The following is a 57,218-nucleotide window of genomic DNA, read 5'->3' on the forward strand; positions in this document are numbered from 1 at the left end:
GAAATCCTGCTCCACCGCCTGCGGGACAACATCCGCTTCTGCGCCCGCTGCGGAAAGGCCCTGCCCCTGTACCACCGGGGGCGGCTGTGCGACGTCTGCTTCCAGAAGGAACGCGCCCCCATCCGCCGGAGCCGCCGGAAGCAGTAGACCCCCCAAAAAGCAAACCTTTCACATCATATCACAAGATCACAAAATATCGAAAAACCCCGGCGGGCAGGCCGCCGGGGTCCGTTCACACAGGGCAAAGGAGGGAACATGGCAGCGCGCAAACAGAACCGGGAGGCCCGAGCCGCCGTCCGCGTCATTCTGCTTCTGGCATGGCCCACCATGCTGGAACAAATCATGCAGTCCGCCGTCCAGTACATAGACACCGCCATGGTGGGCTCCCTGGGCACCCAGGCCACGGCGGCTGTGGGGGCCACCACTACCATCGGCTGGCTGGTCCAGTCCTCCATCACGGCCTTCAGCGTGGGCTTTCTGGCCTATATCTCCCAGGCCTGCGGCGCCGGAGAGACCCGGGCCGCCCGGCGGGCCGCCGCTCAGGCGGTGCTGTCGGTGCTGGTCATCGGCGGCGTGTGCACCGTTCTCACGGTCTCCCTCAGCGGATGGATTCCCGTCTGGATGCGGGCGGAGCCCCACATCCGCCCCGCCGCCTCCCGGTACTTTTTCATCCTGTACCTGCCCATGCTGTTCCGCACCGCCAGCATCATCCTGGGGACGGTGCTGCGGGCGGCGGGAGACACCAAAACCCCCATGAAGGCGGGTCTGGCCGTGAACGTCCTCAACGTGGCGCTGAATTTCCTGCTGATTTATCCCACCCGGACGGTCTCCCTCCCGGGCCGCACCCTTGTCATCCCCGGCGCGGGCTGGGGCGTGGCCGGGGCCGCCGCCGCCAGCGCCGCCGCCTATACCTGGGGCGGCATCCAGATCGCCAGGGCCCTGTGGCGGCACCCGGATGTCTCCCCCAGGGGGGAGAGCCTGCGGCCCGACCCGGACATCCTCCGTCCCTGCCTGCGGGTGGCGCTGCCCAACATGCTCCAGCGCTTTGTGTCCTCCCTGGGCTATGTGGCCTTCGCCGCCATGATCAACGCCCTGGGGGAGGCGGCCGCCGCCGCCCACACCATCGCCAACACGGTGGAATCCGCCTTTTACATCCCCGGCTACGGCATGCAGACCGCCGCCGCCACCCTCACCGGCAACGCCTGCGGCGCGGGGGATCGGAAGCGCATGAGGTCCCTGACAACCCTGTTCATCCCCGTGGAGGCGGGATTGATGTGCCTCACCGGCGGCATGCTCTTCGCCTCCGCGCCGCTGCTGATGCGGCTCTTTTCGGACAGCGGCGAGGTCATCGCCCTGGGGGCCGCCGTGCTGCGGATGGTGGCGGTGTCCGAGCCCCTCTACGGCGTTTCCATCATTGTGGAGGGCATGATGATGGGGGTGGGCCAGACCCGGAGGCCCTTCCTGTACAACATCACCGGCATGTGGTGCGTCCGGGTGCTGGGGACCTTCCTCTGCACCCAGATTCTGGGCGGAGGGCTGATTGCCGCCTGGGGCTGCATGATTGCACACAATATGCTGCTCTTCGTCCTTTATTCGGCCTCCTTCCTCACGGGGAACTGGAACCCCCTGAAGGAGGGCGCGGCCCCCTCCCCGGCGAAGCCGGGAAAATCCCCCGATGGAACGGAACAGGAGGCCCCATGAAAAACAGCCGTCTTTTTGAAATTCTGTATCTGCTGGTGGAGAAGCGGGCCATCACCGCCGGGGAGCTGGCGGAGCGTCTGGAGGTGTCGGAGCGGACCATCTACCGGGACGTCGATGCCCTGTCCGCCGCCGGCATCCCGGTCTTCACCCAGAAGGGCCAGGGGGGCGGCATCCGCCTCATGGACCAGTTCGTTCTGGACAGGGCCCTCCTCTCCCAGGCCCAGCAGGACGAAATCCTCTTTGCCCTCCAGGCCACCCTGGCCACCGGCGGCGGCGGGGACCGGGACACCCTGGCCCGCCTGTCCGCCCTGTTCCGCCGGGAGGGCGGGGACTGGCTGGAGGTGGATTTCACCGGCTGGGGCAGCGGGGCGGCGGAACGGGAGAACTTCGCCCTGGTGAAGCGCTCCATTCTGGAGCGGAGGCCCCTGTCCTTCACCTACTACAGTTCCGCCGGGGAAAGGAGCCGCCGGACCGCAGAGCCCGCCCGGCTGGTGTTCAAGGGGGGAAACTGGTATCTGTCGGCCTTCTGCCGGAGCAGGCAGGACTGGCGGATTTTCCGTCTGGTGCGGATGGAGGACCTGACGCCGGAGGCGGGCACGTTCCAGCCCCGGCGGCCTCCGGAGCGGCGCACCTCTGCCCGGCGAATACCGGGAGGCAACACTTTATGTCTGCGCTTCGCCCCCTCCGCCGCCTGGCGGGTGCGGGACTATTTCCACCCCGGGCAGATCCACCGGGGGCCGGACGGCTGTCTGCTGGTAAGCTGCAATTTCCCGGAGGACCAATGGCTGCTGTCCTTCCTCCTGTCCTTCGGCAGTCAGCTGGAAGTGCTGTCCCCGGCCTGCTGGCGGGACCTCCTCGCCGGAGAGGCAAAAAAACTTGCGGCGGTTTATGAAACCGGACAGACCCTGTCAGGTTTGGAGGCGTATGCTGACATCAGCGGCGGGGACCAACAGCCCGCCCAACATAAGGAGGTACTTCCCATGGAAGAACGGAAATTCTGTCAGTGCTGCGCCATGCCCCTGGACCGGCCCGAGGACGCGGGCACCGAGGCCGACGGCTCCCCCAGCGGAGATTACTGCCGTTACTGCTACCAGAAGGGGGCCTTCACCGCCCCGGAGGCCACCATGGAGGACATCATCGCCTTCAATCTGAAATTCAACGCGGAGAACGGCCACCCCTTCGGCCCCCAGGAGGAGGCGGAAAAAATGATGCGGGGCTGGTTCCCCACCCTGAAGCGCTGGAGGACCACCTGACCCGCCCTCCCCCGGGGCGGACCGGCAGAAAGCGCCCCTGTCCCGGCGGTACCGGGGCAGGGGCGCTCTGTTCTCTTTCTCCGGCGGAGAAAAGGCCGCGAAAAGGCTGCATCACTCGCGGACGGTCAGCTCCAGCACGTCGGGCCGGGCGTAGTGGCCGCAGGCGTCGAACTCCATCCGGCTGGCGGGGACCTTCTCCATGTCCAGGTCCGCATAGATGATTTCCTCCCGGTCCCATACCGGCTCCGTCACATAGTGCCCGTAGGGGTCCACCACGCAGCTGCCGCCCCGGCAGACGACGTCCTTCAGCCGCCCGATCTCCTCGGGGCAGCGGAGGTCCTTTGGATACATGTCCCGGGTGAAATACAGGTCGCAGTTGATGAAATAGCAGTGTCCCTCGATGGCGATGTGCCGGATGGTGGCCTGCCATTCCTCATTGTCGTTGGTATTGGGGGAGAGGTAGAGGGTCACGCCCTTCTGATACAGGGCCGTCCGGGCCAGGGGCATGTAGCTCTCCCAGCAGATCAGGCTGGCCATGGGGCCCCAGGGGGTGTCCGCGACGGGAAAGTAACCCCGGTCCGCGTCCCCCCAGACCACCCGCTCCGCCCCGGTGGGCTTGAGCTTGCGGTGGACGGTGAGCAGGGTCCCCTCCGGGGAGAAAATCAGGTTGGAATTGTACAGGGTGGCGCTCAGCGGGTCCCGCTCCGAGACGCCGATGCTGACATAGGCATGGGCCGCCTTCGCCGCCCGGGCCAGGGCCTCCGTCTCCGGGCCGGGGACCAGGAGGGAATTGTCATAATAGTCCTTCCAGTCCTTCCGTCCATCGGCGGTCCGGCTGCCCACGGTGAAGCCGTAGGTCATGCCGTAGGGATAGCCGGGGACAAACAGCTCCGGGAACACAATCAGCTCCGCCCCCTGTTTCCCGGCCTCCCGGATGAGACCAACTGCCTTGTCCGTGCAAGCCGCCTTGTCAAACATCACCGGGGCCGCCTGGACCACCGCGATTCTACAGATTTTTTTCAGATCTTTCACTCTCAGCTCCCCTTTCGCCCGGTTTTCTTCCCGCTCTCCGGGTTCTTTTCCTGACAACTACTATATCAGAGCGGACCGGGGAAGGCAATGCCCGCCGCTCTATCATTTATCTGGAACGGCTTCCCTGGACCCATGATAACGGAGGGCAAAAATTTTTTCCTGCCGCAAACAAATCCGGCTCCCCAAACGTGTTGTATGTGAAAGGCGCTTTTCAAACAAGGAAAGGAGGCATTGCCTTGACAGAACGGGAACTGAGCAATGCCATGACAGCGTACGGGGACACGGTCTACCGCCTGGCCCTGTGCCGCCTCCAGTGCGTGGAGGACGCCGAGGACGTCTATCAGGACGTGTTCCTGGGCTTCTTCCGCCAGGGGGTCACAGGCTGGGACGGCGAGCACACCAAGGCATGGCTGATCCGCGCCGCCCTGAACCGCTGCGCGGACCTGGGGCGGCGGCGGGGCCGGACCCTGCCTCTGGAGGCCGTACCCCTCCAGGCCCAGCCGGCAAACGACGCGGCGGAGCTCTGGGACGTCGTGGCCCGTCTGCCGGAGGACCTGCGGGTCCCTGTGCACCTCTATTACGGCGAGGGCTACGACAGCGGCGAGACCGCCGCCCTGCTGGGCATTCCGGCGTCGACGGTCCGGGGACGGCTCCGCCGGGCCCGGCTGCTGCTGAGAAATCTGTTAGGAGGATCTGAGGATGAAAGCGAACAGTCAGAACAATTACCGGAAGCTGATGGAATCCATCTACACGCCCGCCGGGCTGAATGACCGGGTGCTCTTCGCCGCCCGGCAGGAGACGGCGGAGCCCCGGAGACGGAGGGCGGAGACCCGCCGCAGGCCCTGGCTCCTCCGGACGGCGGTGTGCGCCGCCTGCGCCCTGGCGCTGGTGCTGGGGGGCATCTCCCTGAAACCCGCGCCGGCGGCTTCCGGAGACGGAACCGGCGCGCCCGGCGGCCCGGCGGCGGAACCCGTCATGCGGCTGGTCCCCACCTTCGGCCTGACGGCCTACGCCGCCATGACCGAAACGTCCTACGGCCCGGCGGAAAACGGCGGCATCGCCTTCGCCGCGGGAGAGGGCTGCGTCACGCCGGAGTTCGGCGACTTCACCGGCTGCCTTTTCCGAATCACCGGGGAGAACATTGCTCAGGTACGGATGTCCATCGACCGGGGCGGGCTGTACCGCTACCAGCTCCGCGACAACCTGACGGACGAGGAGATGGCCGCTTACCGCCAGGCCATGGCGGAGGGAACCCTGGCCCCCGCCGCCATCAGCCAGCGGGACGACGGGACCTGGTACATGCCGGAGATGACCGCCCTGGGGGAAGGCCTCCAGGAGGACTACGACCCCGAATCCCTCTACGGCTTCTGGGTTCCGCCTGAGGACATGGCCGTGAACACCGGCCTGGGCATCACCACCGAGTGCCAGATGGACGCGGACTACTTCGACGGCGGCACGCTGACGGTGACGGTGACCTCCTCCGACGGGACGGAGAATACCCAGACCTACCGCCTCCACAGCGGCCAGCTCAAGGTGGAATACGCTGGGGACAACAGCATCGTTGTTCTCCCGGAGCCGGCAGGTCCGGACGACCTCTTTGTCTACGGCATTTACGCGGTCCCCCAGGACTGATACTCATTTCAAATAAAACGAAATCGTTTTATTTGAAACAGAACCGCATTCTGCGTTTCCGTTTTGCGCCGGAATAGCGCAAAACACGTCTCATAAGAATCCAACGCGCTTTCAGCGCTATAAAAAGCTTTTGAAAGCTTTTGAATGGATTCTAATATGACCCGCCGCAGGCATGAAGAAGCAGCCGCACCCGGTCGGGTGCGGCTGCTTTCTCTGTCATTCGGTTTCACTCGGCGGTGATCTCATAGGGCCAGTCCTGAATGCCGCCGAAGTCCGCCACGCCGGTATAGCCCATAGCGGCCAGCTTCTCCGCCGCCTCGGCGCTGCGGCGGCCGGAACGGCAGTAGACCAGAATCTCCGCGTCCTTGTCGAAGGGCAGGGGCAGGTCCGCCTGGATATCCTCGTTGGGCAGGCACACCGCGCCGGGGATATGGCCCCCGTCGTACTCCTCCTGACTCCGCACGTCCAGAAGAATGACGGCGGGGTTGGCCTCAAGCCGCTCCTTCGCCTCCTCCGCGCTGAGGCGGGCAGAGTTTTTTTCCGGTTCCCCGCCGGAGAAGTTGGAACGCATTCTGGCGGTATAGAGCTTCAGCGCCACCATGCCGAAGCAGATCAGCGCGGCCAGCAGGAAAAACTGTTTCATTCCGTTCAGCCTCCGTTTTGTTTAAATCCGAATCCTCAGGTCTGCTATTTTCACCCATTATACTTTACAGGAAAAGTGCCGTAAATGCAAGATGATTTTCAGGAGCTTTTCCCTTTTTTCAGCCCTTCCGGCGGGGTTAACAGGCATCTTTTTTGAGGATTTGGTGAATTTGTCCATGTTTTGGGCAAAATGATGGAAGTTTGAGAAAATTTCTTATGCTATTTATGGATTGCTTTCCAGAAAATCAGCGATTATAATAAGAGAGCACTTTGCAAACGTTTACCATACAAGGACGGTCCTCAGGCCGCTCCTTGATATCTGGAAAAAAACGGAGGAATGAAAATGAGCAAAAAGTACTGCTACCTGTTCACCGAGGGCAACGCCAACATGCGGGAGCTTCTGGGCGGCAAGGGCGCCAACCTGGCCGAGATGACCAACATCGGCCTGCCCGTCCCTCAGGGCTTCACCATTACCACCGAGGCCTGCACCCAGTACTATGAGGACGGCCAGAAGATCAACGACGAAATCTTTGCCGAAATCATGGAATATATCTCCAAAATGGAGGAGATTACCGGCAAGAAGTTCGGCGACCTGGAGAACCCCCTGCTGGTCTCCGTCCGCTCCGGCGCCCGCGCCTCCATGCCCGGCATGATGGACACCATCCTGAACCTGGGCCTCAACGAGGACGTGGTGCAGGTGCTGATCCGCAAGTCCGGCAATCCCCGCTGGGCCTGGGACTGCTACCGCCGTTTTATCCAGATGTATTCCGACGTCGTTATGGAAGTCGGCAAGAAATACTTTGAGCAGCTCATCGACCAGATGAAGGAGAAAAAGGGCGTCACCCAGGACGTGGAGCTCACCGCCGAGGATCTCCAGGAGCTGGCTGGCCAGTTCAAGGCCGAGTATAAGTCCAAGCTGGGCGCGGACTTCCCCACCGACCCCAAGGAACAGCTGATGGGCGCCGTCAAAGCTGTTTTCCGTTCCTGGGACAACCCCCGCGCAAACGTTTACCGCCGGGACAACGACATCCCCTATTCCTGGGGCACCGCCGTCAACGTCCAGTCCATGGCCTTCGGCAACATGGGCGACGACTGCGGCACCGGCGTGGCCTTCACCCGGAACCCCGCCACAGGCGAAAAGAAGCTCTTCGGTGAGTTCCTGACCAACGCCCAGGGCGAGGACGTGGTGGCCGGCGTCCGGACTCCCATGCCCATCAGCGAGATGGCGGACAAGTTCCCCGAGGCCTTTGCCCAGTTTGAGAACGTCTGCAAGATTCTGGAAGACCACTACCGCGACATGCAGGACATGGAGTTCACCGTGGAAGCCGGCAAGCTCTACATGCTCCAGACCCGCAACGGCAAGCGCACCCCCGCCGCCGCTCTGAAAATCGCCTGCGACCTGGTGGACGAGGGCATGATTGACGAGAAGAAGGCCGTGGCCATGATCGAGCCCCGGTCCCTGGACACCCTGCTGCACCCGCAGTTCGACGCCGCGAAGCTGAAGGAGACCCCCGTCATCGGCAAGGCTCTGGGCGCTTCTCCGGGAGCCGCCAGCGGCAAGATTGTCTTCTCCGCCGAGGACGCCAAGGAGTGGGCCCAGCGGGGCGAGAAAGTGGTCCTGGTTCGTCTGGAGACCTCTCCCGAGGACATCGAGGGCATGAAGGCCGCTCAGGGCATCCTGACCGTCCGGGGCGGCATGACCTCCCACGCCGCCGTGGTGGCCCGCGGCATGGGCCGCTGCTGCGTCTCCGGCTGCGGCGACATCAAAATGGACGAGGAGAACAAGCGCTTCGAGCTGGCCGGCAAGACCTTCTGCGAGGGCGACTGGCTGAGCCTGGACGGCTCCACCGGCAATATCTATGACGGCGCGGTGCCCACTGTGGACGCCTCCATCGGCGGCGAGTTCGCCCGGGTCATGGGCTGGGCCGACAAGTACCGCCGTCTCCAGGTCCGCACCAACGCCGACACCCCTCACGACGCCGCCCAGGCCCGGAAGTTCGGCGCTCAGGGCATCGGCCTTTGCCGCACCGAGCACATGTTCTTCAACGAGGACCGCATCCCCGCCATCCGTGAGATGATCTGCTCCGACACCGTGGAGCAGCGGGAGAAGGCCCTGGCCAAGCTGGAGCCCATGCAGCAGAGCGACTTCGAGGGCATTTACGAGGCTATGGAGGGCTGCCCCGTCACCATCCGTTTCCTGGATCCCCCCCTGCACGAGTTCGTGCCCACCGAGGAGGCCGACATCGAGGCTCTGGCCAAGGACATGGGCAAGACCGTTGAGGATATCAAGGCCATCATCTCCGGCCTCCACGAGTTCAACCCCATGATGGGCCACCGCGGCTGCCGTCTGGCCGTCACCTACCCCGAAATCGCCGCCATGCAGACCAAGGCCGTCATCAAGGCCGCGCTGAAGGTCCAGGCCGCCCATCCCGACTGGAAGATGGTACCCGAAATCATGATTCCCCTGGTTGGCGAAGTCAAAGAGCTGAAATATGTCAAGAGCGTGGTGGTGGAAACCGCCGACGCCATCATCAAGGAAGCCGGGTCCGACATGAAGTACCTGGTGGGCACCATGATTGAGATTCCCCGTGCCGCCCTCACCGCCGACGAGATTGCCAAGGAAGCCGATTTCTTCTCCTTCGGCACCAACGACCTGACTCAGATGACCTTCGGCTTCAGCCGCGACGACGCCGGGAAGTTCCTGGACGCCTACTATGACCGGAAGATCTATGAGAACGACCCCTTCGCCAAGCTGGACCAGAACGGCGTGGGCCGCCTGGTGTCCATGGCCGCCAAGCTGGGCCGCCAGACCAACCCAGAGCTCCATCTGGGTATCTGCGGCGAGCACGGCGGCGACCCCTCCAGCGTGGAGTTCTGCCACAAGACCGGACTGGATTACGTGTCCTGCTCTCCCTTCCGGGTGCCCATCGCCCGCCTGGCCGCGGCTCAGTCTGCCATCAAGGAGATGGAGGCCTGAGCGCCTGCCGGACACAGGAGCATTCAGCGTCCCAAATCTCAGTAAAGACCCAAAAAAGGGCGTACCGTCAGGTACGCCCTTTTTATGTACGAGGCTCAGGTCCACGGCTGAAAACACCGGGATTCCAGCCGGTTCCGTGCACCCGCGCCCCCGGTCCATAGGGGCGCTTCATTCAGTTCTCGGGACCGTCCTCCAGGTTCTCCTCCTCTCCGGAGGGGGAACGCTCCTCCAAAGACGGCGTCTCCGGCTGGGGCGCGTGGGCCAGCTTCCACGCCACGATGCCCAGAAACACCGCGCCGCCCCCCAGAATGACCACGCCCAGGAGAAACTGATTCCGGGTGGGGCCGTAGGGGTCCCCGGTCAGATAGGGCCGGGCGATCTGATAGAGCAGGTAGACCAGATACAGCGCCGCCATCCCGTAAAGTCCGGACCGGAACCTGGGGTCGGCGGTGGGCCGCTCCTCCGGGGTCTGCTTTTTGGAGCCAAACATTTCTTCAACTTCTTCCTTTCTGCCGCTCAGCGGATAAAATTGGTCATGGTCCGCTGCCGGGCCGGGGGCGGCGTCTCCCTGGAAGCCGCCAGCACCTTCACCATCCAGGCCATATTCTGACCCAGCCGCGCGGCCACCTCCATGCCCTCGGCGTCCTCCAGCACCTGGCCGGGGTCCGCTCCGTGGACCACGCCCCAGTAGTCGGAGGTCACCAGAATCATCTCCATGGCATCCATAGCGGCCAGGAGCTGATGATAGGTCTCCGTGCCGCCGGAGCGGCGGAGGGTGCACAGGGCCCCGCCTACCTTCAGGCGGAGCCGGTTGTCCCCGCAGCCCGCGGCCAGCATCAGCCTGTCAATCACGCACTTCATGCCCCCAGCGATGCCGGCGTGGTACACCGGAGAGGCCAGCAGGATGCCGTCCGCCTCGATGCAGGCGGCTATGATTTCGTTGACGCCGTCGCTGTCCTGGACGCAGCGGAGGGTCCCGTGGTTCAGGCAGTGATAACAGGCCATGCAGGGGCGGACGCCGGGGCCGGGCTGGAAGACCTGGAACTCCACGCCGGCGGCCTCCACCTCCCTGCGGACGGCCTCCAGCAGCTGGGTGGTGTTGCCCTGTTTCCGGGGACTTCCGTTGATGGCGACGATCTTCATAAAAATCCACCTCTTTATATCAATTTGTTCGCGCTGAATTTCGACACACTCATCATACCACAGCGCCGGGGGACTGACAAGAGGGGGATGCCGGGGCAGCACTCCTGGAGGGAATTTTTTGAAGTCCTTTGAAGTCCGGGGCCGGTATCTTTCCCGCCGGACGGGCACACTAAGGCCAGCCTGTTTGAGAAAGGAGCGCGGCGTATGGAACGCAAAACCAGCCAGCAGAGCGGCCCCATGGAAAAGGCCAGGGAGCTGTCCAAATTCACGGCCCCCAAAACCGACCCCCAGGGCAGCTGGACCGGCCGTCCCCTGGACCCCAACGAGGTCCCGGTGCAGGACGCGGACGATCTGTAGAAGCCACTGAAAAACGGCGGGATATCCCCGCCGTTTTCCTGATTCCTCACCGGCCTCCTGCCGCGCCGAAGGGCCGCGGACGTATCCCCGCGCAATCCGCCGCCCTCCGTCCCGGGCCGGAGAAGCCGGGACGCCGCCTTTATTTTTCTATCCGAAATCCGCCCCAGGGCCGCCTGTTTTCCCGCTCCCCGGCACCGGAAGCGGGCCTAAAGCGGACTTTTTCCATCCTCTTTAACCGGGGCCTCAAAATTGGTCTCCTCAAAACGCTGGACAAATTCCCCGAAATTTGATAGGATAAGCAGGAGCAATCTTGTGAATACGGATAAAATCAAAAGAGCGTTCCTGGCCAGGGGGCCGGGAAATCCCCAACACCTGGAAATTTTTCAAAGGACAAGGAGCTTGTCAAAATGGATATTACGGCCATTGGTGAAATTCTGATCGACCTGACCCAGACCGGCTTCAGCGAAACCGGCGTGCCCCTGTTTGCCGCCAACCCCGGCGGCGCTCCCGCCAACGTGGCAGTGGCGGCCTCCCGGCTGGGGGCCCGGACCGCCTTCATCGGCAAGGTGGGCGACGACAGCTTCGGAGAATACCTCCGGGGCGTGCTGGAGACAGACGGTGTGGACTGCGCGGGTCTCCGGCGGGACCGCCGCCACACCACCATGGCCATTGTCTCTGTGGACGCCAGAGGAGAGAGAAGCTTCCGCTTCGTCCGGGGGGCGGACTCCGAGCTCTCCCCCGACGCGGTCAACGAGCTGGCGGTGCTGGGCAGCAAAATCCTCCACTTCGGTTCCGTCAGCCTGACGCCGGGCCTCTCCCGCAGCGCCACCATCTTCGCCGCCCGCAGCGCCCACCGCGCCGGCGTGACGGTGAGCTATGACCCCAATTACCGCCCCGCCCTCTGGAACGACCGGACGGACGCCGTGGAGTGGATGCGGCTCCCCCTGCCCCTGGTGGACATTCTCAAGCTGGCGGAGGAGGAACTGCCCCTTCTGACGGGGACCAGCGACCTGGATTCCGGCAGCGCCCTTCTGGAGAACCAGGGCATCCGCCTGATTCTGATTACCCTGGGAAGCAGCGGCGTATTCTGCCGCTGGCAGGGCAGGACCTGGCAGCAGCCCGGCGTCCCTGTAAAGGTCGCGGACACCAACGGCGCGGGAGACACCTTTTTCGGCGCTGTGCTCAGCCGGCTCAGCCGCCGGGAGGGCGGCCCCCTGGCCGATCTGACCGCCTCCGAGCTGAAGGACATCCTGGCCTTTGCCAACCGGGCGGCGGCCTTCACCTGCTCCCGCAGCGGAGCTATTCCCGCCATGCCCCGGATGAGCGATCTGTTCGATGAAGACGGGCAGCCCCGCCTGCCGTGAGGGCAGACCAAAACGCGCTATGATGTTGGAGCTTTCACATTCTCCGGGAAAAGCTCTCTGTATCATAATAAATCATCACCAGAAAGGAAGTATTTCTCATGAAGCAGTTCACCTACACCATCACCGATCCCTCGGGCATCCATGCCCGGCCCGCGGGGCTCCTGGTCAAGGCGGCCAAGGCTCTGGACAGCACCATCACCATTGCCAAGGAAGACGGAAAATCCGCCCCTGCCACCAAGCTGATGGCGATTATGGGCCTGGTTATCAAGCAGGGCATGACCGTCACGGTCTCCGCCGAGGGCGGGGACGAGGACGCCAGCATCGCCGCCATGGAGCAGTTCTTCAAGGAAAATCTGTAAGGAGGCTTTCCCATGCAGGTAGCAACCGGCAAATCAATCCTCAATGGCATCGCCATCGGTCCCCTCCGCATCTACAAAAAAGCGGAAACCCAGACCAGCCAGCTGTCCGCCCTCACCCCCGAGGAGGAATTCGCCCGCTTCGACGCCGCCCGGGTCAAGGCTCAGGAGCAGCTGGCGGGGCTGTATGACAAGGCTCTGGACGAGGTGGGGGAGGACAACGCCGCCATTTTTGAAATCCACCAGATGATGCTGGAGGACGAGGACTATCTGGACGCCGTCAAGGGCATCATCGAGACCCAGAACGCCACTGCCGAATACGCCGTCACCACCACCGGAGAGAACTTTTCCGCCACCTTCGCCGCCATGGAAGACGAATACATGCGGGCCCGGGCGGCGGACGTGAAGGACATTTCCCGCCGGGTGGTCAACGTCCTCACCGGCCAGGAGGACGCCGACATGCTGGCCGGCCAGCCCGCCATTCTGGTGGCGGACGACCTGACCCCCAGCGAGACGGTGCAGCTGGACAAGAGCAAGCTGCTGGGCTTCATCACCCGGCATGGCTCCTCCAACAGCCACACCGCCATTCTGGCCCGGACCATGAACATCCCCGCCCTGGTGGGCGTGGACTTTGACGACAGCTGGGACGGCAAGCTGGCCGTGATTGACGGCTACAACAGCTGTGTGTACATCGAGCCCGCCCAGGAGCTTCTGTCCGCCATGGAGGAAAAGCGCAAGGGCGATCTGAAGCAGGAGGCCCTCCTCCAGACGCTGAAGAAAAAACCCAACGTCACCCTGGACGGAAAAGAAATCAAGGTCTATGCCAACATCGGAAACGCCGGGGACGTGGGCCTGGTCCTCCAGAACGACGCCCAGGGCATCGGCCTCTTCCGCAGCGAATTCATCTATCTGGATTCCCAGGACTACCCCACCGAGGACCAGCAGTTCCTGCTGTACAAGCGGGTGGTAGAGACCATGGCCGGGAAAAAGGTCATCATCCGCACCCTGGACATCGGCGCCGACAAGCAGGCGGACTACTTCGAGCTGGACAAGGAGGAGAACCCCGCTCTGGGCTACCGGGCCATCCGCATCTGCCTGACCCGGAAGGAAATCTTCAAGACCCAGCTCCGGGCCATTCTCCGGGCCAGCGCCTTCGGCACTGTGTCCGTCATGTTCCCCATGATTATCTCCGTCCGGGAGGTCCGGGACGCCAAGGAGCTTCTGGAGGAGTGCCGGGCGGAGCTCCAGGAGCGGGGCGTAGCTATGGGCAAGGTGGAAATCGGCATCATGGTGGAGACCCCCGCCGCCGTCCTGCTGGCCGACGAGCTGGCCGAGGAGGTGGAATTCTTCTCCCTGGGCACCAACGATTTGACCCAGTACACCCTGGCCATTGACCGGCAGAACCCCAAGCTTGACAACTTCTATGATTCCCACCATCCGGCGGTTCTCCGCATGATTAAGCACACCATCGAGGCGGGCCACCGCCACGGCTGCTGGGTGGGCATCTGTGGCGAGCTGGGAGCGGACCAGACCCTGACGGAGACCTTCCTCCGGTACGGCGTGGATGAGCTCAGCGTCTCCCCCGCCGCCGTCCTGCCTCTGCGGAAGCTCATCCGCAGTCTGGACCTGAGCAAGGAGCCGGAGGCCTGACCCCGGGGTCCTCCGGGACCGCCTTCAACGCGGAAAACGCCCTCCGGCGGAAGCTGGGGGGCGTTTTGAGTCCGGGCATGGGAACCGTCTGCCGGATGGACGGCTGTCGCGCCGTCTTGTTGGTCAATTTTTCCAATTCGATACAAGAGAGGAGTCTTTATGCCTATCTACAAATCCACCGATTATGAACAAGTCCTGTCAGGAATCAAAGCGAAAGTCAAGGCTTTAGACCTTCAAATGGGTGACGTCCTTTCCGAAGAAGAACTGATTCGTTTCGAGAAGCGGCACGGTGTTTGTCTGCCGCAGGCATACCGCATGTTTCTGAAAGAAGTTGGTAATGGCTGCGCTATGATAGATGGCTTCCAGCTCCATTCGTTAGCGGCTATTGACGCGAAAAAATTGAATGAACCCTTCATGCTGGAAGATGAATGGATTTGGGAAGACGATGATATATCACAGGCGGACCTGGTCAAAATCATAGACGCCAAATTAAACGGGCAGCTCGAACTGATTGATGTTGGGGACGGCATGACTTATAACCTGATTGTAACAGGGCAATGCCAAGGCGAAGTCTGGAACTTTACAGATGTTGGCGTTCAGCCCTGCTGCGAACGGCAGGACTTTCTGGGCTGGTTTGAATTATGGCTGGATATGCAGGATGATGTGGATTACTTCAAAGACTACGCATACGAGTGAAAATCGCCCATTTATCAGAGCAGGCACCGACCTGTATAGTCAGCACAGTTGAAAATCGGTATCTACCGATTTTCAAACAGCGGCGGAGCCGCTGACGGGTGAGGAAAAAAACCCCCTGTGCTGACTATGAAGTCCACCGCAAGGCCGTTTTACGGCCTGTGCGGCGAATCATCGCCGCACTTGTTGAAAAGAAGCTGATGCTTCTTTTCAACTGCGGTGACTATAGTATCAATCCGCTATATACATTTGTTCCCGGCTCCCGCTTTTGACTGGCCCGGAAAACCGAAAAGCGTCTCCGTCAGGAACCGGCCGGGTTCCGGACAGGGACGCTTTTTTCTGCATTGAGATAGACCGTCAAATCAACTGCCCCAGAGCATACAGGGTGGTGCTGACGCCGCCCAGGATGAACACCCAGATAATCAGCCGCCGGGAAACCCCGTCGCTGAGCCGCCGGTCCAGCAGTCCCCCCAGCTTCATGCCGATCAGCGAAGCGGGCATCGCCACAAGGAACAGCAGCAGGCTTTCCCGTCCAAACATCCCCCCGGCCACCAGCAGACACAGCCGGGAACTATTCTCCAGGAAGAACACGAAGCAGGCGTTGGCCCGGAATTCCTCCCGGTTGACGGCCACCCGCTCCATATAGGCCAGGAACAGCATGTTGATGCCGAAGAGCCCCGCCATCACGCCGGAGCAGAAGGAGACCGCCGCCCGCACATAGGCGTTGACCCCCCTGCCCGTGCCGGGCTTCCGGGTCAGCATCTCAATGCCCAGGCCGATAATCAGCAGGCCCAGCAGCAGCTTCAGCCACTGGGGGGAGCCGAATTTCAGCAGCAGCGTGCCGGGGATGATGCCCAGCAGCACAAAGGCGGCGATGGGCAGCACCACCCTGGCGGAAAAATGCCGCCGGTTCTTCCAGACAATGCCGGCGTTCAGCAGCAGGGACATGGGGGCCAGCCCCGGCGTAATCACGCTGTTGGGCAGAGCCAGGGACAGCAGCGGCGTGGAAATCAGCGCGTCGCCAAAGCCCGCCACGCCCTTGATGACGGAGGCCGCGCAGATGCTCACAAAATAAAACAAAAACCGTTCTGTTCCCATAACGTCCACCCGGTCCTCTCCACAGTATTTTTGCTTCTGCCATTATATGCGGGGCGGACGGCGCGGTCAAGAGTCTTTTCCCCTTTTTTTGCGCTCCCCTTTTTTGCGCTCCCCTTTTTTTGCGCTCCCCTTTTTTTACGCTCCCCTTTTTTTGCGCTCCCCTTTTTTTGCGTCTTTTTTCCTGCGCTCCCTTTTTTAAACGCCGGCGGGCAAAACAAGGAAAGGAACCCTGACGGGTTCCTTTCCTCAGGCTGTCGAAAAATTCTTTTTCGACAGCCTGCGCAAGTTTTCAGAACCCGTGAGAAGTTCTGAAAACTTATTGATTGCACATGAAAGACACCCCTGATGGGTTTACCCGTAAAGGGCACGCCGCATCCCTAAGCGGCAAAGCCGCCAAGGGCTGCGCTGTCTTTCATACTATCTTCCTTTCCGAAAACTGAAGGCAATCCGTTTTTTCGACAGTCTCCCTGCTTTCCCTCCGCAGAGAGAGGCACATCTGTATTTGAGGGCTTACTGCTGCTTCCATTCCTCCGAAGCTCTGTGGAAGCGGGACAGAATCGCGGCGATCTGCGCCCGGGTGGCCTGGCCCTGGGGGTTCAGCCGTCCGTCGGCATAGCCGTTTACCAGACCCTGCTCCACCGCCCAGCTCAGAGGCTCCACGGCGTAGGCGGAAACCGCGCTCCGGTCAGTGAAGTCCTTCAGCGCGCCGGTATCCGCCGCTGCGGCCATATCCTGGGCATTGGCATAGCGGAAGAGGAAGGCCGCCAGCTGCTCCCGGGTTACAGGCCGGTCCGGGGCAAAGCGTCCGCCGGCATAGCCGGAGACAATGCCCCGCTCCGCCGCCCAGGCCACGGCATCCCGGTAATAGGCGTCCGCCGCCACGTCCTGGAAGCCCGCAGCCGCGGCAGGCGCAGGCTGGCCGGCCATGCGGTGGAGTATCGCCGCCAGCTGGCCCCGGGTAGCGGGGGCGCTGACGGAGAAAGCGCCGCCGGAGCCGTTCATCAGGCCGTTCTGGTGGACATAGGCCACCGCGTCATAATACCAGTCTCCGGGAACCACATCCCGGAAGGGGCTCTGCCAGACCGGAGCCGGGTCATGGACAACCGCGTCCAGCACCACGGCATAGGCAGAGGCGTGGGTCATGGGGAAGCCGGCCAGACCGTCTTTGTCCACCCGGGCCGACGACTGGAACTCCATCGCGCCGGCGGTGGAATTGTAGTAGTAGAGGCTCGCCTGGCGGCCCGCGTTTTCCTTGCCGGCGTCAACGGCCATATTCAGGCCGAAGCCGAAGGGCCCGCTGTGGGCCAGAGACAGCTGAATGACGGTCTGCCCCTGGCTCCGGGGCAGCGTTTCCAGCATGTTGGAGGGAATGGCGTTGGTCTTGACCGCCGCCCCCAGGTTCAGGGAAGAGGGAAGACTCTCCTGATTCAGGGCGCTGCCGTGAATCTGCCAGCGGACAGGGCCGCTTTTCACCTCCAGCGTCACGTCCCGTCCCGCCAGTGCCCGCCAAACCTCCCGTCCCACAGAGGCGGAGCCGCTGGAGAGGGTCATGGTCACGGTGCCGCCGTCCCTGGCGGACTGGATGCTGGACGCCGTCCGCTGGCTGGCGGTGGTTCCGGAGGACGAGCCGCCGCCTCCGCCGCCGCCCGAGGAGGAAGCCCTCCAGATGGCCAGGAAGGAAACGTCGTTGGCGGGCATGGTGAATTGAAGCTCGGGGCTGGTCAGGCCGCTCAGGACGGTTCCATGGACCTCCCAGGAGCCGAAGCGGTGGCCGCTCCAGCTTCCCGCCCGGACGGTAACCTGCTCACCGGCCCGGTAGACCCCCGCGCCGCTTTCGGCGGCGTGGCTGTTGTCCACCCGCACATGATAGGTCTTTTCCGGTTCCACCGGCGGCGTGTCCCCCGCCTTCACCTCAACGGTGTAGACGGCGCTCAGGCCGCCGTACCGGACGGTCAGGGTCTGTGTGCCTGTCTTGTTCGGGTCATAGCCGCTGACCATGTCCACCGTAACAGGGACGGTCTGGGTGCTGTTGTCGGAATACCGGGCGGCCAGGGTCAGGCCGGTTACGTCCAGAGCCTCTCCCTTGGTGTAGACGGTCTTATGACCAGTGCTGCTGATGGAAACGCCCGTCAGTGTGGGCGCGCCCCAGGCCGGAACCACCACGGTGGCGGTTTCGCCCGGCTCATGGGTGGCCGTCTCCTTCACCCGCACATAGTAGGTTCCGGATGTAAGGCCGGTGATCTCGGTTCCGGTGCAGTCCCCCGCCCCGTCAAAATCCTCTCTGTCGGCATATTCCATGTCTGGCGTCACGCCGGCAATGCTGCCGTCCGCGCCGTCCTGGGTGCTGGGCGCTCTTCCCACAAGGCCCCCCGGCGCGGCGGGGCCCAGGGCCCTGTCAATGCGCCAGATAATTTCCTTGTCCTCCTCGGTTCCGTCTTTCCACCGATAGCCGCTCTGGAGCGCCGCTGTGGCGGTGTGCTCGCCCACATCCGCCGAGGTATGGCCGGTGAGGGTATAGCCGGTCCCCTGCTTCACGCCGGTGAGGGTATTGCCGGTCCAGCGCAATCCGGTTTCGGCCCGGGGCACGTCGATGGAAATGGGCTGGCTGGGGTCCGGCGTGCCCACGGTGAGGACGGCGGAGACGGAAATAGGTGCGCCCGCCTCGGTGTGGGTTCCGGGAACCGTCAATTCAATCTCGTAGCGGCCGTCCGGAATAATCTCGGGGTCATAACCGTCCGACCAGATATTTGTGCCGTTCCACCCGACGATTGTCAGGTCCTCCACCCCGTTTTCATCCATGAACATCAGGGCTACGCCGCTGGATTCCCCTGTTACATAAAAGGGAAAATTATCCATGCTTTTTGGAATAGCCTCTTTCCCGTTGACGCGGACCGTCATGGGGACACTGCTCAAGTAAGAGGGGCTTGCACTGGCCGCCCCATAGGCTACTGTCAGAGGAAAATTCGTCTCAGACACGCCGCTGTCCACAACCCTCTGGCTGGGCTCCTTAACCTGGAGGCTCTTCACAATCACCCGCTCGTCCGGCGTCTCCCCGGCCTCCTGGACGGCAGTCCAGTCGCCGGTTTCAGCCTTGACCAGCTTCATATTGGGCTGGGTACTGTGGGGAACCAGCTGGAACTGCCCATCGGAGGACTGGGGCGCCCGGATGTAAACATGGTTTTCCACTGCCGGTTTCGAGGTAGCACTGTTGAGCCCGCCGATGCCCACCGTCGTGGTTCCCGACACCGCGCCGGAAATGGACAGCGTCTGATTCTGGCCCAGAATCAGAGACCCGCCGCCGGTAAACGACTGGACAGCCGTCTCAGCGGGGACAGTCAGGGCGGACAGGTTCAGCTCAGCCCCGGTGAGTACGCTCACCGACGCATCTGGCAGCAGACCGGTCCCTGCACTCAGGGAAAGGCTGCCGCTCTCCACGCCCAGACCGGTGATGGACTTCAGCTGCCGGGGAACCGTGCCTTTGCCGCTGGCGTCCCGGAAGGAGACATAGGTTCCATCGACAGCGCCTGCGCCCTCCACGCTGGCCTGGCCCTGGGCAGGTGTGCCGCTCCGGCCCAGAATGACGCTGACCGCGCCGTTCACGGTATATTGGTCGGGGTCCGGCAGGGTGATTTTTCCCACGCCGCCGTCTCCGTTCCTCTGCTGGGCTCCGCAGGCATAGATGGTTCCTATAGCGCCGCTGCCCGTTCCGGTCAGACCCTCCACCTGAATGGAGGGATTTCCGTCATAGACGTTTGCCGGACCGTCGTTGTCCCGGCCCATACAGAGGTTCCCGGCGTAGATGTTGCCCGTGCCCGACTTTCCATCACCCTGGAGGCTGGTATTCCCCCGGACAATGACGGTTCCGTCCCGGGCAGGATCGGGTGCTGGGAGGGAACTGCCGAAGTTTTCGTTGTTGCTGTCCAGCAGGCCGCCGCAGAAGAGATTGACGGATCGCCCGGTGGGACAGGTCACGCCGTCCAGCGTCAGGGTGTAGCCGTTGGCAACAATGGCGTTGCGCATAAAGGACGAGAAATTGATCTCCGTATTCTGAAAGGTTACATTGTCCCCCAGGACAATGCCGCCCCGCCAGACGGTGATGGAGCCGCCCCGGATAGTCAGCTCTTTGTCAATCACCCAGGGGGCGTCGCCGCCGTCCTTTGTGCCCACCACACAGCTGCCCTGGAGCACCAGCGTGCTTCCCGCCGCGGCGTTTTCCACCGCCTGCGCCAGGTCGCCGCCGTCAGGCACAGGGATTTCCGCCGCCAGGGCCCGCTGGGGCAGCAGCGCAGCCAAAAGGCACAGGGCCAGCAGTATGGACGCCGGTCTTTTCAATCGTTTCTTCATTATGTTCCTCCTGTTGTCGTGATGTCCCGGCGGAACCGGGACTTCATGGGGTCTGTTCAGGGATTCAGGGGCAGGCCCGCAGGCAATACGGGTATAGTATACCAGAATCCGGGAGCGTTTGCAAGGGCGAGGTTTTTTTGGGGGGCGTGTCCATCTCGCGTTTTATAGTCACCGCAGTTGAAAAGAAGCATCCGCTTCTTTTCAACAAGTGCGGCGATGATTCGCCGCACAGGCCGTAAAACGGCCTTGCGGTGGACTTCATAGTCAGCACAGGGGGTTTTTACCCGTCAGCGGCTCCGCCGCTGTTTGAAAATCGGTAGATACCGATTTTCAACTATGCTGACTATACAGCGGGGATATCATGCAGAAGAATGGCCCGGTCAGGGGACCGGGCCCCACGCTTCTTCTACCGGCAGAACACCCTGTGGGGCCTGGTCCCCTGACCAGGCCACTTCCCCGGGAGGGCCAGCCCGGAAAACAGGAGGGGACAGAGCCCCTCCCCTACAGGGCATCCCCGCCGCAAAACGTGCGGCCGGACACGCCCCTGGAAATACCTCTCTTGAAAACCCAGTCCGTCTATGATAGAATGACCTTATTTAATAGGATGGACTGATTGGAAGCATATAGGAACCAGACCCCCGCCGGCTGTGAGACCCACATCACAAATCAACCCAAAAGGAGCGTACGGCTATGAAATTTATTGGAACTGTCAACAAATCCCCTGCATTCGGAACCTTCAAGCGGATCACCAGAGCAATCTGCCCGGTCTGTCTGGCGGCGGTCCTGGCGGCCGCCTCGGCGGGGTGCGGCGGCAGCCGGAAGAGCCCCCTGGACCCAGAAAAGCCCGTGTCCCTGACGGTGTGGCACTATTACAACGGTTCCCAGCAGGCCGCCTTTGACGCCCTGGTGGAAACTTTCAACGACACCGTGGGGCAGGAGCAGGGCATCTATGTGGAGAGCTACTCCCAGGGCTCCGTCTCCGATCTGGAGTCGGCGGTGCGGGACGCCATCAACGGCAAGGTGGGCTCTTCCGCCATTCCCAATATCTTCTCCTCCTACGCCGACACGGCCTATGAGGTGGAGCAGGCGGGGGCCCTGGCTAATCTGTCCGACTACCTCAGTCAGGAGGAGCTGGCGGACTATGTGGATTCCTATATCGAGGAGGGACGCATCGCCGCCGACGGCTCCCTGCGCATTTTCCCCACCGCCAAGTCCACGGAAATCATGATGCTCAACAAGACGGACTGGGAGCCCTTCGCCCAGGCCTGCGGCCTCTCCCTGGAGAGCCTGAAGACCATCGAGGGGGTTGCCGCCGCGGCGAAGACCTATTATGAATGGACGGACAGCCTCACTCCCGACGTGCCGGAGGACGGCAAATCCTTTTACGGACGGGACGCGGTGGCGAACTATTTCATCATCGGAATGCAGCAGCTGGGCGTGGAGCTCTTCCAGGTGGAGAACGGGGAAATGACCCTCAATCTGCCCGAGGAGGCCCTTCGCCGCATATGGGAAAACTACTATGTCCCCATGGTAAAGGGCTATTTCGGGGCCTATGGCTCCTTCCGCTCCGACGATGTGAAGACGGGGGACATCCTGGCCTATACCGGGTCCACCTCCTCCGCCATGTACTTCCCCAATCAGGTGGAGCTGGACGACGGCAGCCATCCCATTGACTACATCGTGATGCAGGCTCCCATTTTCGAGGGCGGACAGCACTACGCCGTGCAGCAGGGAGCCGGCATGGTGGTCACCAAATCCGACGAGGCCCATGAATACGCCTCTGTGGAGTTCCTGAAATGGATTACCCAGGCGGAGAACAACCTGCGCTTCGGCTCCGTCTCCGGTTATCTGCCGGTGCAAAAGGCCGCCAACAGCATCGAAAAGCTGGATCAGGTCATCGCCGGGCAGGGTCTGGAGGTTGCCCCCAAGACCTATGACTGCCTGACCACCATTTTCTCAGAGATGGAAGACATGACCCTGTACACCAACAAGAGCTTCAAAAACGGCTCCGCCGCCAGAAAAGTGCTGGAATACCACCTGGCGGACCGGGCGGCGGCGGACCGGGCGGCGGTGCTGGAGGCCATTGCCCAGGGCGCCGGCCTGGAGGAGGCCGCGGCCCCCTATGTGACGGACAGCGCCTTTGACGCCTGGTATGAGGATTTCTGCGCCGCGCTGCACGCCGCGGCAGACCAGTGAACGCGCCATGAACGCGAACACACGGAACGGGCCCCCCTCCGTCCCGCCGGAAGGGCCGGGCAGAGCTTCCGGAAAGCGGAGAAAAGCAACCATATTCAAAATCTTTCTGGTCCCGCTGATTGCCATTATGCTGGTCCAGAGCGCCATCACCATCGGAACGCTGGTGGTCCGACGCACCACGGAGACCCTGGAGGAATACGCCGGGAGCATGATGGAGCGGCTGGTGGAAAACCGGGGCGTGATTCTGCAGAACGACATGAATCAGCGCTGGTCCTCCGTCGCTGCGGAGGAGGCAATGATCGAGGCCCTTCTGGAGGACTTTCTGGAGGAGGAGAACGCCGGACTGGACGAGGTGCTCCGCTCCGACGAGCTGAAGGCCCGCTTTCTCAGCCGGATTCTCCCCGAGTGCCTGGACATTCTCCAAAGCAACACCACCACCGGCATCTTCCTGATTCTGACGGGACCGGACCAGGGGGCCGCCGGGGAATACGACGGGGTCTTCATCCGGGATTCCGACCCCTACACCAACCCCGTCAATTATACGGACCTGCTGCTGGAGCGGGGAAACAAACAGCTCTCCAGAACCTGGAACATCCCCCTGGACACCCATTGGACCACCCGCTTTCACATGGAGGGCCAGGGGAACAGCGCCGCCCAGCGCTACTTCTATGAGCCCTGGCGGGCAGGGACGGAGCACCCGGACGCCGACGCCAGGGATCTGGGCTACTGGGCCCTCCCCTTCACGCTGGAGCAGGACGAGACGGACCCCCACCAGATGATTACCTATTCCCTGCCCCTGCGGCATCAGGGCCAGGTTTACGGAATCCTGGGCGTGGAAATCTCCGCCCAGCTTCTGAACGACTATTTCCCGGCGGCGGAGCTGAACGAGTCCCAGCAGTCCGGCTATCTGCTGGCGCTCCGGCAGCCGGACGGCAGCCATGTGTCCCTGATGGGCAAGGGCATCCTCTACGATCAGGTTCGCTCCCAGAACCAGCAGTTCCATCTGGAAGAGACAAATTATGACGATTTATCTCTGGTGCAGGACATCAGCCTGAACGACCAGGGGATTTATGCCGTATCCTGTCCGCTGAAGCTGTACGGCAGCCACGTCCCCTATGAGGAGACCGACTGGGTCCTTCTGGGGCTGGACACGGAGGAGGACCTGTTCGGCATGAGCCGGCAGCTCTATGTGTGGATGGTCGCCGCCGTTCTGATCGGTCTGGTCTTCGGGGTCTTCGGCCTCTATCTGGTGGTGCGGCACCTGACCCGGCCGGTTCAGCGGCTGATGCACTGCATCAGTCAGGGACAGGCGGGGCTCCGGGCCTTCAAGCCCTCCAACATTCTGGAAATCGACGCCCTGTATGACGTGGTAAACGACCTGACGGAACGGCAGAAGAAGGCGGAGAATATCCTGCTGGAGGAAAAGGAGCGCTACAAGCTGGCCCTGGAATCCTCCAAGGACATCTTCTTCTCCTACGACCTGCAAACCCAGATGCTGGACATCGTGAACCACAGGACCATGAACGGTCAGTGGAAACGCCCCCAGACCAAAAATGGTCTCATCAATCCTGAGTCCATCTATGAGGCGGACCGGGCATCGGTAACGGAGGCGCTTCTCCAGAACCCGGACCATCCCTATGCGGAGTTTCGGATGCGCTGGCAGGGCGAAATCGAATTTACCTGGGTGGCCCTGTCCTGCAAAGCCCTCTATGACACGGACGGACGCCGCTGGAAGCTGGTGGGCAGTCTCCACAGCATCCAGGAGCAGAAGGAACGGGAGGCCCGGCAGCTTCGGAGAAGCACCACCGACGGCGTAACCGGCCTGTACTGCTTCAGCGCCGGCATGGAAAAGCTGAAGGCCTTCCGCCGGGCCCGTCCGGAGGGCGTCATGGCCGTGCTGCGCCTGAACCAGCTGACGGAGACCAGTGAGAAAAACGGCATCGTCTTCGGGGACATGATTCTGGAGGAAATCGGCGCGCTGATCCGGACCAGGATTCAGGTCTTCCGGGAGCAGACCGGACGGCGGGCCGTCGCCCTGCGGCTGAACAGAGACGAGTTCATCCTCTGGCAGGAGGCGGACCGGACCCAGGCGGAGGAGCTGACAACCGCTCTGCTGGACGCCGTCAGGGCGGCCTTTCCCGAGGAGCATTTCAGCGTCCGACTGAACGCCGGCCTCACCCAGGGGAAAACGGAGCAGAACACCGAGAATCTGATCCGGCAGGCCAAGCTGGCCCAGAGTCTGGCCCCCGCCGGCGGAATCCTGTTCCACGAGGCCGGGACGGAGCCCCTGCCCCTGCTGCGGGAGCAGGAAATTACCTCCCTGGGCTACGGCGAGGACGTGAGCCTGGTATCCGTGGCCCTGAACCTCTTCGGCAAGGGCGCGGACTTCCCCGCCCAGATGACGCTGATGATTCGGAAAATCGGCCGGGCCTATCAGGCGGAGGGGGTTCTGGTGTCCCTGCTGCGGGCCGACTTCAATTCTAACTACCTGAATTACCAATGGCGCCGGTCGGGAGCGGTCATTGAGGACTGCGTGCGGAAATACCGGGAGGAGGACAAGGCGGACTTTTTCAGCTGGCTGGGTCAGGAGGAGGTCCGCCCCTTCTCCGGCGAGGACAGCGCCCAGGAGATTCTCCAGTGCTTCCTGTGCGTCCCGCCGGGAGACCGCGGCATTCTGCTGCCTCTGTACGACAGCGGAATCTACATGGGCAACATCTGCATCCTGGGCCTGGGGCCGGAGCTTCTGGAGAGCCCTGAGGAATACCAGAATCTGGCGGAGCTGGGCCGGGTCATTCAGAGCCAGCTGAACCAGCAGCAGCACGACATCGCCAGCAAGGCAAAGTCCGAATTCCTCTCCCGTATGAGCCACGAAATCCGCACCCCCATGAACGGCATCATCGGCATGACGGCCATCGCACTGCAAAAGGACCAGGCCCCGGAGCGGGTCACGGACTGCCTGCAAAAGATACAGGCCTCCTCCGACTATCTGCTGGGACTGATCAACGACATTCTGGACATGTCCAAAATCGAAAGCGGCAAGATGAAGCTGGAGGCCCTGGACTTCCATATGGACAAGGCCCTTGACACCATCCGGGAGCTGATTGTCTCCCAGGCGGAGGCAAAGCAGGTGGAATTTGTCCAGGACGTCCATCTGACGCACCACTGGTTCCAGGCGGACAGCATGCGCATCAGTCAGGTGCTGATCAACCTGCTGGGCAACGCCGTGAAATTCACCCCTCCGGGGGGACGCATCACCCTGACGGTACGGGAGGAAAGCGCCGCCGAAACGGAGTCCCTGGTCTATTTCGCCGTCAGGGACACGGGCGTCGGCATCCCCAAGGAGGAGCAGGAACGGGTTTTCCGCTCCTTCGAGCAGGCCTCGGGGACCAATCCCGCCAAGCAGCGGGGCACCGGACTGGGCCTCTCCATCAGCAGCCGCCTGGTGCAGATGATGGGCAGCAGCATCCAGCTGGACAGCGCCCCGGGACAGGGCAGCACCTTCAGCTTCTCCATTCCTCTGACGCTGGGCAAGTGCACAGAGGATGAGGACCGGCAGGAGGAGCCCCTCTCCTTCGACGGATGCCGCATCCTGGTGGTGGAGGACAACGACCTGAACGCCGAGATTGCCCAGTGTCTTCTGGAGGAACGGAACTTTGAGGTGGACTGCGTTTATGACGGCGCTCAGGCCGTGGAGCGCATCCGCTCCACGCCGCCGGGGACCTATGACGTCATTCTGATGGACATCATGATGCCGGTGATGGACGGTCTGGAGGCCACCCGGGCCATCCGGAGCATGGAGCGGGAGGACTGCCGCACCATCCCCATCATCGCCATGTCGGCCAACGCCTTTGACGACGACCTGAAAAAATCCGTGGAGTGCGGCATGAACGGACATCTGTCCAAACCCGTGGAGGTCGACAAGCTGTATCAGACGCTGAGCGAGGTCATCCGCCAGAGGCCCTGACCTCCGCGCCGTATCCCACCGGGAAAAAGCCCGGTTCGCAAGGCTTTGTGAAGAACTCGGCATGAACTGAACAAATTCGGCTCGTTTCACGGGCCCCGCCGGAGCGGCTTCCGGCGGGGCCCGCTCTTCTGCCCGGAGGCCGGAAGGCTGGACCCTCCGAATCCCAGGTCTTCCGGCGTGCCTGCCAAGAATCCTGTCCTTTTATCCCGTCTTTTTGTGTATCTTTTCGTCAAAACCGCATTGCGCGCTCATTTGCACAGTGCTATATTAGCTAATGCGAATCTGAGGCCGGCAAGCCCCCGGGCCGCCGTCCTCCTCTAAAACGAGGTGCCGCAATGCAGATTTTAATTCAACTGTCTCTTTCTCTGGTGGGCGGGCTGCTGATGTCCCGGCTGGCGAAAAAGCTGAGCCTTCCCGCCGTCACCGCTTATCTGGTCACCGGGCTTCTGCTGGGGCCCTACTGTCTGGGCGCGCTGAACCTGATGTCCCTGGGCTTCCAGAGTCTGGAGGAGGTGGCCGCCCTGGATCTGATTTCCCAGGTGGCCCTGGGCTTCATCGCCTTCACCATCGGCAACGAATTCCGGCTGGAACAGCTGAAGCACATGGGAAAGCAGGCCATCACCGTGGGCATTTTGCAGGCCGTGGCCACCACGGTCCTGGTGGACGCGGCTCTGATTGCCCTCCATCTCATGAATCCGGAGCTGATTTCCCTGGGCGCCGCCGTGACCCTGGGCGCCATTGCTGCCGCCACCGCCCCGGCGGCCACGCTGATGGTGGTCCGCCAGTACAAGGCCGACGGCCCCCTGACCAAGCTGCTGTTACTGGTGGTGGCCATTGACGACGCGGTGGGCCTGATACTCTTCTCCGCCTCCTTCGGCGTGGCCTCCGCTCTGGAGAGCGGGACCATCAGCGCCGTGACCGTGGTGGTGGAGCCCCTGGTGGAAATCCTGCTGTCCCTGCTTCTGGGAAGCTTCGCGGGCTGGGTGCTGTTCCGGGTGGAAAAGTATTTCCATTCCCGCAGCAAGCGCCTGTCCATCTCCATCGGCTTCGTGCTGCTGACGGTGGGCCTGTCCATGGCGGAATTCGAAGTGGGCGGCATTCACTGCGGGTTCAGCCTGCTGCTGGTGTGCATGATGACGGGCACCATCTTCTGCAACATCTGCGACTTCTCCGAGGAGCTGATGAGCCGGGTGGACGGCTGGACGGCCCCGCTGTTTGTGCTGTTCTTCGTGCTCTCCGGCGCGGAGCTGGATTTGAAGATTCTGTCCAATCCCCTGGCTCTGCTGATTGGCGCGGTGTACATCGCCGCCCGGAGCCTGGGCAAGTACCTTGGGGCCTGTGGCAGCTGCGCCCTGACCCGCTGCGCCCCCAATATCACAAAGTATCTGGGCATCACCCTGCTGCCCCAGGCCGGCGTGGCCCTGGGCATGGCCCTCACCGCACAGCAGCTGTCCGACGGGCAGATGGTACGGAATGTGGTGCTGTTCTCCGTGCTGGTCTATGAGCTGGTGGGTCCGGCTCTGACGAAGCGGGCCCTGATTGCCGCCGGGGAAATCCAGTCGGAGGGCCGGACCTCTGCCCGGCGGAAGAACCCGCCCAAGGCGCCTCTCCGGCGGCTCTGAGGGAGCCTGCGGGCGGACGCCCCCCGTCCCCCCGGGAAGCTCCGCACAGCGGAGGCGGACGGCGGTCCGTCTCCGGCTGTCAGAGCAGCCCCGGAAACCGGCAAAAAGGGCCCGGGACCTGTCAGAAGTCCCGAAGCCTTTTCAATCACTTACAGAGGCGCAAAAAAAGAAGCGCAAAAAAGAGGCGCGGTCTGCTGAAATATCCTTTCAACAGGCCGCGCCTCCGCTTATTTCTTCTCCTTGGAATCCTCGCTCTCAAACACGGCCTTGGCCCCGGCGGCCAGGCCCGCCAGACCCTGGAGCTCGCTGGGGATGATGATTTTGGTGGCTTTGCCGTCGGCCACCTTGGTCATGGCCTCCAGGGCTTTCAGCTTCACCACCTGGTCATTGGGGGCGGCGGCGTTCAGCAACCGCAGGGACTCCGCCAGAGCGGTCTGGACCCGGGTGATGGCCTCGGCCTCCGCCTCGGCGGCCATAATCCGGGCCTCCTTTTCGCCCTCGGCCTTCAGAATGGCGGCCTGCTTGGCGGCCTCGGCCTTTAAGAGGGCCGCCTGCTTCTCGCCCTCGGCCACCAGGATTTGAGACTGCTTCTGCCCCTCCGCCTGGAGGATGGACTCCCGGCGCTCCCGCTCGGCCTTCATCTGCTTTTCCATGGCGTTCTGAATCTCCCGGGGCGGGATGATGTTTTTCAGCTCCACCCGGTTGATCTTGATGCCCCAGGGGTCCGTGGCCTCGTCCAGGATGGAGCGCATCCGGGAGTTGATGATGTCCCGGCTGGTGAGGGACTGGTCCAGCTCCATTTCACCGATGATGTTCCGCAGCGTGGTGGCCGTCAGGTTCTCCACCGCGTTCATGGGGTTATCCACCCCGTAGGTATAGAGCTTGGGGTCTGTAATCTGGAAGTAAATCACCGTGTCAATCTGCATGGTCACATTGTCCTTGGTGATGACGGGCTGAGGGGGGAAATCCGCCACCTGCTCCTTGAGGGACACCTTTTTCATAATCCGCATCACAAAGGGAATTTTGATGTGGGGCCCCTGGTTCCACACGGTGTAGAACCGGCCCAGCCAGGTGATCACATAGGCCTGGGACTGCTGCACGATGTGAAAGTTCACACCAATCAGCAGCACCAGCAGCACAATCACCATCACCAAAGGAATCCACCACAGAGGTATCATGATACCGCCTCCTTTTCAAATTGGGAACTCTGCTCCAGCTGGTCCGGCTCCACCAGCAGCTTCACGCCCTCAATCCGCCGGACCCGGACCCGCTCCCCTGCGGGAATGACGCCGCCGCCGGCGCTGCGGGCGGTCCAGGTCTTGCCGTCCACGTACACCGCGCCGGAGGCCCGCCGGTTGTCAATGGTCTCCGTCACCTCCGCCAGGGCGCCGATCACACGGTCGGAGTTGGTGGGGACCGGGGGCCTCGTCATAAACCGCCGCACCAGGGGCCGGGTCAGAATCAGGGCCGCGGCGGACACGATGGCAAAGGTCAGCATCTGCACCGCCACAGATCCCCCCGCCACCGACACGGCCAGCGCCGCCAGGGCGCCCACCACGAACCACACAGAGACCAGGCCCTCCGTCAGCAGCTCCACCACACCGAACAGCGCCACGCCGCCCAGCCAGAGCCATACCATCAAATTCATAAGCGCCTCCTTTCCGCGCCTGTGCGCATACGCTTTTAACTCAGTATAGCACAGTCCGGCCCTGAATGATATTTCATTTGTGTAACATTGTCCGGCGCGAAACGGCGGCAAAACGTTTGACTTTTCCCGCCGGCGGTGCTATAGTCAGCACAGCTGAAGCGGGTCCCCCGGAGCCTTTTCAAAGCGCCCCGGCGGCCCGCCCTAAGTGAGTTGAACGCTTCCGAGCCGAAGGGCCGGAAGCCACAGATGCCTTTCTCTGCCGGCGGCCGCCGCCTGCGGCGCGCGAAACGGCTTCAGTCATACCCCCTATGTTATGCGGAAGGAGAGCCGGCCATGTATCGGATTTTGATTGTGGAGGACGACGAGGTCATCGCCGGCGTGGTCCGCCGGCACCTGGAAAGCTGGGGCTATCAGGTGGGCTGCGTCCGGCGCTTTGACGCCGTGCTGGAGGAATTCACCACCTTTGACCCTCAGCTGGTGCTGCTGGACGTCTCCCTGCCCTTTTTCAACGGCTTCCACTGGTGCCGGGAGATTCGGAACGTCTCCAGGGTGCCCATTCTCTTCCTGACCTCCGCCTCCGACAATGTAAACGTGGTGATGGCCATGCAGATCGGCGGGGACGACCTGCTGGCCAAGCCCTTTGACCTTCAGGTTCTCTCCGCCAAGGTTCAGGCCATGCTCCGCAGGACCTATGACTTTGGGCCCTCCGCCGTCCTCCTCAGCTGCGGCGGCGCGGTGCTGAACCTGTCCGACGGCAGCCTGACCGCCGGAGACCATAAGGTGGAGCTGACGAAAAACGAGCTGAAAATTCTCCAGCTTCTCTTCCAGCACAAGGGCCAGATTGTCAGCCGGGACGCCATCATGACCGCCCTGTGGGAGTCCGACAGCTTCGTGGATGAAAATACCCTGTCCGTCAACGTAAACCGCCTGCGGCGGAAGCTGGAGACCGCCGGGCTGCCGGACTTCATCCGCACCCGGAAGGGCGCGGGCTATCTGATTGAGGGCTGAGACCATGAATCTGCTGTCTGCCTATCTGAAACGGCAGTGGAAGCTGCTGCTTCTTCTGAGCTGCTTTGCCGCCGTCCTGACCGGCGTTTTCTATCTCTATCAAATGCCCGCCGAACCGCTGCTCTACGGCGGGGCCCTGTGCCTGGTGCTGGGGGCGGCGCTTTTCTCCCTGAGCTATGTCCGCTTCTGCCGGCGTCACCGGGAGCTTCAATGGCTGCTCCTCCGGGCCCGGGAGCAGTCCCTGCCTCTGCCGCCGCCCCGGGGACTGCTGGAAGAGGATTATCAGTCCCTGCTGGAGGCCGTCTGCGTCCACCGGGCGGCCCTGGCCTCGGAGAACGACAGCCGTCTCCAGGACATGACGGACTACTACACCCTCTGGGCCCACCAGATCAAGACCCCCATCGCCGCCATGGGCCTGCTACTTCAGGAGGAGTCCAGGCCGGAGCTGGAAGCGGAGCTTCTGAAAATCCGGCAGTATGTGGACATGGTGCTGAACTATCTGCGTCTGGGCAGCAGCTCCACGGACTACGTGCTGCGGCCCTGTCCCCTGGACCCGCTGCTGCGCCAGGCGGCCCGGAAATACGCCCGGATGTTCATTCTGAAAAAAATCTCCCTGGACTTCCGGGAAACGGGAAGGACCGTGCTGACGGACGAAAAGTGGCTGGCCTTCGTGGTGGAACAGCTGCTGTCCAACGCCCTGAAATACACGCCGGAGGGCGGCGTCATCCGGGTCTACGGCGACGGGGACACCCTGGTGATTGCCGACAGCGGCATCGGCATCCGGGAGGAGGACATCCCCCGTGTCTTCGAAAAGGGCTTCACCGGCTTTAACGGCCGGGAGGACAAAAAATCCACCGGCATCGGCCTCTATCTCTGCCGCCAGGTGATGGACCGGCTGAACCACGGCATCACCATCGCCTCCCGCCCCGGTCAGGGAACCCTGGTGCGGCTGGATCTCAGCCGGAAGGCCGCAGGCGTGGAATAGTCCGGAAATGGAGGCGCTTCCTGATGGGCGTATTTTCAAAAATGGTCTCGCTTCAGCTGATGCTGTTTACCCTGATCGCCGTGGGCATCGCGCTGAAGAAGCTGGACTTCATAGACGGGAAGGGCCGCAGGCTGCTGTCCGACCTTCTGATTCACGTCATTCTGCCCTGCAACATCATCCAGTCCTTCACCGGCGGGGTCCGGCCCAGCGGGGCATTCATGCGGAACTGCCTTCTGATGCTCCTGCTCTCCTCCGCCATTCAGGTGCTGGTCTACCTGCTGAACCGGCCCCTGTTCCGGCGCTTTCCGGAGCATCAGCGCAGGGTTCTGTGCTACGGCATGATCTGCAGCAACTCCACCTTCGTGGGTCTCCCCGTTGCCGAGGCCCTTTTCGGGGACCTGGGTGTGATGTACACCGCCATGTTCCAGATTCCTCTGCGCTTCACCATGTGGACGGCGGGCCTGTCCCTGTTCACCTCTGTCAGCAAAAAGGACGCATTCCGGAAGCTGGTCCGGCACCCCTGCATCGTCGCGGTCTTCCTGGGTCTGGCGCTGATGTGCCTGCCCCTGAATCCCGTTCCCGGCTTCGTGATGGACAGCGTCGCCGCCCTGAACCGCTGCACCACCCCGGTCTCCATGCTGGTCATCGGCTCCATTCTGGCGGACGCGCCGCTGAAATCCCTGTTCTCCCCTTCCGTGCTGTACTACAGCGCCCTGCGGCTGCTGGCCTTTCCCCTGCTGGTCTGGGGGCTGATGCTGCCCCTGCCCATGGACGGGCTGCTGAAATCCATCTGCCTGCTGATGACCGCCATGCCCGCCGGAAGCACCACTTCCATTCTGGCGGACAGATACGGCTGCGACGCGGCCTTTGCCGCCCAGCTGGTTTTCGTCTCCACCCTGCTCTCCATCGCCACCATCCCCCTGCTGACATTGCTCGTATAGTCACCGCAGTTGAAAAGAAGCATTTGCTTCTTTTCAACAAGTGCGGCGATGATTCGCCGCACAGGCCGCAAAACGGCCTTGCGGTGGACTTCATAGCCGGCACAGGGGCTTTTTACCTAGCCCGTCAGCGGCTCCGCCGCTGGTTGAAAACCGGTATCTGCCGGTTTTCAACTGTGCTGACTATATAGGCACATCCAAGGAGGCGCGCATGCCTGCCATTATCAGAATCATCACCGAGGCGGAGGACGGCAGCACCGTCCGCCATATCCTCCGGGCGGGGCTCCATTTCTCCTCTCACGCCGTGTCCCGGCTGACCCGGGTGGAAAACGGCATTCTGGTCAACGGCCTCCCGGCCCACACGCCCCATGTTCTCCACACCGGGGACCGGCTGGAGGTGGAGACCGGGGACCACCGCCCGCCCAAAACCGCCGCCGTCCCCGGCGACTGGCCCCTGCCGGTGGTCTGGGAGGACGAACACCTGCTGATTGCCGACAAACCCGCCGGCATGACGGCCCACGCCTCCAACTTCCTGCCCCACACTCCCACGGTGGCCGGGGCTCTGGCCTGGACCCGGGGAACGGACTTCATCTTCCACCCCGTGAACCGCCTGGACAAGGGCACCACCGGCCTGATGGTGATTGCCAAAAGCGGCTACGTTCACGACCTGCTGCGGAAACGCCTCCACACCCCGGATTTCCGCCGGGAATACCGGGCCGTCTGCCTGGGCTGTCCCCAGCCGGAGGCGGGGACCGTGGACGCCCCCATCGGCCGGGACGAGACCTCCACGGTGGCCCGGATGGTCCGCCCCGACGGCGCCCCCGCCGTCTCCCACTATGAGGTCCTGGGCAGGAACGGCCCCCTCACCCTGCTCCGGCTTCTGCCGGAGACCGGCCGGACCCATCAGCTCCGGGTCCACATGGCCCACCTGGGCTGTCCCCTGGCGGGGGACTGGCTCTATGGCAGAGAGGACCCGGACCTGATTTCCCGGCCCGCCCTCCACTCCTGTGCCCTCCGACTGGTCCATCCGGTGACGGGGGAGGTCCTGCGCCTGACGGCCCCTCTGCCGGAGGACATGAAAAGACTGCTCTGAATCCCTCGGGACTCAGAGCAGTTTTTGTCTGTACAGGGGCCAGGACACCCCGCACCCCTTTGTCCCCGCCCCTCAGGCGGAGCGAATGACGTCCCTGTTCTTCACGAAATACTCCACGCCGGAGTACAGGGTGGTCAGGGTGATAACCCAGATGCAGATCGTATCCACCCACAGAATCGGGGGACGCGGGGGAGAGAACTGGGACGAGTAGATCATCTGCATCCGTGCCGCCTCAATCCGGGGCCCCAGGGCCAGCATCGCCACAATACACACCATAGTGGAAGCCGTCTTCACCTTTCCGGACCACCCGGCGGCGATGACCCGGCCGTTGTCCGAGGCGATCATCCGCAGGCCGCTGACGGCAAACTCCCGGGTAACGACAATCATCAGCATCCAGGCGGGCATCCGTCCGCCCTCCACGAACCACAGCAGCGCCGCCACCACCAGAATCTTGTCCGCCAGGGGGTCGGCAAACTTGCCGAAGTCCGTCACCAGGTTGTATTTCCGGGCGATTTTTCCGTCCAGCAGGTCCGTGACGCTGGCGGCGATGAAAATAGCCAGGGCCACATAGTCCGCGCCGGGGAATCCCCAGTACAGCACCGCCAGAAACACCGGCGCCAGAATGATGCGGAGCATGGTCAATTTGTTGGGCAGATTCATAGGTCCTCCTTCTCCGGATAGGGTTTGTCCTTCCAGTACCACCAGTTCAGCTTCTCCGGGTCCCGGTCCTCATGGTCCGCGTAGTACACCGCCGCCCGCCAGATGTACAGGGCGCAGCGGTCCTCCCGGTACCCCTTCATCAGGCACTCCCGGAGATACAGCGCTTCGGGGTCCTGTCCCCGAAGGTCGGAGACCTGCCGGACCCCCAGGGCCTCCATGACGGCGGCGGTCCGGGGACCCACGCCGGGAATGTCCCGCAGGGGACTTTTTGCCGGTCTCATTCCACCCGCTCCCCGGTGAGCTCGCCGTCCATGACGCCGGTGAGGCGGACGGTGACGAAGGTCCCCGGCTCCGCGTCCTCCTCCGATGTGAAGTATATGCGCCCGTCAATCTCCGGGGACTCGGCATAGCTCCGTCCGTGGAACATCTGGGCCTGGGGGTCGAAGCCCTCGCAGAGGACCTCCCGCTCCTCACCCAGGACGGATTCGTTGTATGCGTCGATGACGTCGGACTGGACATCCACGGCAAGCTCCGCCCGGCGGGCCGCCTCCTCGCTCCCCACGTGGTCCATCTGGGCGGCCCGGGTGCCCTCCTCCGGGGAGAAGGGGAAGACGCCGGCCCGCTCGATCTTCACCTCCCGGAGGAATCCGCAGAGCTCCTCGAACTCCGCCGCCCCCTCGCCGGGGAGACCGGTAATCAGGCTGGTCCGGAGGACCAGGCCGGGAATCCGGGCCCGGAGCTTCGCCAGCAGAGCTGTGATGCTCTCCCTGGTGTCCCGGCGGTTCATGGCCTTGAGGATACCGTCATTGCAGTGCTGGATGGGAATGTCCAGATAGGGGAGAATCTTCTCCTCCCGGGCGATGGTGTCGATGAGCTCCTCCGTGATTTCATCGGGATAGAGATAGTGGAGGCGAATCCAGCGGAAATCCAGTTTACAGAGCTCCCGCAGCAGGGCCGCCAGCCGGTGTTCCCCGTTCAGGTCCGTGCCGTAGCGGGTGATGTCCTGGGCAATCACCAGCAGCTCCCGCACCCCGGCCTCCGCCAGCTCCGCCGCCTCCTCCAGGAGTTCTCCCATGGGGCGGCTGCGGTACTTCCCCCGGAGGGAGGGAATGACGCAGTAGGCGCAGTGGTTGTCGCAGCCCTCGGCAATGCGGAGATAGGCATACCAGGGGGGCGTGGAGAGAATGCGGGGGCCGTTCTGGGGGGCGGTGTGGATATTCCCCATCAGACAGGGGCGGTCCCCCTCCATCACCGCGCCGATGGCCGGGACAATCTCGCCGTAGCTGCCGGTGCCCAGAATCCCGTCAATCTCCGGCAGCTCCTCCAGCACGTCAGCCTTGTAGCGCTGGGCCATGCAGCCGGTGACCAGTATCTTTTTCAGCTGTCCGGCCCGTTTCAGCTCCGCCAGCTCCAGAATCTGGCCAATGGCCTCCTCACAGGCAGAGGCCAGGAAGCCGCAGGTATTCACCACGGCCACATCCGCCCCGGCGGGGTCGGAAACGATTTCGTGGCCGGCGGACTGGACCAGGGACATCATCTGCTCACAGTTCACCTGATTCTTGGCGCAGCCCAGGGAGATAAAAGCGACCTGATAACTCATGACTCCTCCTCCGGCTGGGCCCCCCGCCATGTTGGGTCGTCGGTGACGCCCAGCAGATAATCTGTGGAAACATGGAAATACTCCGCCAGAAGCACCAGCTTATCAATGGTGGTCCCCCGGTGGCCTCGTTCCATCATGCCAATTGCATTTTGCGTCAGCCCCAACGCATTGGCAAGCTGCATCTGACTGACAGCACTCTTTTGCCGCAGTTCACGAATCCGCTCGCTAAAAATCTTCTTCGTATCCATATAACCTCTTGACTTAGCATTTTGAGTATGTTACTATAAGTGCGCAACAAATGCAATATACAGTATTGGGAAGGGGAAAATTTCTATGTTTGATATCCTGACCGCCCTGTATCATGACGATCCGCTGTCCCCCGGCATATTCTGCAATCTGGAGAGCCCCCAGAGCCCGGATGAAAGGCGGATCGCCACCCAGCTCCGCGTCGTGGACGAAAAAATCGCGGAAGCGTTGATTCCCAGCATCGAAGCCCTGGCGGACAGACAGGCGGAGGAAGCTTTTTATAAGGGCGTGCGCATCGGCGCTCAGCTCATGGTCCAGCTGATGGAGGATTTTTAACCGCTCACAGACTCCGGCTCTTCAGTCCTCCTCCAGCTCTTCGTCCAGCCGGCCCCAGGCCTCCCTGATCTCCCCCCAGGCAAAGCCCCGGCGGAGCAGGGCATTGGTCAGCCGCCGCTTCTCCTTCTCGTCCGGCACGCGGCCCCGGAGCTTGGAGGCGAGAAAGGCGTCAATGGGGCCGCCGCCCTCCGGCAGCTCCTCCAGGGCATCCTCCCACAGCTCCCGGGGCACGCCCTTCTCATAGAGCTTCTGGCGGATGTAGGCCGGACCGTAGCCCCGGCCGCCGTAGTGCCGGACCAGGGCGGCGGCATACTCGGCGTCGTTGATGGCCCCGATGGCCTCCATCCACTCGGCGGCATAGCGGGCCTCGGCCTCGCCGGCCCCCTTCTCCCGGAGCTTCTTTTCCAGGTCCCGGCGGCTCATGGCCCGCCTGCCAATCAGGTCCGCCGCCGCCGTCCGGGCATTGGAGAGACCCGCGGCTTCCTTCAGCCGCTCCATCGTCCCGGCATCCAGCTCGTCCCCCGCCCGGAAGCGGAAGTCCAGCAGCTCCTGTTCCGTTATTTTCAGGCAGGCGCCGTCCTCCAGGAACACCAGCACCCGGCCCTTCTTGTGCCGGGAGGCCTCGACGCGCTCAATCCGCATCGGCCTTGTTCTTCTTTACGGGGGGAGCGTTCCGGTCAGGCTCGTCTCCCGGAACCGAGTCGTCAAAATCGTCGGCGCTGACATCCACCGCCCGGCCCGCGGCCTTGGCGGCGGCCCGGGACTGGCTGCTCATCAGCTTGTCAAAGTTCTTCCGGATATCCGCTTCCAGCTGGTCCCGGATCTCCGGGTTGTCCCGGAGGTACTTCTTCGCCGCCTCCCGGCCCTGGCCGATGCGGCTCTCTCCCATGGAGAACCAGGAACCCGCCTTCTGCACCAGGTCCAGCTTAACCCCCAGGTCCACCAGCTCGCTTTCCCGGACAATGCCCTCGCCATACATGATGTCAAACTCCGCCTCCCGGAAGGGGGGCGCCATTTTGTTCTTGACCACCTTGGCGCGGGTCCGGTTGCCGATGAGCTCCGAGCCGTTTTTGATGGCCTCCACCCGGCGCACGTCGATGCGGACGGAGGCGTAAAATTTCAGCGCCCGGCCGCCGGTGGTGACCTCGGGATTGCCGTACATGACGCCCACCTTTTCCCGGAGCTGGTTGATGAAAATGACAACGGTATTGGTTTTGCCGATGGCTCCGGTGAGCTTCCGCAGGGCCTGGCTCATGAGCCGGGCGTGAAGGCCCACATAGCTGTCCCCCATCTCGCCCTCGATTTCAGCCCGGGGCACCAGGGCGGCCACGGAGTCCACCACAATCACGTCCAGGGCACCGGAGCGGACCAGGGCCTCGGTAATCTCCAGGGCCTGTTCGCCGGTGTCCGGCTGGGAGATCAGCATATCGTCCACCTTGACGCCCAGAGCCCGGGCATAGGCGGGGTCCAGGGCGTGTTCCGCGTCCACAAAAGCCACCTCGCCCCCCAGCTTCTGGGCCTCGGCCACCACATGGAGGGCCAGGGTGGTCTTGCCGGAGGACTCCGGCCCGTAGATCTCAATGATGCGCCCCTTGGGCAGGCCCCCGATGCCCAGGGCCACGTCCAGGGCCAGGGAACCGGTGGGTATGACCTCCACATTCATGGCAGTCCTGTCCCCCAGGCGCATGATGGCCCCCTTGCCGTACATTTTTTCAATCTGTGTCATGGCCGTGCTGAGGGCCTTTTTCTTATCCGCCGCCGGAGCCAGTACCGGCAGGGGCGCTTTTTCCTTCGCCATAGGTCATTCCTCCGTTTATATTCTGTCAATTTCCGTCTCTGTTCCGTCTGTCCTCAAAGGGGCTCCCTGGGAATCACCAGGGCGCAGATGATATATGCGACGATGCCGCTGAAGCCCAGGGCGGTGAACAGCACCCAGGCCAGCCGCACCAGTGTGGGGTCCAGGCCGAAATACTTGGCGATGCCGCCGCAGACGCCGTCCAGCATTTTGCCCTGCTCGATTTTATAAAGCCGTTTTTCCATGGCAATGTCTCCTTTTATCCCCAATGCCCTCAGTGGCCCCGGAGGTCCCACTGGGTGGCCGCCTCGCCCGATCTTCCGTATATGAAATATCCCTCCCAGCCCTCCGGCAGGGCCGGGAACAGCGCCTGGGGGTCTGCGGTGGCAGGAAAATCAGACTGGGTGACCGTATCCCAGGGACAGCCCCGCAGCGCCTCCGCCGGGAACCCGGCCCCGCTCCGGTTCAGAACGCCGGCCCAGATTTCCACATGGTTGCCGGTCCCGCTGCTGTTGCCCGCCCAGACGGCTGTCTCCACAATCTCCGTCTCCGGCGGCAGCTCCGCCAGCAGCCCGTCCAGCAGCCGGGCAGCCGCCCGGTCGTTCCGCAGGGGGGCGATGACAAGGCCGTAGGCACAGGCGGAGAGAGGCAGCACCACCGCCGCTGCCAGAAGCAGCAGGCCGGCCCGCTTCAGAAGGCTCATACCTCCGTCAGCAGAGTACCGAAGACCACCCGGGGGATGTCCCCGGTGTCCTTCACCACCTGGATGTCCCCGAAGCCCTGGGTCCGCATCAGCCGCAGCACACTGTCCGCCTGACCGATTCCCACCTCGAAATAGAGCCGCCCGCCAGGGGCCAGGGCATCCTGCCAGAGGCTGGAGACGGAGCGGTAGAAGTCCAGACCGTCGGCGCCGCCGTCCAGGGCCAAATGGGGCTCATAGTCCCGCACGGACACGTCCAGCCCGGGAATGTCCCCGGTGGGGATGTAGGGGGGGTTGCAGACGATGCACTGGAATTCCCCGAGCGTGCGGTCCGGCTTCTGCCGGGCGTCGGTCCGGATGGGCACCACCCGGCCGGAGAGACCGCAGCGCCGGATGTTCTGGCGGCAGATTTTCAGGGCGCTTTCCGAGTATTCCCCCAGAGCCACCCGGGCCTTGGGGGCCTGGGAGGCCACCGCCAGACCCACGCAGCCGCTGCCGGCGCAGAGGTCCAGCACCCGGCACTCCCCCAGGGCTTTGACATAGGCGCCGGCCTCCGCCGCCAGGACCTCGGTATCCGTCCGGGGAATCAGCACGTCGGCGGAGACATCCAGAGGCAGGCCGTAGAACTCCCATTCTCCGATTAAATAGGCCACCGGCTCCCCGGCAAGCCGCCGTTCCACCAGCTCCCAGACCTGGCGCTCCAGCTCCGGGGAGGCGTAAAGCCCCCCGTCCCGGGTCAGCTCCTCCCGGTCCTTGCCGGTGCCGAAGCAGACCAGCTCCCGCGCCTCCAGTGTGGCGGCGTCCACGCCCCGTTCCCGGAGCTGCTTTCGGACGTCCAAATAGAGATTGTTATAAGTGACCGCCAATGGAATCGCCCCTTTCTCCCAGGCGCAAAATTTGATTCATTTTGTCTCAGCCTTCCTCCGGCGCTCCCGCCGCGAAGCGGCCATAGACATACGGGCTGTCCTCCCCGCCGTTCCGCAGACGCTTCATGGCCCGCCGGGGCGGCTCTGCCCGTCAAAGAAGCAGTCCAGCTCCTGAAAACTCTCAACGGAGCCGTCCGGGGAACAGCCGGAGGCGTTCCTGTTCTCCGTCAGACTTCCGCCCTGGGGTTGTCCTCCGGAAACGTGGGCGGGCTCCGGCCCGGGAAATTGCCCCAAAAATTCCTATTTCCGTCTCCCCTTACCAGGCGTCCTTGCCCTTTTCCGAGGGCAGTACCAGCTCAATGGACCGGATGGCGCACTCAATCATTCCGTCGTCCGGCTCGTTGGTGGTGAAGTTCTGCATCCAGAGGCCGGGAGCGGTCAGAATCCTGGCCAGGGCGCTTTCCTGAACGTGGCGGCCCACCCAGCGGTTGAACTCATAGGTCACTCCCACCACCAGAGGCAGCAGCAGCAGATGCACCAGCGTCCGCAGCCAGGCGTTTGTAACAGGCCAGATGCCGAAAAAGATGCTGGAAAAGATGATAGATACCGCAATGACCACAAACAGAAAGCTGGTTCCGCACCGGGGATGGTGCCGGGGCTGAATCCGGACGTTCTCCACCGTCAGCGGCAGTCCCGCCTCATAGCAGAAGATGGTCTTGTGCTCCGCGCCGTGGTACTGGAAGACCCGGTAGATATCCCGCTGTTTGGAGCAGACAATCAGGTACGCCAGGAAGATGACCACCTTCAGAAGACCCTCCACCAGGTTCCGGCCCCACAGGGGGAAGCCGGGGAAAAAGTGGAGAATGGCCCCGGTGAGCAGCGTAGGCAGCACCATGAACAAAAAGACGCTCATGCCCACTCCCAGCACCACCGCCAGAGCGACCACCAGACTTTCCAGCTTCTTGCTGGAAAAGTGCTCTTCCAGCCACAGTTCAAACCTGGAGGGCTGGCCTGCCTCCTCATCCGGGTAAAATTCGGCGGAGTACATCAGGGCCTTGACGCCGTTGACCATGGAGTCCAGAAAGTTCACCGTCCCCCGAATCAGGGGAACCCCCAAAATGGGATAGCGGTCCTTGACAAAGCGGAGAGGCTCCACCTTTTCCACCAGATTTCCCTCCTGGTCCCGGACCACAATGGCCTGCTTCTCCGGGCCCCGCATCAGAATGCCCTCAATCAGCGCCTGTCCGCCGATGCTGGTGCGGAAGGCGCATTTTTTGTTTTCTTCTGCCATGAAATTTCCTTTCTAACATGCGTACGCGCATAAATTTGTTACCAGGCGCCCTTTTTGATTCTGCCGCCAATCAGGATACACGCGAAGGCGGCGGCAAACAGAAGGACCGGCACCCACAGGGGGCCAAGCACCCAGAGCCAGGGCCACTGAATCACGCCCATCAGCTTCATGCCAATCAGAAGGACCGTCAGCTGCTTCATATCCCCTTCTCCTCTCTGTCACGCCTGAACCGGCAGGCGGATGGTCACCACCGCGCCGCCGCCCTCGGCGTTGCCGATGGTGAAGGTTCCCCCGTGGAGGTTGATAATCTCGTCGCACACCGCCAGGCCGATGCCGCTGCCCCGGGCCTTGGAGGTGCCTTTGTAAAACTTCTGCTTGATAAAGGGCAGTTCCTCCTCCGGAATGCCGGGGCCGTAGTCCCGGACCCGGACCACCTGCTCGCTTCCCTCCTGGACGATGGAGGCAGCGATGCGCTTCCCCGCCCCGCCGTGCTTGGAGGCGTTGTCCAGCACATTGCAGAACACCTGCTTCAGCCGCTCCGGGTCGCCGGGAATCATGGGCAGAAGCATGTCGTCGGGGGAGTACTCCAGCAGGATGCCGTCCTGGCGGAAGAGCTCCTGATAGGTGAAAATGGCGTCCTCCAGCTCCGCCTGAAGGTCCACATTCTCAATCTGGAGGGTAAAGCGGCCGTCCTCCATCTTGGAGAAATCCAACAGCTCCTCCACCATGTTGCTCAGCCGCCGGGACTCGTTGACGATAATCCGGATCCCCCGGCGCAGCTGCACCGGGTCCCCCTCCAGGTCGTCCTCCAGAATGGTCTCCCCCCATCCGTTGATAGCGGTGAGGGGGGTCCGGAGCTCATGGGAGACGGAGGAGATGAATTCGCTTTTCATTTTCTCGTTCTGGCTGATTTTCAGGGACATGTCGTTGATGTTGTCCACCAGCTCCCCCAGCTCGTCGGAATATTTATTCTCGATGCGGGCCCCGTAGCTGCCGGCGGAAATGCGCTTGGCGGCCTCCGTCACCACCGCCACCGGCTCCACCACGTCGTTGATAAACAGCAGATTGGAAAAAACCACCAGCAGCATACACAGCAGCGCCACCAGGAAAATGGCCAGCACCACAAGCATCACCTGCCGGTCCACCGCCCGCAGGGAGGTCACCAGACGGATGACGCCCACCACCCGGCCATTGGCGGTCAGGGGATAGGACACGGCCATAATCTCCTCCCCGGTTTCCAGGTCCCGGCCCCGGTAGGGTCTGGAGGGCTGATTCTGGAGAGCCTGGCTGATGTCCTCCGTCCGGGGGGAGGTTCCCGCAGTCAGGCCGGAGGTGGAGACCTGTATCCGGCCGCTGGAGCCTATGAACTGCAATTCGATGCAGTTTTTATCCTCGAAAAACTCGGCGGACTGGACGGCCTTCTGGTAATAGCTCCCAAAGCCGTTGTCCATGAAGTACTCATTGAAGGAATTGGCCAGGGCCTGGGCGCGGGTCTCCAGACCCTTTTCCATGGTGCCGTAATAATAGCTGGACACGCCGGCGGAAAACAGTGTCACAATCAGCACCAGCAGCAGCACAATGGGCACAATGGAGTTGAAAATCCAGCGCTGACGGAGGCCCCTCAGACGGAGCGCATTCCATCTCTGCTGCTTTTCCATAGGGTTCCCCCTCCTTTCAGGCCCTTCCCCGGGCTACAGGCCCCACTTATATCCGTAGCCCCAAACGGTGGTGATATAGGCGGGATTCTGCACGTTGTCCTCGATTTTCAGCCGGAGACGCCGGATATTCACGTCCACAATTTTCAGCTCGCCGAAGTAGTCCCGGCCCCACACCATATCCAAAATTTCCTCACGGGACAGGGCCTTGCCGGGATTCTCCATGAACACCCGCATGATGGAGTATTCCACCTGCGTCAGCTTAATCCGCTGGCCGTTCTTCTCCAGGGTTCGGTTCCGGGTGTTCAGCAGGAAGGGCGGCTGACGCAGCTCCCCGGTCTGAACCGGGTCCTCGCCGCCCGCCCGGCGGAAGAGGGCATCCACCCGGGCGGTGAGCTCCGCCGGGGAAAAGGGCTTTGTCACATAGTCGTCCGCCCCGGTCATGAGGCCCGTCACCTTGTCCATCTCCTGGGACCGGGCGGTGAGCATGATGATGCCGATGCGGGTATTGGTGGCCCGCACCCGGCGGCAGACCTCAAAGCCGTCGATGCCCGGCAGCATGATATCCAGCAGGGCCACCTTGGTATCCGGATTCTCCCGGAGGAGGTCCATGGCCTCCTCGCCGCTCTCCGCCTCGATGACGTCGTAGCCCGCCCGGCGGAGATTGATGACAATAAAGCTGCGGATACTGGCCTCATCCTCTAAAACCAACACTTTTTTCATAATTTCACCCTTTCCCGGTGGGGTATCAATTGTCGCCGGCGGTCCACTCGGCGGCGATGACGCTGAAGGCGGAACGCACCTCGTCCGCGGTGAGGCCTCCGCTCCAGGACTCGCCGCCCTCCGGCAGCTCGGCGGTATATATGGCACTTTTCTGGCGGCTGAGCAGGAAACGGCTTCCCCGGGTGGCTCTGATCTCCCGGTTGGTTCCTGTGACAGCGGAAATGCGAAGCAGCGCTTCCCCCCGGCGTCCGTGTTCATCCTGGGCATAAAAGGTTACGGCGGCCTCGCCGGAGGAGGAGGTCCGCTCGGTCTGCACCCGGCCCACCCAGGACTCGGGAAGCTGGAAATACCAGCCTTCTTCCATGCAGTGATAGGTGCTGAGGACCGTCCTGCCCTCGCCGGAGACGGCGAAGGTCAGCCAGTCCACCCGCTGGACGGCGCTCTCCCCGTCGGGCCGCACGGGCCGGGGAACCTCCGTCAGGCCGTCGCCGTTGATGTCCGTGGGATAGAGGCCGCTGAAAAAACCAATCTCCCCGGACACGCCGGTGAGCTCGGAGAGAAGGATATTCACCGGCTCCCCGTTCCGCACCGCCAGAATATCCGTGACGGCATCAAACTGCTCCGTGACTCCGGTGATGAAGAGGGCCGGGGCCCCGTCCTCCAGCGCGCCCACGGTGACCCGGCCCTGCTGGCTCAGCTCCGCCATGGTCATGGAGATGCGGGCGGCGGAGCGGAGAGACAGGGTCTCGTCCTGCCAGTCGTAATATTCCGCCGTGCCGTCGCCCTCCTCGTCGGCCCGGAGGACAATCAGCTCCTGCATGCCGTCCCCGTCCAGGTCCATATTGACATAGCGCACATAGCTGACGCTGCGGAGCAGCTCCCTGGTCCCGCCGCCGTCCAGGGTATAGACCGACAGGGCCTGAAGCTCCGTGTTGATTTTCCAGCCCACAATCAATTCCTGACGGCCGTCGCCGTCCAGATCGCTGTAAACCACGCTGTACACCGCGGAGCCGCTGCCCTCGATGACGGCGGTCTGCTCATAGCTGTCTCCCGCGGCGGAAAAAATGCAGATTTTCAGGGGCTTCTCGTCGTCGGTCTTCCGGAAAAAGGCCACGGCCTCCTCCCGCCCGTCGCCGTCCAGGTCGGCCAGCTGGACGGGCTGGATATTCGCGCCGGAGGAGGGGGCGGCATACTCCGCGCCGTCCTCCAGAATCGCGTTGATCTGGCTGCTGAGCTCCGTGTACTTGGCCGGCAGGGTGGGCAGCGTATAGAGCTCCTCGGGGTTAAACACCAGCTTGCCCCCGCCGCAGCCGGAGAGGGACAGGGCCAGCAGCAGAGCCGGCAGCAGCGCTTTCCATTTTGTTTTCAAGACCTCCGCCCCCTTACCGTCATTTCTGGATGATCGGAATCATTATACCACGTTTCTTTTTGTTTGTGTAGGCCTGTTTGCAAATTTGAAAAAAAGCCCCGGCAGTTGCACGGCGGCGTGCAGCTTTTCCCCTGTTTCCGCCCTCTATAATGCTATACAGAAAGGATATTTGCCATATGGAAAAAACGCCGAAATACGACCTGAGCCAGTGGGAGAAAACCGACCGCATTCTCATGGAGGACTTCAACGCCGACAACGCAAACCTGGAGGCCGCCCTGGCGGCCCTGGCGGCGGGACAGACCGCCGAGACCACACGAGTCAACACGGAGCTGGCCCAAAAAGCCGACATTACCACCCTCAACAGCGTAAAAAGCGCCCTCCAGACGGAGGACGCGCGGCTCAACAGCGTCAAGCTTCAGCTGGTGGATCTGGGCCGCCTCACCATCACCCCCACCGGTACCTCCCGCAGCGCGGACGTCAGCTTTAACGGCACGCTCCTGGGCCAGTGCGTCGCCGCCTTTGTGGACGTCACCGCCCCCTCCGGCGCGTCTCAGGTGGGCGTCACCTTCAACCAGGGGGGCAGCATCGCCTTTCAGTCCACAGGGGTCTATCTCTCGGGGTTCATGATGCTGTACAGCGGAAACAGGGGACGTATGATTTTCTTTCCCCTGGGGGACCCGGATTCCATTATCGGCGGTCTCAGCGTGGCCCCGAATATCAGCATCGGCTACTCAAGCATGACCTTCCGCCAAGTCACAAAGATCGGGCTCTACGCCAACGGTTCCGGCTCCCCGACCCTCCCCGCGCTTCCCTTCCAGTTCCAGTTCCGGGGGTTGAAGGCCTATTGAAATGTTGGTTTGTGTCGGAGGATACGACGAAAAAGGACCCGCCCCAGTGGGGCGGGTCCTTTTTTGCTTAGCTGTAGGAAAACAACGTCGATTTGCTTAAATCAGGGAACCAGAGCGAAGGCGGAGAAGTTCACAGGAGCAGCGGGCATGTCGAAGGTGATGGTCAGAACGGCCTTCTTGGCAGCCACAGCGTCGTCGTTGCCGGTCTTGGTGTAGACACCAGTAGCGGGGATCGCCGTACCAGCAGTAGCGGTCCAAGGAGTATCAGTTCCATCGCTATCGGAGTAATAGGTACCACCATTGTTAATGGCTGTAGCCTCATCCGCAGTGGGTTGGAAGTTAGCGGTATCCGCAACCTGTGCCCGGAGGGTGGCCGCAACGTCGTCATAGGTAAAGGTCTCAGCCACAGCAGTCACACCCTGGGTGGTCAGCTTGACAACTGCGCCATCAGGCAAACCAGTATTGGTGTAGTCGGTGGTCAAAGTCAGGGTAGCGCCGTCAGTAAGAGCCTTGAAAGGAGCTTCCTGACCAGCATCCTGAGTGAAGGTAATGGACACAGGAGTACCTGCCACATAGCTGTCAGCCGCGGTTCCGCCCACAGTCCAGTTGGACATGGCCGCATCGATGGTCAGAGCATAGGTCTTCGCCTCCACATCGGAGAAGGAAACCTCGATGGCATAGCCTTCCACAACGTTCGCGAGGGTGAGGGCGTTATCGCCGTCGGACAGGGTCTGGGCGTTCACCAGGACGGTGTTGCCCTGCTTCACGGTGACCTTAGCGCTGTCATACTTACCAGCTTCCATGGTCACGGTCAGGGTCCTGGTGGAGCCAACACCGATGGAGGTAGAGCCAGCCTTGATGGAAAGGCCCTCGGGAACAGTGCCGGTGGTGGCGGCCTTCACCTTATCCCAGGTGATGGTGGGAGTACCAACGCCGAGCACGGTGCCTTCACGGTAGGTATTGGCGCCCAGCGCGGACACCTTGCCGCCGGTGGTGGTAGTCCTGGCGGTATCGGCCTGCACGCCGTCAACAAGGATGCCGACGGAGACAGTGGCGGTGGCATCGTCAGCGGCCCAAGCGGGCTTGGTCACCTCGAACTCAACAACGGGTCTGCCGCTGCTGCCCAGCTTGACGGTGGCGGTCACGCCGCCGCCGCTGGAAGAACCGCCCTCAGAGCCGTCCTTGCGGGTCGCTTCCTGAACGATGATCATGGCGACATCGCGGAAGCCGTCGGACTCGACGTTATCGTTGACAACCATGGCCAGCTTGACGTCCTTGAAGTCCTTCAGGTCCTTGGTGGAAGCGATGTGGTTGGTGGTCAGGTCGACCCACTGGGTCTTGCCGCTGACGCGGACGCGGTCCACAAACTCGCCGGTCTGCTTGTCGTCACCACTGTTATACACGATGGTGCCAACAGCAGGCTTCTTGCTGGGATCGGTCCTGTCGACATTGCTGCCGTCGGGAGCCTTGTAGGAATCGCTCTCCAGAACAATGATGTTGTCATTGCTCTTCAGGATGTTGGAAACCTTGGCCACGAAGGTGGTGGTGGTCTTGTCGAAGTGGTTGGTGTGCTCGCGCAGCTTGTAGAAGTCGGAAACCTGATCGTTCTGGACCTCGCTGTAGCTGGCGAAATCGCCAACGCTCAGATTCTCATAGGAGTAGATGGTCTTTGCCTCGCCGGCCAGACCGTCGGCAGTGTTCATCACCACGGTGTAACCGTAGATGATCTTGCCGGTGCTGTCGCTCTTCTGAGCGGAGCCCAGATAGTCGCGGATGTACAGCAGATTGCTGGAGATGGCGGTGTTGCTCTCGCGCTTGATGACAACGGCCTTGACAGAGGCGTTGTTCTTGTTGTCCGCGCCGCTGTTCTCGCCGCCGACATAGGCCTGAGCGGTATCCCACGCGCCGATGTTAGCGTCATTGGTGAACTGGCCGTTAGCGGCGGTACCGCCTTTATAGGCCTTCAGCTCGGTGTTGGAAACAGCCTGAACACCCTTGCGGATTTCAACGCTCTCAACCTCGTTGTCGTCGTTGAACTCAACATAGATGAACTTGATGCCGCTGGCAACGTCAATGGGGTTGGCCAGGCTGATCTTGGAGTTCGTTTTATAATGACCGCTTACGTCAGTCAGGGCAATACGGGTATTGTAAGCGGTGATCTGATAGGTATTGCTGGAAGCGCCGTGGTCAACAGCATAGATCTTGGCGTCGTTGCCGGGCTCGGAACCGTCCTTCAGGAGCCAGTCGGCAGAGCCGCTGGTGGCGTTCTCATAACGGACCAGGTCGCCGGGCTTGGCGTGGTCCTCAGCGTCACCAGCGCCAACCTGAGGATCGCGGCCCAGGTTCAGGTCAACCTCGTTGCCGTTCATATCCCAGCCGTGGACGAACTTGACCAGACGGCCGTCGATCAGGGAATCATAGTAGTAACCAACCACCATGTACTCCTCGGTCTTGCCCACGTCCTCGGCCAGCAGGGCATTGCCGTACTTGTCCAGGGTCAGGGTGACGTCCTTCTTGGTGACCTTGACGGCCTCGCCGTCGATCTCAATGATGTCCTTGTTCCACTCAGCGGCCTTGTAGGAGGTACCGCCGACGGTCAGGCCGATGGTGCCGCGGTTGCTGGCGCTGGAACCGTAGGTGTCGACGCGGGTCAGAGCGCCGGTCACGGTCTCGGGAACATAAGCTTCCCAAATGTCGAAGCGGGCGTTGCCGTGATCCTCAGCCACGGGAACGACGACAACCTTGTCGCCGGCCTTCAGGCCGGAAAGCACGCTGTAGCCGCGGTCCTCAACCTGAATGTCGTTGTAGGTCTTGGAGCCGGCCAGGCCCTTGTCATTGGCCACGTCGAAGGCCTCGCGGTTGTAGCCTTCCTTGGGGGCGTGGGTGTCGGCGCCGTCGGTGTCATACTTGCCCAGGGTGACATAGTCAGAGCCAATGCGCTTGACTTCCACCAGAGCGGACTGGATAACCACAACGTCGGTGATCAGGTCGGCATCGGTCTCGGAGACATAGACCTCCACCACGGTGCCGTTGTCGGTGAAGTCGGCAATCTCAGAAACCTTGGCCATAGTGTGGGAGCTGGCATAGCCGTTCAGCCAGAGCTGAGTGCTGCCATTCACCTCATAGCCGTTCAGACCCAGAGCGCGGACCTTGCTGGCGTCGGTGCTGGAGTTGTCGTTGTGAGCGACCAGCTCGGTGTAGCGGAAGTCGGGCTCCAGGGCATAGGTGCCGATGGTGACCTTCTTGTAGCTCCACTCAGCGGAGGGCTGGCCCAGGTCGTTGTCGGTGGGGTTCTTCTTGTCGTGCTCCAGACGCAGGTCAACGAAGTGCTCCTCACCGAACTCAACGGTGTAGTACTCGCTGCTGTTGGCGGCGGTCTTGGCGTTGATGTTGGTGGCGAAGTCCTGGTTGCTGGTCTTGTAGCTGCGGTTGGGGTTCACAACCACGGTCTGATCGCCATTGGTGACGTTCATGCCGCCGCTGTACTCAACCAGAGTGGCCTTCAGGGTGTTCAGAGCCAGCTGGCAGGCCTGCTCGCGGTTGACGGTCTCGTTGCCCTTGAAGCTCAGGCGGTCGAACAGGCCGGCCTCGTTGCCCAGGGCGGCAACCTTCATGTTCCAGCCGGCGCCGGTGAAGCCCTCAAGCTCGCCCTTGTAGCCCAGAGCGCCCAGCAGCATCTTGCTGAAAGCATAGCCGCTCAGGCTTCCGTCGGGCTTGAAGGAGCCGTCCTGATAACCGTTGATGATCTTGCTGGTCTTGCAGTAGCTGATCACGCCCGCGAAGGTGTGATTCACAGGAACATCGGTATACGGAGCGGTCGTTGCCACCAGGTTAGAGGCGGCGTCGGTGCCGATCAGCAGGGACACGATGATCTTGGCGGCAGCGCCGCGGGTCAGCTCCTTCTTGGGCTGGAAGCTGCCGTCGCTGTAGCCGGTGATGATGCCGAGACGGTTCAGAACCGCAACGGCTTCCTCGTACTGAATCTCATCCTTGTCGGTGAGATCCTTGTACTCGGTGGCGCCGGCGCTGATGGTGACCAGGGACATGGTCATAACCAGTGCCAGCACCAGGGACAGGAATTTCTTCATGTAGACATTCCTCCTTCTAAAATTACGAAGCGGTCAAATGTTCCGTGCCGCAGTCCCCCTTCCAGGGTTCGTGTCGGGGCTAGCCGATCCCACATCAATCCTGGAACAGGCTTCCTTGGCCGGGCCATCCGCCCTTCGCAAGCCTAATGTAACAGCCCCGAATCCGTTTGTCTATGAATTCGCCGGACTTGTAATTTGTTTGATAAACGGCCTGTTTTTATTGCCGTTATGGGTTAAACAGCGGTAACAAAGTTCCGATTTTGCCGGGCCAAACCGCGGCGCTCCGCCGCAGCCGGAGGGCGGCCCCTCCGCCGCCGGGGCGGGTCCGGAGGGGCCGTCTGCCGCCAGCCTGCTCAGGCCTCGCCGGCGCTCTTATTCAATAAGTAGCGCTGCCGCTCCTGGCAAATCCGCCCCGACGCCAGCAGCTTTTGCAGCACCGGGCGGCACTGTCCCGGCTCAATGCCCAGCAGCCTCGCGATGTCCTGCCGGTAGGCGAAGCCCTCCCGCTCCAGATAGTCCAGAATGGCCTCCGCCTGCTTCTCCGGCGGCACCACGGCCTCGGGAAGGTAGTAGCGGTTCCCCACCTGGGTGAGCCTGCCCCGCTTCACCATCTGCCTGAGGCGGTTGTAAGCAGTGGTCCGGGAGACCTCCAGCAGCGCGCACACGTCGTTCCGGGTGACGGCGCGGCGCTTCCGGACCAGCTCCAGAATCCGGCCCTCTCCGCCGGAGCGGAGGCCGCAGTCCATGCGCAGATCCCGGAGGGTCACGTCGTCCAGCCCCGCCCGGATCAGCGCCGCCCGAACCAGCTTGGACAGCCGGGTCCGGTCATAGGGCTGGCGGCTCCTGGGGGAGGTCAGCACCCATTCCGTATCCGGCTCCAACTCCCGCAGCGCCTCCAGCGCCCCCAGAACGCCGCCGGTCAGGGGGACCCTCCGGTCCTCCAGACGCAGCAGCCCCCGGTCCAGCTCCGCCTGCTCCCACCGCAGAGCCACAATCTCCTCCAGCTGCAGGCCCGCCTGCCAGGTCAGCCACAGGGCCACGCCGGCCGGGCTGGTTCCCTCCGCCCGCAGCAGCTTCCACAGGGCAAACTCGTCAATCCGGGCCGGCGCTTCCCGGCGAATCCGGGTGGACACCCGCTTTTCCTCCAGATGCCGGCCAAAGTGGACATTCAGGCCCGCCGCTTCCACGCCGGTAATCCGGGAGACATACTGCCAGTCGTGGGTCTCCAGCTGCCGCAGGACGAAGTCGTTCCGCAGATCAATGAGCCGGACGGCGGTCTGCCCCTCCCGGTCCAGGGCGGTCCGGGCCAGCCGGGAAATGGACTGGGGCGTCAGGGGCTTCCGGTCCCGATCGGACAGCACCACGTGCTCCTGCCGCCGGTCCCGGCTGTCCCGCAGCCTCTGAAGCCACTCCGCCAGCTCATCGGAAATGGGGACGCTCCGGTCCGCCAGAACAATTTTCCGGTCCAGAAAATCCACCCGCTCCCAGGTCAGCCCCTGGATTTCCTCCCGCAGCAGTCCCGCCTGCCACGCCAGACGCAGAATGGCCCCGGCGGCGTCCTCCGCATGGGCCGCAAGGATGCGGTTCATGGCCCCTTCGTCAGGGCGGTTCACGACATAATCCTGCATGGCTCCTCCCTTTTTGTTACAGTTGTATAGCAAATTTTCTGCCTTCCCCATAAAGCAAAAAACGCCTTGTTTTCCTCGTAACCGCGGAAAACAGGCAAGTTTCAGCACAGGCTGTTTGTTACACTTATGGGCTTCAGACATCGAATCTGCCAGATTCCTTGAATCCACTGCGGCGCAACGGATTCAAGGTTTTTCATACTTGCAGGATACGCTAAAAGATAACAAAAATCAATATCTTTTTGCATATTTTGCATCGCAGGAACCGGGAATAGACTGGAACAAAAGAGACAGAAAGGAACGTGACATACAATGACAAAGCAGGAACGCGTCGACATGGGGCACCGCCTGCGCCAGCAGCGGAGCCGTCTGGGGCTGACCCGGGAGCAGTTCGCGGAGCTGGCGGATATCGGAGCCGGGTACTACGGACAGATCGAGGTGGGCACCTCTCAGATGTCCATTGACACCCTGATAAAGATTTCTAAGGCCTCCCGCCTCTCCCTGGAATACATCCTCTTTGGCCGGGAGGAGGAACCGGCGGACCCCGCCCCCGTTCAGGCTCTGCTGGGCCGCTGTACCGCCCGGGAGCTGCGGCTGGCGGAAAAGGTTCTCCAGCTCTTCCTGCTTCGGGGCGATCTGTAGAGGGCGGTTTCAAAGGATTTCACGGATTTTTCCCCTTTCCCACTTTCCACGGCAGGAAAAAAAGAGTATAATGCCCCTGTCAACTATTGATTTCACGGAGGAACCTTCATGAACGACAAGGAAATGTTACTCTTAAAGCTGGGGGAAGTGGTCCTGAAGGGCCAGAACCGCCGTTCCTTTGAAGACCGGCTGGTTGCCAACACGGCCCGCCGTCTGAAAAGCTGCGGCAGCTTCCAGGTCTACATCCGCCAGAGCACCATCTATGTGGAGCCCACCGGGGACAACTGCGATATGGAAGCGGCTTACGCCGCCGCCCGGCAGGTCTTCGGCGTGGTCTCCGTGGCCCGGGCCGTCCCCTGTGAGAAGACGGTGGAGGCCATTGCGGAGACTGCCAGGAGCTACCTGGCGGACCAGTTCGCCGCCTCGAAGAGCTTCAAGGTGGAGAGCAAGCGGGCGGACAAGAGCTTTCCCATGAATTCCATTCAGGTCTCCCAGGCGGTGGGAGGCGAGCTGGCGGAGGCCTTCCCCCATGTCGCCGTAGACGTGCACAACCCGGACCTGACGGTGTTCGTGGAGGTTCGTGAGAAATACGCCTATGTCCACGCCCCCGCCCTCCCCGGAGCGGGTGGCCTGCCGGTGGGCATGGGGGGCCACGCCGTCAGTCTGCTCTCCGGCGGACTGGACAGCCCCGTATCCTCCTGGATGATGGCACGCCGGGGCGTGGAGCTGGAGATGGTCCATTTTGTCTCCCCGCCCTATACCTCCCGGCAGGCTCAGGACAAGGTGCTGGAGCTGGCCCGGCTGCTGACGGCCTACTGCGGCCGCCTCCGGGTCCACATCGTCCCCTTCACGGAAATTCAGGAGGAAATCCGGAAGAACTGTCCCGAGGAGTATTTCACTCTGATTATGCGGCGCTTCATGATGCGCCTGGCGGAGGCCATTGCCAGACGGGCGGGGGCCAGGGCCCTGATTACCGGCGAGTCCCTGGGCCAGGTGGCCAGTCAGACCATGATGGCCCTGGGGGTCACCGAGGACGTCACTACCCTGCCGGTGCTCCGGCCCCTCATCGGCATGGACAAGGTGGAGATCATCCACACCGCCCAGCGCATCGGCACCTACGATACTTCCATCCTCCCCTATGAGGACTGCTGCACCGTCTTCACCCCCCGGCATCCCGCCACCCGTCCCCATCTGGAGGACGTGCGGAAGGCCGAGGCCAAACTGGATGTGGAGGCCCTGGTGGCCCGGTCCCTGGAGGGGGAGGAATGGGTCTGGGTGAAGCCCTGAGGTAAGCAACCACAAACACAGAATAAGGGGTGTTTTCATGATTGACTGGAACGAGCTGAACTGCCGCAGTATGCTGGAAAACTACTACGCCGCCCTGCTGAAGCGGGAAGAACAAAAACATATAAACCATGAGAAAAAGGCGAAAACAGCAGAGGAACTGGAGGATTTGAAAGAGAAAATCGAAAAGAAGCAAATTCACAGCCTGCGGGTTCTCGCCTTCTGTCGGGACATCGCAGCAGTACTCACAGAGTCTAACCCCAAACCGGGGCTCAATGAAACCATGCTTTACGCCGCCGCCCTTCTTCATGATATCGCCAAATTCGACAGCAACAAATACCATCACCGTCTGGCTGCCAGCGCCATCAAGACAGTCTGCGGCCCCTACGGTCCTGAGGACAGCGCCGGTTTCTTTGCCCTGGACGAAATCATCACCGCCCATAAGACCCGGCGGTTCGCCCCCTGTCCGGAATACGCGGCGGAGGCCGCCATCCTCCGCATGGCCGATAAGCTGGATGAAATCTATCGCAAAACACAGAAAGTGCAGGAAGCGGAGGCAGGGGTAATACAAGCAGAGCAGAAGTTTGAAAAAGCTGCGCACAACGAAAAGCCAAAAAAGGCTGCCAAAAAGCTACAGGATAAAGAAGAAAAACTTATAAAAAGAGAGGCCTCTCTGGAGAAAGCAAAGGTGGATTTCATACAGAACCGTGAAATCATTCATACTTTTTTTGAAAGCGAACATCATGGCGGCTGCGATTCAACTTTTTACAAAGCTCTCTGCAAGGCGCTTGCTCTTCGTTGCGACTCCCTTTTAAATTTTTAAGTCTTTCCTGGCCATCAGAAAGGAACGCTTATGTCACACACCGCCGAGCTCATCGCCGTAGGCACCGAGCTGCTCCTTGGCAACATCGCCAACACCAACGCCCAGACCCTCAGCCAGAGCCTGTCCGCCCTGGGCGTCAACGTCTTCTGGCACACCGTCGTAGGCGACAACCCGGACCGCCTCCGGGAGGCCCTGGACATCGCCCGCCGCCGGGCGGACATCATCATCACCACCGGGGGCCTGGGCCCTACTTACGATGATCTCACCAAGCAGACCATCTGCGCCGCCTTCGGAAAGCCCCTGGTCCTCCACCCGGACATTCTGGAGGACATCCGGGCCTTTTATGAGTCCGCCCTCCACGTCCCCATGCCGGAGAACAACACCCGGCAGGCGGAGCTCCCCGAGGGCTGCACGGTCTTCGACAACCCCGTGGGCACCGCCCCCGGCTGCGCCTTTGAGTCGGAGGGCGTTCACGTCCTCATGCTCCCCGGCCCGCCCCACGAGATGGAAACCATGCTCCGCCGCCACGTAGAGCCCTATCTGCGCAGGCTGTCCCACGAGGTCATCGTCTCCCGGGACATCATGACCTTCGGCATGGGCGAGTCCTCTGTGGATGAACTCCTACACGAGAAAATGGCCCGCATGACCAACCCCACCCTGGCTACCTATGCCAAGCCCTGCGAGGTCCGCCTCCGGGCCACGGCCAAGGCCCCCACCCGGGCAGAGGCGGAAGCCATGCTGGTCCCGGTGGTCGCGGAGGTCCTGGACCTTCTGGGGGACATCGTCTATGGCGTGGATGTGAAGGACCTGCCGGAGGTCTGTCTGGCGCTTTTGAAGGACAGGGGCCTGACCCTTGCCACCGCCGAGAGCTGCACCGGCGGTCTTGTGGCGGAGAAAATGACCGCCATTCCCGGAGCCTCCAGGGTCTGCCGGGGCGGCGTGGTCAGCTACTGGACCAGCACAAAGGCGGATATCCTCCATGTCCCCCAGGAGATTCTGGACGGCCCCGGCCCCGTATCGGAGGCATGCGCCCGGTCCATGGCGGAGGGCGTCCGCCAAATCACCGGAGCGGACCTCGGCGTCTCCGTCACCGGCTCCGCCGGACCGGACCCCGACGAGCGGGGCGTCCCGGTGGGCATCGTTTACATCGGCCTGTCCACGCCTGAAGGGACCTTCTGCCGCCCCCTGGATTTCGGACGCCGCCGGAGGGACCGCATCCAGGGTCTGGCGGCCAACCACGCCTTCGACCTGGTGCGCCGGTATCTCTCGCGGCTGCCCATGTGAGGCCCCGCCACTCTCCGGAGACAAAACAGAAAAGCGAAAAACGAAGAAAACACAAAAGCCCCCTGCGGGAAATTCCCGCAGGGGGCTTGCTGTCTGGGTTCCGGCGCTTCAGCCGCTTATATCGCGGCCTGCCGGATATCAGCAGAAGATTTACGTTACTGCATAAAGGTGCCGTCCATCACCTGGTCGATATAGCTGTTGTACTTGTCCTGCACCTCAGAGGGCACCAGGTCGCTGAGCTTGCCCACGGACAGAACGCCGTTCTGCATGGTGCCGTAGATGGTCTCGCCGCCGAAGGTGCCGGCCTCCACGGCCTCCATGCACAGGCCCACCAGGCCGGAGTTGTCGGTGACCTGGCTGCCGATGATGCACTCGTTCTGGCCCAGGAAGTCGCCGGGCTGAGCGATGTCATAGACCTTCACGGAGCCGCTGGCGGCATTGGCCTCGTCAATGGCCTGCCGCGCGCCGGAGTCCACGGCGGAGGCGTCGCCAAAGAAGACGTCCGCGCCCTGGTCCATCATGGCCTTGGCAAACTCGATGCCCTTGTCGGAGGCGCTGAAGTCGCCGGAATAGACGATATCCAGAGCCTCGACGGTTTTGCCCTCCTGCTGGCCGATGTACTCGGCGGACTCCACAAAGCCGGCATATTTGCCCTTGGTGGTGTCGATTTCCATGCCGCCGATGAAGGCCACCTTGCCGGTCTCGGTCATAAGGCCTGCCAGGATGCCGGCAATCCAGCCCACCTGCTGGGAATCGGGGAGCAGAGAGGTCACATTTTTGTTGGCGGCCTTGTCCGGGGTGTCCGCGCCGCCGTTCAGCAGGGCGAAGGCGATGTCGGGGTACTCCTCGGCGGCCTGGAGAATGGCGTCGGTGTACTGGTTGCCGGGGGCATAGATCAGGTCATAGCCCAGGTCGCAGAAGGACACGATGTTGTCATAGTAGGCGGACTGGGCAATGCTGTCGGATACGGCGGTCTCCCAGCCGTATTTTTCGGCGGCGTCAATCATGGCGTTGTAGCAGGCCATGCCCCATCCGCCGTCGGAGATGCTGGAGTCGCAGATCATGGCAACCTTGTAGGTCTTTCCGCCGGAATCGCCGCCGGCATTGCCGGAGTCGCCGCCGGAAGGGGCCGCGCCGCCGGTGCCGGTGGAGCTGCCGCCGGAATTGCCGCCTCCGCAGGCGGCCAGGCTCAGCGCCAGAGCCAGGGTCAGAATCAGTGCAAGTACTTTTTTCATTCCGAAAATCCTCCTTATTTTGTTCACGTTTGTGCTTCTATATGAAAACAGACCGCAGGCCTGATTTCAATGTTGGAAAATTCCTAATTCCTCATTCCTAACTCCTGATTGAGGGTCAGCGCTCCTCCCGCAGATAGGGCTTGCCCACGCCCTTGGGGCCGGCCTTCTTCGCGCCGATGACCGCCAGCACCGCCACCGTGGCGATGTAGGGAATCATCTGGAAGAACTGATAGGGGATGCCGTAGCTTCCCACCTGGAGCCGGATCTGAAGGGCGTCGCAGAAGCCGAAGAACAGGCAGGCCAGCAGCACGCCGCCGGCGCTCCACCGGCCGAAAATCACCGCCGCCAGAGCGATGAAGCCCCGGCCGGCCACGTTGCCGTCGGTGTAGGTGGTGGAATAGCAGGTGGTGAGATAGGCCCCGCCGATGCCTGCCAGAGCGCCGCAGATGACG

General features: G+C 62.4%; 49 protein-coding genes (1 of these 49 running past the window's edge). 23 read left to right on the plus strand and 26 right to left on the minus strand.

Annotated features, from left to right (window positions below):
• The first annotated feature begins 255 nt into the window (after positions 1-255).
• Entirely contained in the window at positions 256-1,701 is a 1,446-nt protein-coding gene (locus Q0063_RS00005; RefSeq protein WP_297869904.1) for an MATE family efflux transporter, read from the plus strand.
• Entirely contained in the window at positions 1,698-2,954 is a 1,257-nt protein-coding gene (locus tag Q0063_RS00010; protein WP_297869905.1) for a WYL domain-containing protein, read from the plus strand. Before Q0063_RS00005 ends, Q0063_RS00010 begins: the two co-directional genes overlap by 4 nt.
• 111 nt (positions 2,955-3,065) lie before the next feature.
• Here Q0063_RS00010 and Q0063_RS00015 read toward each other — a convergent pair whose 3' ends face one another.
• Entirely contained in the window at positions 3,066-3,986 is a 921-nt protein-coding gene (locus Q0063_RS00015) for a carbon-nitrogen hydrolase family protein (RefSeq protein WP_297869906.1), read from the minus strand.
• Between the two features lie 236 nt (positions 3,987-4,222).
• Between Q0063_RS00015 and Q0063_RS00020 the strand changes: the two genes are divergently transcribed.
• Both Q0063_RS00020 and Q0063_RS00025 read left to right on the plus strand, forming a co-directional pair.
• Entirely contained in the window at positions 4,223-4,756 is a 534-nt protein-coding gene (locus Q0063_RS00020) for an RNA polymerase sigma factor (RefSeq protein ID WP_297869907.1), read from the plus strand.
• Complete coding sequence (locus Q0063_RS00025; RefSeq protein WP_297869908.1) at positions 4,686-5,618, plus strand: hypothetical protein; 933 nt, start codon at positions 4,686-4,688, stop codon at positions 5,616-5,618. Before Q0063_RS00020 ends, Q0063_RS00025 begins: the two co-directional genes overlap by 71 nt.
• Positions 5,619-5,844: 226 nt before the next feature.
• Here the strand turns inward: Q0063_RS00025 and Q0063_RS00030 are convergent, their stop codons facing one another.
• Positions 5,845-6,261 (minus strand): rhodanese-like domain-containing protein, encoded by a 417-nt coding sequence (locus Q0063_RS00030; RefSeq protein WP_297869909.1) that lies wholly within the window; start codon positions 6,259-6,261, stop codon positions 5,845-5,847.
• A 342-nt stretch (positions 6,262-6,603) separates the two neighbouring features.
• On the opposite strand from Q0063_RS00030, the gene ppdK reads away from it, so the two are divergent.
• Positions 6,604-9,237, plus strand: coding sequence for a pyruvate, phosphate dikinase (gene ppdK / locus Q0063_RS00035; RefSeq protein ID WP_297869910.1), 2,634 nt, complete (start codon positions 6,604-6,606; stop codon positions 9,235-9,237).
• Between the two features lie 172 nt (positions 9,238-9,409).
• On the opposite strand, the gene Q0063_RS00040 is transcribed toward ppdK, so the two are convergent.
• Both Q0063_RS00040 and Q0063_RS00045 read right to left on the minus strand, forming a co-directional pair.
• Entirely contained in the window at positions 9,410-9,727 is a 318-nt protein-coding gene (locus Q0063_RS00040; protein WP_297869911.1) for a hypothetical protein, read from the minus strand.
• A 26-nt stretch (positions 9,728-9,753) separates the two neighbouring features.
• On the minus strand, positions 9,754-10,380 hold the full coding sequence (locus Q0063_RS00045; protein WP_297869912.1) for a flavodoxin family protein: 627 nt from the start codon (positions 10,378-10,380) through the stop codon (positions 9,754-9,756).
• Positions 10,381-10,584: 204 nt separating this feature from the next.
• Between Q0063_RS00045 and Q0063_RS00050 the strand changes: the two genes are divergently transcribed.
• The 5 genes from Q0063_RS00050 (at position 10,585) to Q0063_RS00070 (ending at position 14,803) form a co-directional block, all read left to right on the plus strand.
• On the plus strand, positions 10,585-10,737 hold the full coding sequence (locus Q0063_RS00050; RefSeq protein ID WP_297869913.1) for a hypothetical protein: 153 nt from the start codon (positions 10,585-10,587) through the stop codon (positions 10,735-10,737).
• A gap of 407 nt (positions 10,738-11,144) precedes the next feature.
• Complete coding sequence (locus tag Q0063_RS00055; RefSeq protein WP_297869914.1) at positions 11,145-12,101, plus strand: carbohydrate kinase family protein; 957 nt, start codon at positions 11,145-11,147, stop codon at positions 12,099-12,101.
• Positions 12,102-12,199: 98 nt separating this feature from the next.
• Positions 12,200-12,460 carry an HPr family phosphocarrier protein gene (locus tag Q0063_RS00060; protein ID WP_297869915.1) on the plus strand — a complete coding sequence of 87 codons (261 nt, stop codon included), beginning with the start codon at positions 12,200-12,202 and terminating at the stop codon, positions 12,458-12,460.
• A 12-nt stretch (positions 12,461-12,472) separates the two neighbouring features.
• Entirely contained in the window at positions 12,473-14,107 is a 1,635-nt protein-coding gene (gene ptsP / locus Q0063_RS00065) for a phosphoenolpyruvate--protein phosphotransferase (RefSeq protein WP_297869916.1), read from the plus strand.
• Positions 14,108-14,266: 159 nt separating this feature from the next.
• The gene (locus tag Q0063_RS00070) at positions 14,267-14,803 is read left to right on the plus strand and encodes an SMI1/KNR4 family protein (RefSeq protein ID WP_297869917.1); all 537 of its coding nucleotides are present in this window, start codon (positions 14,267-14,269) and stop codon (positions 14,801-14,803) included.
• Positions 14,804-15,157: 354 nt separating this feature from the next.
• Here Q0063_RS00070 and Q0063_RS00075 read toward each other — a convergent pair whose 3' ends face one another.
• Positions 15,158-15,898 (minus strand): sulfite exporter TauE/SafE family protein, encoded by a 741-nt coding sequence (locus Q0063_RS00075; RefSeq protein ID WP_297870026.1) that lies wholly within the window; start codon positions 15,896-15,898, stop codon positions 15,158-15,160.
• 510 nt (positions 15,899-16,408) lie between these two features.
• On the minus strand, positions 16,409-20,242 hold the full coding sequence (locus Q0063_RS00080) for an S-layer homology domain-containing protein (protein WP_297869918.1): 3,834 nt from the start codon (positions 20,240-20,242) through the stop codon (positions 16,409-16,411).
• Between the two features lie 690 nt (positions 20,243-20,932).
• On the opposite strand from Q0063_RS00080, the gene Q0063_RS00085 reads away from it, so the two are divergent.
• The 3 genes from Q0063_RS00085 to Q0063_RS00095 all read left to right on the plus strand — a co-directional run bounded on the left by Q0063_RS00085 (position 20,933) and on the right by Q0063_RS00095 (position 28,024).
• Entirely contained in the window at positions 20,933-22,438 is a 1,506-nt protein-coding gene (locus Q0063_RS00085; RefSeq protein ID WP_297869919.1) for an extracellular solute-binding protein, read from the plus strand.
• 7 nt (positions 22,439-22,445) lie between these two features.
• On the plus strand, positions 22,446-26,402 hold the full coding sequence (locus Q0063_RS00090) for an ATP-binding protein (protein WP_297869920.1): 3,957 nt from the start codon (positions 22,446-22,448) through the stop codon (positions 26,400-26,402).
• Between the two features lie 335 nt (positions 26,403-26,737).
• Positions 26,738-28,024 carry a cation:proton antiporter gene (locus Q0063_RS00095; RefSeq protein ID WP_297869921.1) on the plus strand — a complete coding sequence of 429 codons (1,287 nt, stop codon included), beginning with the start codon at positions 26,738-26,740 and terminating at the stop codon, positions 28,022-28,024.
• A 227-nt stretch (positions 28,025-28,251) separates the two neighbouring features.
• On the opposite strand, the gene Q0063_RS00100 is transcribed toward Q0063_RS00095, so the two are convergent.
• A complete protein-coding gene (locus Q0063_RS00100; RefSeq protein WP_297869922.1) occupies positions 28,252-29,202 on the minus strand; it encodes an SPFH domain-containing protein in 951 nt (316 codons plus the stop codon).
• Positions 29,199-29,672 (minus strand): NfeD family protein, encoded by a 474-nt coding sequence (locus tag Q0063_RS00105; protein ID WP_297869923.1) that lies wholly within the window; start codon positions 29,670-29,672, stop codon positions 29,199-29,201. The genes Q0063_RS00100 and Q0063_RS00105 overlap by 4 nt, the downstream gene beginning before the upstream one ends.
• 333 nt (positions 29,673-30,005) lie before the next feature.
• Here Q0063_RS00105 and Q0063_RS00110 point away from each other — a divergent pair, with 333 nt between their 5' ends.
• From Q0063_RS00110 to Q0063_RS00125, 4 genes are all read left to right on the plus strand, one after another.
• Positions 30,006-30,680 (plus strand): response regulator transcription factor, encoded by a 675-nt coding sequence (locus Q0063_RS00110; protein WP_297869924.1) that lies wholly within the window; start codon positions 30,006-30,008, stop codon positions 30,678-30,680.
• A gap of 4 nt (positions 30,681-30,684) precedes the next feature.
• On the plus strand, positions 30,685-31,665 hold the full coding sequence (locus Q0063_RS00115; protein ID WP_297869925.1) for a sensor histidine kinase: 981 nt from the start codon (positions 30,685-30,687) through the stop codon (positions 31,663-31,665).
• A 23-nt stretch (positions 31,666-31,688) separates the two neighbouring features.
• The gene (locus Q0063_RS00120; RefSeq protein ID WP_297869926.1) at positions 31,689-32,606 is read left to right on the plus strand and encodes an AEC family transporter; all 918 of its coding nucleotides are present in this window, start codon (positions 31,689-31,691) and stop codon (positions 32,604-32,606) included.
• A gap of 208 nt (positions 32,607-32,814) precedes the next feature.
• The gene (locus Q0063_RS00125) at positions 32,815-33,696 is read left to right on the plus strand and encodes an RluA family pseudouridine synthase (protein WP_297869927.1); all 882 of its coding nucleotides are present in this window, start codon (positions 32,815-32,817) and stop codon (positions 33,694-33,696) included.
• A 72-nt stretch (positions 33,697-33,768) separates the two neighbouring features.
• Here Q0063_RS00125 and pgsA read toward each other — a convergent pair whose 3' ends face one another.
• From pgsA to Q0063_RS00145, 4 genes are read right to left on the minus strand one after another with little or no spacing between them, the layout of a single operon-like run.
• Positions 33,769-34,356, minus strand: a complete 588-nt coding sequence (gene pgsA, locus Q0063_RS00130) for a CDP-diacylglycerol--glycerol-3-phosphate 3-phosphatidyltransferase (protein ID WP_297869928.1) — start codon at positions 34,354-34,356, stop codon at positions 33,769-33,771.
• Positions 34,353-34,637: a helix-hairpin-helix domain-containing protein gene (locus Q0063_RS00135; protein WP_297869929.1), complete on the minus strand. Its 285-nt coding sequence runs from the start codon at positions 34,635-34,637 to the stop codon at positions 34,353-34,355. The genes pgsA and Q0063_RS00135 overlap by 4 nt, the downstream gene beginning before the upstream one ends.
• A complete protein-coding gene (rimO, locus tag Q0063_RS00140; RefSeq protein ID WP_297869930.1) occupies positions 34,634-35,956 on the minus strand; it encodes a 30S ribosomal protein S12 methylthiotransferase RimO in 1,323 nt (440 codons plus the stop codon). The genes Q0063_RS00135 and rimO overlap by 4 nt, the downstream gene beginning before the upstream one ends.
• Positions 35,953-36,204: a helix-turn-helix domain-containing protein gene (locus Q0063_RS00145; RefSeq protein ID WP_297869931.1), complete on the minus strand. Its 252-nt coding sequence runs from the start codon at positions 36,202-36,204 to the stop codon at positions 35,953-35,955. Before Q0063_RS00145 ends, rimO begins: the two co-directional genes overlap by 4 nt.
• Before the next feature lie 85 nt (positions 36,205-36,289).
• Here Q0063_RS00145 and Q0063_RS00150 point away from each other — a divergent pair, with 85 nt between their 5' ends.
• Complete coding sequence (locus Q0063_RS00150; protein WP_297869932.1) at positions 36,290-36,538, plus strand: hypothetical protein; 249 nt, start codon at positions 36,290-36,292, stop codon at positions 36,536-36,538.
• Between the two features lie 21 nt (positions 36,539-36,559).
• Here Q0063_RS00150 and Q0063_RS00155 read toward each other — a convergent pair whose 3' ends face one another.
• From Q0063_RS00155 to Q0063_RS00200, 10 genes are all read right to left on the minus strand, one after another.
• Positions 36,560-37,180, minus strand: a complete 621-nt coding sequence (locus Q0063_RS00155) for a regulatory protein RecX (protein ID WP_297869933.1) — start codon at positions 37,178-37,180, stop codon at positions 36,560-36,562.
• Positions 37,170-38,336 carry a recombinase RecA gene (gene recA, locus Q0063_RS00160; protein WP_297869934.1) on the minus strand — a complete coding sequence of 389 codons (1,167 nt, stop codon included), beginning with the start codon at positions 38,334-38,336 and terminating at the stop codon, positions 37,170-37,172. The genes Q0063_RS00155 and recA overlap by 11 nt, the downstream gene beginning before the upstream one ends.
• A 53-nt stretch (positions 38,337-38,389) precedes the next feature.
• On the minus strand, positions 38,390-38,578 hold the full coding sequence (locus Q0063_RS00165) for a PspC domain-containing protein (protein ID WP_297869935.1): 189 nt from the start codon (positions 38,576-38,578) through the stop codon (positions 38,390-38,392).
• 29 nt (positions 38,579-38,607) lie between these two features.
• On the minus strand, positions 38,608-39,036 hold the full coding sequence (locus Q0063_RS00170; RefSeq protein WP_297869936.1) for a hypothetical protein: 429 nt from the start codon (positions 39,034-39,036) through the stop codon (positions 38,608-38,610).
• Positions 39,033-39,899: a peptide chain release factor N(5)-glutamine methyltransferase gene (prmC, locus tag Q0063_RS00175; protein ID WP_297869937.1), complete on the minus strand. Its 867-nt coding sequence runs from the start codon at positions 39,897-39,899 to the stop codon at positions 39,033-39,035. The genes Q0063_RS00170 and prmC overlap by 4 nt, the downstream gene beginning before the upstream one ends.
• Before the next feature lie 316 nt (positions 39,900-40,215).
• Positions 40,216-41,190: a DUF1385 domain-containing protein gene (locus Q0063_RS00180; RefSeq protein WP_297869938.1), complete on the minus strand. Its 975-nt coding sequence runs from the start codon at positions 41,188-41,190 to the stop codon at positions 40,216-40,218.
• Between the two features lie 38 nt (positions 41,191-41,228).
• Positions 41,229-41,390, minus strand: a complete 162-nt coding sequence (locus Q0063_RS00185; RefSeq protein ID WP_297869939.1) for a hypothetical protein — start codon at positions 41,388-41,390, stop codon at positions 41,229-41,231.
• An 18-nt stretch (positions 41,391-41,408) separates the two neighbouring features.
• Entirely contained in the window at positions 41,409-42,848 is a 1,440-nt protein-coding gene (locus Q0063_RS00190; protein ID WP_297869940.1) for a cell wall metabolism sensor histidine kinase WalK, read from the minus strand.
• A gap of 33 nt (positions 42,849-42,881) precedes the next feature.
• The gene (locus Q0063_RS00195) at positions 42,882-43,568 is read right to left on the minus strand and encodes a response regulator transcription factor (protein ID WP_297869941.1); all 687 of its coding nucleotides are present in this window, start codon (positions 43,566-43,568) and stop codon (positions 42,882-42,884) included.
• Positions 43,569-43,593: 25 nt separating this feature from the next.
• Positions 43,594-44,937: a VCBS repeat-containing protein gene (locus Q0063_RS00200; RefSeq protein WP_297869942.1), complete on the minus strand. Its 1,344-nt coding sequence runs from the start codon at positions 44,935-44,937 to the stop codon at positions 43,594-43,596.
• Between the two features lie 176 nt (positions 44,938-45,113).
• Between Q0063_RS00200 and Q0063_RS00205 the strand changes: the two genes are divergently transcribed.
• Entirely contained in the window at positions 45,114-45,785 is a 672-nt protein-coding gene (locus tag Q0063_RS00205) for a hypothetical protein (protein ID WP_297869943.1), read from the plus strand.
• Positions 45,786-45,886: 101 nt separating this feature from the next.
• On the opposite strand, the gene Q0063_RS00210 is transcribed toward Q0063_RS00205, so the two are convergent.
• Positions 45,887-49,873 (minus strand): S-layer homology domain-containing protein, encoded by a 3,987-nt coding sequence (locus Q0063_RS00210; RefSeq protein WP_297869944.1) that lies wholly within the window; start codon positions 49,871-49,873, stop codon positions 45,887-45,889.
• A 353-nt stretch (positions 49,874-50,226) separates the two neighbouring features.
• Complete coding sequence (locus Q0063_RS00215) at positions 50,227-51,501, minus strand: tyrosine-type recombinase/integrase (RefSeq protein ID WP_297869945.1); 1,275 nt, start codon at positions 51,499-51,501, stop codon at positions 50,227-50,229.
• A gap of 309 nt (positions 51,502-51,810) precedes the next feature.
• On the opposite strand from Q0063_RS00215, the gene Q0063_RS00220 reads away from it, so the two are divergent.
• The 4 genes from Q0063_RS00220 (at position 51,811) to Q0063_RS00235 (ending at position 55,531) form a co-directional block, all read left to right on the plus strand.
• On the plus strand, positions 51,811-52,140 hold the full coding sequence (locus tag Q0063_RS00220; RefSeq protein ID WP_297869946.1) for a helix-turn-helix domain-containing protein: 330 nt from the start codon (positions 51,811-51,813) through the stop codon (positions 52,138-52,140).
• Between the two features lie 108 nt (positions 52,141-52,248).
• Positions 52,249-53,427: a tRNA uracil 4-sulfurtransferase ThiI gene (thiI, locus tag Q0063_RS00225; RefSeq protein WP_297869947.1), complete on the plus strand. Its 1,179-nt coding sequence runs from the start codon at positions 52,249-52,251 to the stop codon at positions 53,425-53,427.
• 37 nt (positions 53,428-53,464) lie between these two features.
• Positions 53,465-54,247 (plus strand): HD domain-containing protein, encoded by a 783-nt coding sequence (locus tag Q0063_RS00230; RefSeq protein WP_297869948.1) that lies wholly within the window; start codon positions 53,465-53,467, stop codon positions 54,245-54,247.
• 30 nt (positions 54,248-54,277) lie between these two features.
• Positions 54,278-55,531 carry a competence/damage-inducible protein A gene (locus tag Q0063_RS00235; protein WP_297869949.1) on the plus strand — a complete coding sequence of 418 codons (1,254 nt, stop codon included), beginning with the start codon at positions 54,278-54,280 and terminating at the stop codon, positions 55,529-55,531.
• A 155-nt stretch (positions 55,532-55,686) separates the two neighbouring features.
• Here Q0063_RS00235 and Q0063_RS00240 read toward each other — a convergent pair whose 3' ends face one another.
• On the minus strand, positions 55,687-56,766 hold the full coding sequence (locus Q0063_RS00240; RefSeq protein WP_297869950.1) for a BMP family protein: 1,080 nt from the start codon (positions 56,764-56,766) through the stop codon (positions 55,687-55,689).
• A 115-nt stretch (positions 56,767-56,881) separates the two neighbouring features.
• Positions 56,882-57,218 carry the final stretch of an ABC transporter permease gene (locus Q0063_RS00245; protein WP_297869951.1) on the minus strand. It continues 596 nt past the right edge of the window, so the window shows 337 of its 933 coding nt (coding positions 597-933); its start codon lies off the right edge, out of view — the gene reads right to left on this strand; it ends in the stop codon at positions 56,882-56,884.

It is taken from the genome of uncultured Oscillibacter sp. (genome assembly GCF_947654275.1).
Classification (GTDB): domain Bacteria; phylum Bacillota; class Clostridia; order Oscillospirales; family Oscillospiraceae; genus Oscillibacter.

What these genes read in the sequence shown, in the direction of transcription:
- Q0063_RS00005 (WP_297869904.1), top strand. Translation starts at nt 256, where the DNA reads ATGGCAGCGCGCAAACAGAACCGGGAGGCCCGAGCCGCCGTCCGCGTC.
- Q0063_RS00010 (WP_297869905.1), top strand. Translation starts at nt 1,698, where the DNA reads ATGAAAAACAGCCGTCTTTTTGAAATTCTGTATCTGCTGGTGGAGAAG.
- Q0063_RS00025 (WP_297869908.1), top strand. Translation starts at nt 4,686, where the DNA reads ATGAAAGCGAACAGTCAGAACAATTACCGGAAGCTGATGGAATCCATC.
- Q0063_RS00030 (WP_297869909.1), bottom strand. Translation starts at nt 6,261, where the DNA reads ATGAAACAGTTTTTCCTGCTGGCCGCGCTGATCTGCTTCGGCATGGTG.
- ppdK (WP_297869910.1), top strand. Translation starts at nt 6,604, where the DNA reads ATGAGCAAAAAGTACTGCTACCTGTTCACCGAGGGCAACGCCAACATG.
- Q0063_RS00040 (WP_297869911.1), bottom strand. Translation starts at nt 9,727, where the DNA reads ATGTTTGGCTCCAAAAAGCAGACCCCGGAGGAGCGGCCCACCGCCGAC.
- Q0063_RS00045 (WP_297869912.1), bottom strand. Translation starts at nt 10,380, where the DNA reads ATGAAGATCGTCGCCATCAACGGAAGTCCCCGGAAACAGGGCAACACC.
- Q0063_RS00050 (WP_297869913.1), top strand. Translation starts at nt 10,585, where the DNA reads ATGGAACGCAAAACCAGCCAGCAGAGCGGCCCCATGGAAAAGGCCAGG.
- Q0063_RS00055 (WP_297869914.1), top strand. Translation starts at nt 11,145, where the DNA reads ATGGATATTACGGCCATTGGTGAAATTCTGATCGACCTGACCCAGACC.
- Q0063_RS00060 (WP_297869915.1), top strand. Translation starts at nt 12,200, where the DNA reads ATGAAGCAGTTCACCTACACCATCACCGATCCCTCGGGCATCCATGCC.
- ptsP (WP_297869916.1), top strand. Translation starts at nt 12,473, where the DNA reads ATGCAGGTAGCAACCGGCAAATCAATCCTCAATGGCATCGCCATCGGT.
- Q0063_RS00070 (WP_297869917.1), top strand. Translation starts at nt 14,267, where the DNA reads ATGCCTATCTACAAATCCACCGATTATGAACAAGTCCTGTCAGGAATC.
- Q0063_RS00075 (WP_297870026.1), bottom strand. Translation starts at nt 15,898, where the DNA reads ATGGGAACAGAACGGTTTTTGTTTTATTTTGTGAGCATCTGCGCGGCC.
- Q0063_RS00080 (WP_297869918.1), bottom strand. Translation starts at nt 20,242, where the DNA reads ATGAAGAAACGATTGAAAAGACCGGCGTCCATACTGCTGGCCCTGTGC.
- Q0063_RS00085 (WP_297869919.1), top strand. Translation starts at nt 20,933, where the DNA reads ATGAAATTTATTGGAACTGTCAACAAATCCCCTGCATTCGGAACCTTC.
- Q0063_RS00090 (WP_297869920.1), top strand. Translation starts at nt 22,446, where the DNA reads ATGAACGCGAACACACGGAACGGGCCCCCCTCCGTCCCGCCGGAAGGG.
- Q0063_RS00095 (WP_297869921.1), top strand. Translation starts at nt 26,738, where the DNA reads ATGCAGATTTTAATTCAACTGTCTCTTTCTCTGGTGGGCGGGCTGCTG.
- Q0063_RS00100 (WP_297869922.1), bottom strand. Translation starts at nt 29,202, where the DNA reads ATGATACCTCTGTGGTGGATTCCTTTGGTGATGGTGATTGTGCTGCTG.
- Q0063_RS00105 (WP_297869923.1), bottom strand. Translation starts at nt 29,672, where the DNA reads ATGAATTTGATGGTATGGCTCTGGCTGGGCGGCGTGGCGCTGTTCGGT.
- Q0063_RS00110 (WP_297869924.1), top strand. Translation starts at nt 30,006, where the DNA reads ATGTATCGGATTTTGATTGTGGAGGACGACGAGGTCATCGCCGGCGTG.
- Q0063_RS00115 (WP_297869925.1), top strand. Translation starts at nt 30,685, where the DNA reads ATGAATCTGCTGTCTGCCTATCTGAAACGGCAGTGGAAGCTGCTGCTT.
- Q0063_RS00120 (WP_297869926.1), top strand. Translation starts at nt 31,689, where the DNA reads ATGGGCGTATTTTCAAAAATGGTCTCGCTTCAGCTGATGCTGTTTACC.
- Q0063_RS00125 (WP_297869927.1), top strand. Translation starts at nt 32,815, where the DNA reads ATGCCTGCCATTATCAGAATCATCACCGAGGCGGAGGACGGCAGCACC.
- pgsA (WP_297869928.1), bottom strand. Translation starts at nt 34,356, where the DNA reads ATGAATCTGCCCAACAAATTGACCATGCTCCGCATCATTCTGGCGCCG.
- Q0063_RS00135 (WP_297869929.1), bottom strand. Translation starts at nt 34,637, where the DNA reads ATGAGACCGGCAAAAAGTCCCCTGCGGGACATTCCCGGCGTGGGTCCC.
- rimO (WP_297869930.1), bottom strand. Translation starts at nt 35,956, where the DNA reads ATGAGTTATCAGGTCGCTTTTATCTCCCTGGGCTGCGCCAAGAATCAG.
- Q0063_RS00145 (WP_297869931.1), bottom strand. Translation starts at nt 36,204, where the DNA reads ATGGATACGAAGAAGATTTTTAGCGAGCGGATTCGTGAACTGCGGCAA.
- Q0063_RS00150 (WP_297869932.1), top strand. Translation starts at nt 36,290, where the DNA reads ATGTTTGATATCCTGACCGCCCTGTATCATGACGATCCGCTGTCCCCC.
- Q0063_RS00155 (WP_297869933.1), bottom strand. Translation starts at nt 37,180, where the DNA reads ATGCGGATTGAGCGCGTCGAGGCCTCCCGGCACAAGAAGGGCCGGGTG.
- recA (WP_297869934.1), bottom strand. Translation starts at nt 38,336, where the DNA reads ATGGCGAAGGAAAAAGCGCCCCTGCCGGTACTGGCTCCGGCGGCGGAT.
- Q0063_RS00165 (WP_297869935.1), bottom strand. Translation starts at nt 38,578, where the DNA reads ATGGAAAAACGGCTTTATAAAATCGAGCAGGGCAAAATGCTGGACGGC.
- Q0063_RS00170 (WP_297869936.1), bottom strand. Translation starts at nt 39,036, where the DNA reads ATGAGCCTTCTGAAGCGGGCCGGCCTGCTGCTTCTGGCAGCGGCGGTG.
- Q0063_RS00180 (WP_297869938.1), bottom strand. Translation starts at nt 41,190, where the DNA reads ATGGCAGAAGAAAACAAAAAATGCGCCTTCCGCACCAGCATCGGCGGA.
- Q0063_RS00185 (WP_297869939.1), bottom strand. Translation starts at nt 41,390, where the DNA reads ATGAAGCAGCTGACGGTCCTTCTGATTGGCATGAAGCTGATGGGCGTG.
- Q0063_RS00190 (WP_297869940.1), bottom strand. Translation starts at nt 42,848, where the DNA reads ATGGAAAAGCAGCAGAGATGGAATGCGCTCCGTCTGAGGGGCCTCCGT.
- Q0063_RS00195 (WP_297869941.1), bottom strand. Translation starts at nt 43,568, where the DNA reads ATGAAAAAAGTGTTGGTTTTAGAGGATGAGGCCAGTATCCGCAGCTTT.
- Q0063_RS00205 (WP_297869943.1), top strand. Translation starts at nt 45,114, where the DNA reads ATGGAAAAAACGCCGAAATACGACCTGAGCCAGTGGGAGAAAACCGAC.
- Q0063_RS00210 (WP_297869944.1), bottom strand. Translation starts at nt 49,873, where the DNA reads ATGAAGAAATTCCTGTCCCTGGTGCTGGCACTGGTTATGACCATGTCC.
- Q0063_RS00215 (WP_297869945.1), bottom strand. Translation starts at nt 51,501, where the DNA reads ATGCAGGATTATGTCGTGAACCGCCCTGACGAAGGGGCCATGAACCGC.
- Q0063_RS00220 (WP_297869946.1), top strand. Translation starts at nt 51,811, where the DNA reads ATGACAAAGCAGGAACGCGTCGACATGGGGCACCGCCTGCGCCAGCAG.
- thiI (WP_297869947.1), top strand. Translation starts at nt 52,249, where the DNA reads ATGAACGACAAGGAAATGTTACTCTTAAAGCTGGGGGAAGTGGTCCTG.
- Q0063_RS00230 (WP_297869948.1), top strand. Translation starts at nt 53,465, where the DNA reads ATGATTGACTGGAACGAGCTGAACTGCCGCAGTATGCTGGAAAACTAC.
- Q0063_RS00235 (WP_297869949.1), top strand. Translation starts at nt 54,278, where the DNA reads ATGTCACACACCGCCGAGCTCATCGCCGTAGGCACCGAGCTGCTCCTT.
- Q0063_RS00240 (WP_297869950.1), bottom strand. Translation starts at nt 56,766, where the DNA reads ATGAAAAAAGTACTTGCACTGATTCTGACCCTGGCTCTGGCGCTGAGC.